This is a genomic window from Streptococcus mitis NCTC 12261 (genome assembly GCF_000148585.2).
GTDB lineage: Bacteria > Bacillota > Bacilli > Lactobacillales > Streptococcaceae > Streptococcus > Streptococcus mitis.
The window spans coordinates 695,046-752,716 of the sequence record NZ_CP028414.1 but is presented as its reverse complement, the minus strand read 5'-3'; the positions used below and the strand labels follow the sequence as shown (position 1 = coordinate 752,716).

Here is a 57,671-nt window from a genome sequence, read left to right as displayed (position 1 = left end):
TAGTCCCATGTTCAGTTACCTTAAGGAACCAAACAATCCTTTCTGTAGTTTAATCTTTTAAATTAGTCAGCAATTAAGAAGTCTCTCCTCAGCGTATTGAATCATCTCCTCAGCTACTTCTTTATCGTAGTCAAAACCCATCTTTTGAGCAAGGGACTGAGCCTCTTGGTGGAAAAGTTGCATCGTATCAAATAGAGACTGAGTGATTTTGTCTAAACTGGAAAAATCAAGAAGATTAGATAGCTCCTTCTCTTTTTCAACTGGCAAATGGTTAAAGAGATACTTGCAGTTCTTGCCGATTTCGACTCTTCCCCTAGCACTTGCTACCTGCCAAGCCAAGATTTTCAGGAGTTCTTGTTGACAAATGCCATAGAGATGATCGGTCGCGTAGATGAGCTGATTCCGACAAATCCCTTTGACAACGTAGGCCGACACCCACCAGAACTCATTGCAGGCTTTTTCAAAATCTGTCTGACTAGCTGGATTCGTCCAGTAACGCTCTATATTTGGTGAATAGGGTTCAAATAAATGCTCTGGATCTTCTAAAACAGTAAATCCGGCCTCACTATCCACCCACTCTTGAATTTGTTGTTTTGGACAGAGGGTTAGATCAATTCGATTTCCATCTTCAAAGAGCATGAGGTATAGACGACGTTGACCAAGACCAACTTCTTGCTCGATAATGCGTTTGCCAAACTGGTCCAACCAAGATAAATCTGTAATCAGCTCGTCCAGATTCTCTACAACATAGACTACGTCATAGTCTTGAAATTCATCTTTTGAGGCTTTTGTATCAGTCCGTGAACCAGACATGGCGACAGCCGTGACTTGTAAGGTTTCAGCAGTCTTTAAAACTACATCGAGCATTTCTGTTTCAGTTCTCATGTTTATACCCATTCATTAAAAACTAACTTAAAATACTGTCGCTTCTTCCAGCGTAAACTTGACATTATCTTCAATCCACTTACGTCGTGGTTCGACCTTGTCTCCCATAAGGACATTGACGCGACGTTCGGCGCGAGCCAGATCTTCAATGGTGACACGGATAAGGGTACGGGTTTCTGGATTCATGGTTGTTTCCCAGAGCTGGTCCGCATTCATCTCACCAAGCCCTTTATAGCGTTGGAGGGTAGCGCCTTTACCGAGCTGCTTGCGGAGTTCTTCAAGTTCTCCGTCTGTCCAAGCGTAGGCCACTTCTTCTTTCTTGCCTTTTCCTTTGGACATCTTGTAAAGAGGCGGAAGGGCAATATAGACATGTCCCGCCTCAACTAGCGGACGCATGTAGCGGTAGAAAAATGTCAAGAGTAAAGTCTGAATGTGGGCACCGTCTGTATCCGCATCGGTCATGATAATGATCTTGTCATAGTTGGCATCTTCAAGGGAGAAGTCTGCTCCGACACCCGCACCAATGGTATAAATCATGGTGTTGATTTCCTCATTTTTAAGGATATCCGCCATCTTGGCCTTGGCTGTGTTGATAACCTTACCACGAAGAGGCAAGATAGCTTGGAACTTGCGGTCACGACCTTGCTTGGCAGAACCACCGGCAGAATCCCCCTCGACTAGATAGAGTTCATTCTTAGCTGGATTCTTGGACTGGGCAGGTGTTAATTTCCCTGACAACAGGCCCTTGTCTTTTTTATTTTTCTTACCATTTCGGCTCTCATCACGCGCCTTACGTGCCGCTTCACGAGCGTCACGGGCCTTGATAGCCTTGCGAATGAGATTAGAAGCCAATTCCCCATTTTCCATAAGGAAGAAGGTCAACTTATCCGCCACAATGCCATCCACAACCGGACGAGCAAGTGGACTTCCTAGTTTGTCCTTGGTCTGGCCTTCAAACTGGAGGTGTTCTTCTGGAACCAAGATAGAAAGAACGGCCGCTAGTCCCTCACGATAGTCTGACCCTTCAAGGTTTTTATCTTTTTCCTTGAGAAGACCTGTCTTACGCGCATAGTCATTCATGACCTTAGTGATAGCAGACTTGAGTCCTGTCTCATGCGTTCCACCGTCTTTAGTACGAACGTTATTAACAAAGGATAGAATGTTATCTGAAAATCCATCATTGTACTGGAGAGCCACTTCCACTTGGAAACCATTATCTTCTCCTTCAAAGTAAAGAACTGGCGTTAAGGTCTCCTTGTCTTCGTTAAGATAAGAAACAAAGTCCTGCACCCCATTTTCATAGTGAAACTCGATCGCTTCATCTGTTCGCTCGTCCGTCAAGGACAAGGTCACATTTTTCAAGAGAAAGGCTGATTCATTAAGACGCTCTGAGATGGTATTGTACTTGAAATCTGTCGTAGAGAAGATCGTCGCATCAGGCATAAAAGTAACCTTGGTACCTGTTTTAGACTTGGGTGCTGTACCGATTTTCTTCAGAGTCGTGACAGGTTTTCCACCATTTTCAAAACGTTGCTTGTAGATTGCACCATCGCGAGTGATTTCAACTTCTAGCCAACTTGAAAGAGCGTTAACAACGGAAGAACCCACCCCGTGGAGACCACCAGATGTCTTGTAGCCACCCTGACCGAATTTCCCTCCGGCGTGAAGAATGGTAAAGATAACCTCAACTGTTGGGATTCCCATAGCGTGCATTCCAGTCGGCATCCCACGTCCGTGGTCTTGAACCGTTAAACTGCCGTCTTTATTAATGGTCACATCAATACGGTCACCAAATCCAGACAAGGCTTCATCGACAGCATTATCGACGATTTCCCAGACTAGGTGGTGGAGCCCAGCGCCATCGGTCGATCCGATATACATCCCTGGACGTTTTCGGACCGCATCCAACCCTTCTAGCACCTGAATGGCATCATCATTATAATTGTTAATATTGATTTCCTTTTTTGACACAAGGAACCTCCTATTCGTTCATCTTTACTATTCTACAGGTTTTCCAAGGATTTTGCAAAATTTTTCTTTCTCCGGTGTGACAATTTCAGAAGAGATTCTCTGCCTTTCTTCTCCATTTCATGATATAATAGGAGTATGATTACAATAGTTTTATTAATCCTAGCTTATCTGCTGGGTTCGATTCCGTCTGGTCTCTGGATTGGACAAGTATTCTTTCAAATCAATCTGCGCGAGCATGGTTCTGGTAACACTGGAACGACCAATACCTTCCGCATTTTAGGCAAGAAAGCTGGTATGGCAACCTTTGTGATTGACTTTTTCAAAGGAACCCTAGCAACACTGCTTCCGATTATGTTTCATCTTCAAGGAGTTTCGCCTCTCATCTTTGGACTTTTGGCTGTCATTGGACATACCTTCCCTATCTTTGCAGGATTTAAGGGAGGCAAGGCTGTCGCAACCAGTGCTGGAGTGGTTTTCGGATTTGCACCTGTCTTCTGTCTCTACCTTGCAGTTGTTTTCTTTGGAACCCTCTATCTTGGTAGTATGATTTCACTATCTAGTGTCACAGCATCTATCGCGGCTGTCATTGGAGTTTTACTCTTTCCACTTTTTGGTTTTATCTTGAGTCACTATGACCCTCTCTTCATTGCTATTATCCTAGCACTTGCTAGTTTGATTATCATTCGTCATAAGGATAATGTCGCTCGTATCAAAAACAAGACTGAAAATTTAGTCCCTTGGGGATTGAACCTAACCAATCAACATCCTAAAAAATAAAACGCCAGTTCATTCTGAACTGACGTTTTTTGTATGCTTATTTTGATTTGATATAGTTGATACCATCTGCTTTTGGTGCGACTGCTTTTCCAAAGAAGGCTGCCAAGACAAGAATTGTCAAAACATAAGGTGCGATTTGAAGATAAACCGCAGGCACTCCTTGTAGGAACGGCAATTGAGAACCGATAACAGCCAAACTTTGTGAAAGCCCAAAGAATAAACTAGAAAGCATGGCTCCGATTGGATTCCATTTTCCGAAAATCATCGCAGCAAGAGCGATAAATCCAGGTCCAACAATAGTTGTCACTGAGAAGTTAACTGAGATGGATTGAGCATAAATCGCTCCGCCAATTCCACCTAGGAAACCTGAAATAATAACCCCTAAATATCTCATTTTGTAGACATTGATTCCCAAAGTATCTGCTGCTTGAGGATGTTCACCGACAGAGCGGAGACGAAGACCAAATCGAGTCTTGAAGAGGATAAACCAAGCAAGGAAAGAGAAGGCAATGGCCAGATAACCAAGTAGACTAGTTGACTTGAAGAAGATATCACCAATCACTGGGATATTTGCCAAGAATGGGAAATCAAAGCGTCCAAAAGTCTGACTTAGGTTGTCGGTTTGTCCTTTGTTATAAAGTACTTTCACCAAGAAAACAGCCAAGGCTGGGGCCATCAAGTTCAATACCGTACCGCTGACAACATGGTCTGCACGGAAATGAACCGTCGCTGCTGCGTGTATGATAGAGAAGACACCACCAACCAATCCTGCAACTAGCAAGGATAACCAAGGAGTTGCTGCTCCAAATTGTTCTGCAAATTCAAGGTTAAAGACAACTCCAGAAAAGGCACCCATAACCATAATTCCTTCAAGACCGACGTTTACCACACCACCACGTTCAGAGAAAACACCACCTATACTTGTAAAGATGAGGGGTGCTGAGTAAATCAGCATAGAAGATACCAAGAGGGTGAGCAATGTTGTAATAGACATCTTTACTTACCTCCTTTAACTTGTTTTTTCGGTTTGACAAAGCGTTCGATAAGGTAATGAACACTGACAAAGAAGATAATAGACGCTGTTACAATGCTGACAAGCTCAGACGGTACCTGCGCCGCATTCATACCAGGGGCTCCAACTTGGAGAACACCAAATAAGAAGGCTGCAAATAGAATACCAATTGGTGAGTTGGCCGCAAGCAGACTAACCGCCATTCCGTTAAATCCGACAGCTAATGACGCCCCCTGAACATAAACGTTCTGGAAGGTTCCCAGACCTTCAACAGCTCCACCAAGACCTGCCAAGGCACCTGAGATAATCATTGAGAGGATAATCGTTCTTTTTGCAGAAATACCAGCATATTCTGAAGCATGTGGATTCAGACCAACCGCACGGATTTCAAAACCAAGAGTTGTTTTCTTGAGCATGAACCAAATAACTGCAACGGCAATGATGGCAAAGAAAATACCAATATTCATCCGCGAATTACCAGTCAACTCAGACAACCAAGGTGTCTGATAGGTTGCATTAGCCCCAACACGAATGGTCGAATCTGTACTTTGCATAAAGTCTTTAGGGAAGGCATGGATAAAGGCATTTCCTACATACAATACAATGTAGTTCATCATGATGGTCACAATGACCTCTGACGTCCCTAGATAGGCTCTCAGAATACCCGGAATCGCGCCGACAATTCCACCAGCAATCAAGGCAATCGCGATGGTTGCTAGAATCATCAAGGGACGCGGCATATCTGGATGCGACAGGGCAAACCAACCACTGAGAATCCAACCCGCCAAAGCCTGACCAGGAAGCCCGACGTTAAAGAAACCTGCTCGACTGGCAACGGCAAAACCAAGACCAATCAAGACCAATGGCCCCATAGCACGGAAGATTTCTCCAATTCCACGCAGGCTACCAAAGGCTGTATAGAACAATTCTTCATAGCCCCAAATAGCATCATAACCAAAGATCCACATGACAATGGCTCCGAGTAAAATTCCTAGGAATACAGAAATCAAGGGAACCGAAATTTGTTGTAATTTTTTAGACATCACTCTTCTCCTTTCCCAAGTTTCCACCAGCCATCAAGACACCAAGTTCTTGTTTATTGGTTGTTTCTGGTGATACAATACCTTGAATCTTACCATCGTGGATAACGGCAATACGGTCTGAAACGTTTAAAATCTCATCCAATTCAAAGCTGACAACAAGGACAGCCTTCCCGTTATCACGCTCTTCAATCAAGCGTTTGTGGATATATTCAATGGCACCGACATCCAAACCACGAGTTGGTTGGCTGACGATAAGGAGATCAGGATCTCGATCAATTTCACGAGCAATAATTGCTTTTTGTTGATTTCCTCCTGAGAGTGCAGCTGCAGGAACAAATTCACTGGCAGCGCGAACATCAAACTCTTCCATTAACTTTTTAGCATAAGAAGTAATATTTGAATAGTTCAAAATTCCATTTTTACTATGTGGTTCTTTGTAGTAGGTTTGAAGGGCAATATTTTCAGAAATCATCATTTCCAAAATCAAGCCATCACGGTGACGGTCTTCTGGAACGTGCCCAACACTCAACTCTGTAATTTGTCGTGGGTGCAAGCCTACAATTGAATCTCCTTTTAGCTCAATGCTACCAGATTCAACCTTGCGAAGACCTGTAATGGCTTGAATGAGTTCAGACTGACCATTTCCATCAATCCCCGCAATCCCAACAATCTCTCCAGCACGAACATCTAAGGACAGATTTTTAACAGCTGGAACACCGCGGTTTTCATTGACCACCAAATCTTTGATTGACAAGACCACTTCTTTTGGTTGAGAAGCTTGCTTCTCTGTTTTAAAGGAAACAGAACGACCTACCATCATTTCTGCCAAATCAGCATTGGTAGCTCCTGCAATTTCGACGGTTTCAATTGATTTCCCACGACGAATAACTGTAACGCGGTCAGAAACTGCACGAATCTCATCCAACTTGTGGGTAATCAAGATAATTGATTTCCCTTCTTTGACAAGATTTTTCATAATAGCCATTAACTCATCAATTTCTGATGGAGTCAAGACAGCCGTTGGTTCGTCAAAGATAAGGATATCAGCTCCCCGATAAAGGGTTTTTAAAATTTCTACACGTTGTTGGGCTCCAACTGAGATATCAGCCACCTTAGCAGAAGGATCAACAGCTAAGCCGTAACGTTCAGAAAGAGCCTTGATTTCTTTGCTAGCTCCAGTGATATCTAGCACACCATTTTTAGTCAATTCACTACCTAAAATGATGTTTTCAGCCACTGTGAAGGCTTCTACCAACATAAAGTGCTGGTGAACCATTCCGATTCCCAAGCTAGCTGCTTTAGATGGTGAGTCGAGGTTGACAACTTGACCGTTGACCACAATTTCACCACTGGTTGGTTCAAGAAGCCCTGCTAACATGTTCATTAGCGTGGACTTTCCAGCCCCATTTTCTCCTAAAAGTGCATGAATTTCACCTTTTCGTAGGTGCAGGTTGATTTTGTCGTTGGCAACAAATTCACCAAACACCTTGGTAATATCACGCATCTCAATGACATTTTCTTGTGCCATGTGCTCTTCCTTTCAGAGTCTTATTTTATTTCAATAAAACTTGCTAGTTTATCTAGTAGCAAGCTTTACTGAGACAAAATGACTTTGTCTCAACTCTTAAAAAAGCGGCCGAGGGCCGCTTCCTAAGAAATGACTTCCATCCATTATTTTTCAGGAACTTTTACGCTTCCATCAAGGATTTTAGCTTTAGCATCTTCGACAGCTTTTTTACCTTCTTCTGAAAGGTTTGTTACTGCCAAGTCAACCCCTTTATCTTTCAATGAGTAAACGATCACTTGACCGCCAGGGAATTCACCTTTTTCTGCTTTGTTAGCAATATCTTTTACAGTTGTACCAACTTGTTTCAAAGTAGATACAAGAACGAAGTTTGATTCTTTGCCATCTTTAGAAGTGTACTTACCTTCTGCTACTTGGTCACGATCAACACCGATAACCCAAACTTTTTCACTTTCAGAACGGCTTTCATTGAGTGATTTTGCTTCTGCAAAGACACCAGCACCTGTTCCACCTGCTGCTTGATAAACAACGTCTGCACCAGCTGCGTATTGTGCTGCTGCAATTGTTTTACCTTTAGCAGCATCACCAAATGAACCAGCATAGTCAACTTGTACTTTGATAGATGGATCTACTGACTCAACACCAGCTTTAAATCCAGCTGCAAAACGTGAGATAACTTCAGACTCAATACCACCTACAAAACCAACTTGTTTTGTTTTTGTTGTTTTGGCTGCTGCAACACCTGCAAGGTAAGCAGCTTCGTTATCAGCAAACGTTACGCTAGCAACATTCTTTTGATCTTTAATCACATCATCAATCAAGACATAGTTCAAATCAGAGTGGTCTTTTGCTGCTTCTTCAACCGCATTGTGAAGGGCAAAACCAACACCGAAGATTAGGTTGTAACTTCCAGCCGCTTGTTGCAAGTTGTTAGCATAGTCAGCTTCACTTGTTGATTGGAAGTAAGTGAAACCTTTATCTTTTGAAAGATTATGTTCTTTACCCCAGTCTTGCAAACCTTCCCAAGCTGATTGGTTGAATGATTTGTCATCAACACCACCAGTATCAGTGACGATTGCTGCTTTTGTCTTCACGTCAGAAGATGAAGCTGCGTTACGAGAAGAGCGGTTACCACATGCAGCAAGTCCAACTGCTGCCACTGCAACTAGACCAAGGCCTAGCCATTGTTTCTTGTTCATTACTGAACCTCCTAAATAAGATGTGCAACGATGTTGCAAGTATGGATTGGTTGGCCACAAGGACCGTGCCACTCAGAGAGCGACTCAGACTAGTTTAAGTCTGTAAAAGAGTATGGAAGTAACTCCCCGACCGTCATCTCGACCGTCGATTTATCTTTTGCGACTAAGGTCACTTTTAGATCTTGTTCAAAAAATTCAGCCATCACTTGGCGACAAGCACCACATGGCGAAATTGGTTTTTCAGTCTGACCATAGACAATCAATTCTGAAAATTCTCTTTGGCCTTCAGAAACTGCTTTAAAAATCGCTGTACGTTCTCCACAGTTAGTCAAAGAATAACTAGCATTCTCAATATTGACACCTGTATAAGAGCTACCATCTTTCGCCACTAAAACTGCTCCGATAGGAAAGTGAGAATAGGGCACATAGGCTTTCTTGCTGGTTTCAATTGCTAGTTCAATCAACTCAGTAGTCGCCATCAGCCAATTCTCCTTTTAAAATGGCTACCCCAGCTGACGTTCCGATACGGGTCGCCCCTGCTTCCACAAAGGCAAGAGCATCTGCATAAGAACGAGCTCCACCTGCAGCCTTGACTCCCATATCAGGTCCAACTGTTTCACGCATTAATCTAACATCTGCTACTGTCGCACCACCAGTTGAAAAGCCAGTAGATGTTTTAACAAAATCAGCTCCTGCTTTTTGGGCTAATTGGCAAGCCACAACTTTTTCTTGGTCTGTCAGAAGGCAAGCTTCAATAATGACTTTCACTAACTTGTCACCACTTGCTTCTACTACTGCGCGAATATCCGACTCAACCAAATCAAGATTACCTGTTTTGAGAGCTCCAACATTAATCACCATATCAATCTCATCTGCACCATTTTGGATAGCTTCCTTGGTTTCAAATGATTTCACGGCTGAAGTTGTTGCTCCCAAGGGGAAACCAACTACTGTGCAGACCTTGACATCTGTGCCTTCAAGCCCTTTTTTAGCATGTTCAACCCAGGTCGGATTAACGCAAACACTGGCAAAATCATACTCTCTAGCTTCAGACAACAAACAATCAATTTGATTTACTGTCGCATCTTGTTTCAAAAGTGTATGATCGATATATTTATTTAATTTCATATTCGGATTCTCCTGCAGTTTATGAGATGATTTCTATAATTTCTCGTAAACTTTGCACACTATCATTTATTTTAACATATTTTTGAAAATCTGTAACTAGCTGAGAAGAAATTTTTCCATTTGTATATACTTTTGCAACAATTTCTCCCTTTTGAACGGAATCTCCAACTTTCTTTTCAAAAACAATTCCTGTTTCATAGTCCAAGGCATCAGACTTAACTGCACGGCCTGCCCCCAGTCTCATAGCATAAAGCCCAAATTCCATAGCTGGAAGAGCTGAAATGACACCCGTTTCCTGAGCAGGGATTTCCACCACATGGGCAACATTTACAGGACGATAGAGGTCTTCCAAGTCTCCACCTTGGGCTTGGACCATCTCCTCAAACTTAGCCAGTGCCTTACCATTCTCAAGATGTTGGCGAACTTCTTCAACTGTCTTGTTAACATTTGCCAGGCCAAGCATAATTTGAGCCAATTCGCATATAAAATGGGTAATATCCTGACGGCCTTGACCTTGTAAAATCTCCAGTGCTTCAAGAATTTCGAGGCGATTTCCAATCGCTCGTCCCAAGGGCTGGCTCATATCCGTAATGACTGCTACCGTTTTTCTACCAACTGCCTTACCAAGTTCCACCATGGTTTGAGCCAATTCACGCGCCTCATCAACCGTCTTCATGAAGGCCCCCTCACCGACAGTCACGTCTAGCAAAATAGCATCCGCCCCTGCTGCAATTTTCTTGCTCATGACAGAACTGGCAATCAAAGGAATCGTGTCAACAGTTGCGGTCACATCACGAAGGGCATAGAGAAGCTTATCTGCTTTGACAAGCTGGTCTGATTGCCCAATGACAGATACACCAATATCCTGAACTTGATGAATGAAATCCTCTTGACTACGTTCTACTTGATAGCCCTTGATTGATTCTAATTTATCAATCGTTCCACCCGTATGGCCGAGACCACGACCACTCATTTTCGCGACTGGAACTCCAAAACTCGCTACTAAAGGAGCTAAAATCAAGGTCACCTTGTCACCAACACCACCCGTAGAATGCTTGTCAACCTTAACCCCATCAATAGCTGATAAATCAAACTCTTGCCCTGTCTGAACCATTTTCATGGTCAAATCAGATATTTCTCGAGTCGTCATTCCTTTGAAATAAACAGCCATAGCAAAGGCAGACATCTGATAATCAGGGACAGTTCCTGACACATAGCCTTCAACTAGCCATTCAATTTCACTCGAAGTCAGTTCTTGACCATCTCGTTTTTTTTGGATTAAATCAACTGCTCTCATTCTTTCACACTTCTAAGGATATAATATCCCTTATCTTTTTTGACGATTTCACAATTGCCAAACACTTCCTCCATCTTTGACTTGGCGCTTGGAGCCCCTTGTTTTTTCTGGATAACGATTGTTAAATCTCCACCAGTTTCCAAGAAATCTTTACTTTTCTCAATGATTTCATGAACCACTTGCTTGCCCGCACGGATAGGAGGATTTGAAATGACATGGTCAAATGTGCCTTCAACTTGTTCATAGATGTTGGACTGGAAAATCGTCGCTTCTACTTTATTTCGTTCAGCATTTTGTCGCGCCAAATCCAAGGCACGATTATTGATATCAACCATGGTCGCCTGAACCCCATAAGCCTTAGCCAAGGATAAGCCCAAAGGCCCATAACCACACCCTACATCAAGGACAGTCTCTCCTTGGTTGACCTCTAGACACTTGAGCAAGAGTTGACTGCCCAAAGTCAACCATTTTCTTGCTAAAAACACCCGCATCCGTCAAAAAGGTCATTTTTTCTCCCAATAAGTCCACTCTCAACTCATGAATGTCGTGAGCAGCGTCAGGATTTTCTGCATAATACATTTTACTCATGAAACTATTTTACCATAATTTGACTTAAATTGTAAATCGTTTACAAATTGATAATAAAACGAAAAAGACTGAAGAAAGCTAGTAAGTAAAACATTTTCTTCAATCTCTTTAAACACTTATAAATAATAAGCCATTTAGAACTAGAAATATCATAATTAGGATATAACAAAATGTTTATCATCTATAATTAGGCGCATTCTTATTACTATTGCTTAACCTTCAGATACTTAATTATCAACAAAATTCCCAACAGGATGTTTAGATAAAAGCCCAACTGATACGTTTTTGTCAGGATTTCCCAACTTGTCCAAAGTCGTACCAAATCTTCTAGCGACATGCGGAAGAAATAACCCTCTGTAGCAATCCATAGAACTAAAAAGAAATAACTACCAGCAGCAAGCCATTTCGTCCACCGTTTTTTTAGTAGGCAAGCAATCAAGAGCGAACAGATAAAGATAGCTGTTACAATAGCATGTTCCATCAAAAAAGTAAAACCGTAATAGATTTCCACAAAGCGTCTACCATTATCCGCATTCGCCCCTTTTATAAAAGGTAGTGCAAAACTTAAAATAAAACAGAGTTCCAGTATATAACTTTTTAAGATTTTCATAGTACACCTCCTATAAATTGTGAATCCCAAAGCCCCCTTTATTGGCTTATAAGTCAGGAGAAAGTAGCTCCTACCTCATCAATAAATTGGTCAACCCTATCTACTTCTATTATACGATATTGGTTTACTATCATCAAGAAACCGCTTTATTTTTTTAGCTTTTTATGGTATGATAAACAAAATATCTAGGGGAAAACAAATGACCAACGAATTTTTACATTTTGAAAAAATCAGCCGCCAGACTTGGCAATCGTTACATAGAAAAACCACACCTCCTTTGACAGAAGAGGAATTAGAATCCATCAAGAGTTTTAATGACCAGATTAGCTTGCAGGATGTTACCGATGTCTATCTCCCCCTAGCCCATCTCATCCAGATTTACAAGCGTACCAAGGATGATTTGGCCTTTTCAAAAGGGATTTTCCTTCAACGTGAAAGTAAATCCCAGCCTTTTATCATTGGGGTTTCTGGGAGTGTTGCCGTTGGAAAATCCACAACCAGTCGCCTACTTCAAATCCTACTGTCCCGTACCCTTACAGATGCTAGGGTTGAGTTGGTAACAACTGACGGCTTTCTCTATCCCAACCAGATCTTGATTGAACAAGGGATTTTAAATCGCAAGGGATTTCCTGAAAGCTATGATATGGAAGCTCTTCTCAACTTCCTGGATCACATCAAAAATGGACAAGATGTAGATATTCCTGTCTATTCTCATGAAGTCTACGACATCGTACCCGAGGAAAAGCAAAGCGTCAAAGCTGCTGATTTTGTCATTGTTGAAGGAATAAATGTCTTTCAAAATCCACAAAACGAGCGTCTCTACATTACTGACTTCTTTGACTTTTCCATCTATGTCGATGCTGCAGTCGATGACATCGAGAGTTGGTATCTGGACCGTTTCTTGAAAATGCTGAGCCTAGCCCAAAACGATCCTGATAGCTACTATTATCGTTTTACACAAATGCCGATTGGGGAAGTGGAATCCTTTGCCCATCAGGTCTGGACCAGTATCAATCTCACAAATCTACAAAATTATATTGAACCAACCAGAAACCGTGCGGAAGTGATTCTGCATAAAACAAAGAACCATGAAATCGATGAAATTTACTTAAAAAAGTAATTTTCCCTTGTCAAAACGTAAGTTTTCAGATATAATGGTATAGTTAGTAAATATGGAGGTAAGAACATTGGCAAACATTAAATCAGCTATCAAACGCGCTGAATTGAACGTTAAACAAAACGAAAAGAACTCAGCTCAAAAATCAGCTATGCGTACTGCTATCAAAGCTTTCGAAGCAAACCCATCTGAAGAACTTTTCCGTGCTGCTAGCTCAGCTATCGATAAAGCAGAAACTAAAGGTTTGATTCACAAAAACAAAGCAAGCCGCGACAAAGCTCGTCTTTCAGCTAAACTTGCTAAATAAGAAACAGTCCATAGAGGCTGTTTTTTTGTCCTCAAATAGGAAAAGGTAGAAAATGAAAATTGCAATTATCGGATATTCTGGTGCTGGTAAGTCAACTCTAGCAGAAAAGTTGTCTCACTACTACTCCATCCCAAAACTTCACATGGACACACTCCAATTTCAACCTGGTTGGCAAGACAGTGACCGCGGATGGATGTTGACCGAGATGAAAAACTTTCTCACAAAGAATGAATCTTGGGTTATCGATGGTAATTATTCTTGGTGCTATTACGAAGAAAGAATGCAGGAAGCTGACCAAATCATCTTTCTTAATTTTTCTCCATTGACCTGTCTCTTTCGAGCATTTAAGCGTTACATTACATATCGGGGCAAGGTCAGAGAAAGTATGGCAGAAGGTTGTCGAGAACAATTTAATTGGGAGTTTATTCGATGGATTCTCTGGGATGGACGAACTAAAGCTCAAAGAAAAAATTACCAAAAACTTTGCCAAGAATACTCACATAAAGTCACTATTCTTCGAAATCAAAGAGAGCTAGATCAATTTCTAGATAAGAAAAGGAAGTCCTCCAATTCATAAAGAAGGGCTTCCTTTTTTAGATATAATTACTCTGCAATCAAGGTTTCTAATCCAACCTTCATCATATCTGTGAAGGTATTTTGGCGTTCTTCTGCAGTCGTGTCTTCATCTGGATTGACCAAACTATCAGAGATAGTCATGATAGCAAGGGCATCAACGTGATGTTGGGCAGCCAAATAGTAGAGAGCTGCTGCTTCCATTTCCACAGCCTTGACTCCCCATTTACCAAGCTCGATATTCTTTTCAAAGTAGTTTGAGTAAAAGACATCAGAAGACAAAACGTTCCCAACGTGGGTGGTCATACCAAGTTCTTTGGCGATATGGTAGGCCTTGTCCAGCAAATCAAAGCTAGCGATTTGCGGGAAATCGTACTGTGGCCAGTCATTGCGGATGATGTTAGAGTTGGTTGCAGCTGCTTGCGCCAAAACCAATTCACGGACGTGAACATCTTCATTCAATGAACCTGCTGTTCCCACACGGATCAATTTTTTCACACCGTAGTCAACAATCAACTCACGCGCATAAATCGAAATCGATGGCATTCCCATCCCAGTTCCCATGACAGAGACACGGTGGCCCTTGTAAGTACCAGTATAACCAAACATGTTACGCACTTCGTTAAAACAAATAGCATCTTCAAGGAAATTCTCCGCAATAAACTTAGCACGAAGAGGATCCCCAGGAAGAAGAATTTTATCAGCAATTTCACCCTGCTGAGCAGCAATATGGATAGACATAATATAAGATACCAAACCCGTCAAAAAACAAAGGGAAAATAGGAGTTGGGTGCAGTGAGCGATGCTCGCTAGACCAACTATCTTTTTCCCACTGCTTTTAGGGTGGGTTCAATTCCTTTCTTTCTTAATTTTGATGATATTGAGAAGATTAGACCGGCTTCAATTCAAAGCAGAACTCCCCTTCTCTTCTGAATTTTTAGAAAAGTTTTCCGTTCGTGTTCAAATTAGAACACGCGCTCTACCTTTCTTTTTTTATTTTTATATTTCATAGCTAGGAAAAATCGGATTCAATCAAGATTCCAATAGGCCTACTACATTTTTATTTAAAACAGTTATAAATAAATTGAGAGTTTTTTTAATCTTTTAAATCAAATCATTGACTAGAAGAAATGGGCATTTCCTACCTAATTACTTTACTCTTTGACTTCTGACACAGTATGCTAGTCCAAGGAAAGCGGTCTAGCATTTTTGCAAGTTCATAGGCTAAAACAGCTGTTACTAAGAGATACGGAAGAGAATCTATACCTAGCCCAGTGAAACCTATAACTAATCCGGTTGCAGAAATGGGCGCCCTCAAGGTCACAGACAAAAAGCAAACCGATCCCAAAAGTAAAATGCTTGGCTGGCTATCTCCACCTAGAATCATTCCAAAGAGAGCAGCTCCAGCCATCCCCAAGGCAAAAGATGGCGTAAGTGTACCACCATAGGCCCCTGCCCACAGAGTAATAAGAACGACCAGTGCTTTTAGGATAAATAAGAGGAATACTGTTTTGCCATTGCTACAATTCAATACTTCCTGAGACATCATACGTCCATTTCCAAGTAGATGTGGAAAATAACTTGCTAATCCAATAAGAAAAAGAAAAGCTGAGGACAATGTTAGAAGTATTCGTTTATCTTTTATCCTTTTTGAAGACGCTGCCTTACTTAAGCGACCAAAAAGCCAAGCTAGTGGGGTTAAGAAAAGAAGTAATAAGGGAATAATCCATATTTGCTTTAATGACCATGTGATGGCTGGAATCTGGTAGAGAGCCTGATCTGAAATAACCCAGCCTGCTATATAGGTTGAGACATAGGTAGTCAAACCGACTAAGACAAATCGTTTAATAGATAGATCAATTCCTAAGGTTTCAAAAACAAAGAAGACACTTGTTAATGGAACCTGATAAACAGCCGCTAAACCAGCACCAGCACCACAAGCAAGGAGAAAGATGCGATCCTTCTTAGAGAGAGAACATATTTTTCCAATTGGTCCTGCAAATAGAGTTCCAATCTCTCGTGGCGCAGCTTCTTTGCCAATAGGCGCTCCCCCTCCAACTGCAATGATCTGCCAAATTGAATGAAATAGCTGTTTTAGAAAATGAAGCTTGTATTGTGAAGTCTCATCCTTCATCTGAGCTTTGATGGAATAAATCTTCGACCCTTTTTGCAAGAAATACCAGACCAAGGATGAGCCAAGACCCACCATCATTAAACTTAGTCCTATCCGTGAAGAGGAAACTCCATCTGTCAAAAATCCACTATGATGCTCTGACTGACCAAAAGCTAGCTCCTCCACCATCTCTAATAGATAATGGAGAAAAATACCAGATAAACCCGAAACTATTCCTTGCAGAATTACTGCTAGGAAAAATCTAAAATTATAAGGGATTTTTCGAAAAATACTCCTCAATTCTATTAACATGATTACAATTCTGCAAGAATCGCTTTAAGCAAACCTTTGAAGTCGCCTTTAACACGTTCAGTCACTTCTACAACTTCTTCGTGGTTGAGTTCTTCTTGGAATCCAGCTGCAAAGTTAGTAATACATGAAATTCCTAGAACTTTCAAGCCTGAGTGGGCTGCCACAATAACTTCAGGAACAGTAGACATACCAACCGCATCTGCTCCCAGTGTCTTATAAGCACGGATTTCTGCTGGTGTTTCATAAGTTGGACCAGTAACACCAATATAGACACCTTCGTCAAGCTTGATACCAAGTTTTTTAGCCACTTCATGGGCAGTAGCACGATATTCTGGTGTGTAGGCTTTAGACATATCTGGGAAACGAGGACCAAATTCATCCAAGTTTTCACCCATCAATGGGTTTTGACCTGTCATGTTGATATGGTCTGAGATAGCCATCAAAGTACCAGGCCCATATCCAATACCGCCAGCTGCATTGGTTACAATGACACCTTCACATCCGAGTACTTTCATCACACGAACTGGGAAAGTCACGACCTCAAGAGGATTGCCTTCGTAGAAATGGAAACGACCTTGAAGAGCCAAGACCTTACGACCTGCAAGTTCTCCATATACCAATTTCCCAGCGTGTCCGACTACTGTAGAACGGCCCCAGTTTGGGATATCTGCATAATCTACTACAACTGGATTTTCGATTTCTTCTGCCAATTCTCCAAGTCCTGATCCAAGGATTAGACCGAACTCAGGCGCTAGGATACCCTTTTCTTTCAGGAAGGCAGCAGTTTCATTGATTTTATCTAAAAATGTCATTGTATGTCTCCTTTATTATTTTTTAGCATTTGACCGATTTTGTCGAAAGTTTTAGCATTACGAATGGTGATGTTGCGATAAAAAGGCATCTTGAGTAAGTATTTGTGATAGGCAGTTGCATAGTAGGATTCCTCAGAGAATTTCCCCCAGAAAATCCCAAGTCTTCCAAAATGAACGATTTCATCTTTCAATTCCAAACTTTCAACTGTCTCAATGACTTGAACAACATCCAATCCCTCAGTGTAAAAGAGGAAATCCTTTCGTGCCAAATCTTTGATCCACCAATCTGGCAGATTATTCAGCTCTTCTTCATAATCTTCCTGACTCAGCAAAGAAAAGCTCTGAATAAATGGATAATGGATTTCAAAGAAAGACTCTAACTTTTCAACCAATTGGGCTTTGGGATCTGTCGAAGTAAAGAAAATATTGCCACTGTTGATGTAGGTTTCAACCTTTCCCAGTCCCAACTCTGTCAATTCTTGACGAAGTTGCGCCATGACAACCTTATTCTTCCCACCGACATTAATGCCCCGAACAAGTAAAGCATATCGCGTCATCTTATACCAATTTACCTAAGAAACTTTCCCCAATCATGGCAGTTTCAACACCAAAGTTATCCGCAACTGTCGCTGAGATATCTGCAAAATGTCCGACTGGTAGCAAACCGTTCCCTTTAAAGGCAGGGCTGTAGGCCAACAATGGAATATATTCACGAGTGTGGTCTGTTCCTGCATACGTTGGGTCATTTCCATGGTCCGCAGTAATCAAGAGAAGGTCGTTCTCTCTCATGGCTGCGATAATTTCAGGTAAGCGTTCATCAAACTCATGCAAGCAATCACGGTAGCCGTGAGCATTACGACGGTGGCCGTAAAGGGCATCAAAGTCCACCAAGTTTGTGAAGGAGAATCCTTTTTCAAACTCAGCAAGGCCCATGGTCTTCAAGAGTGTATCAATTCCGTGGCTATTTGACTTATTGTGTCCCATATCATGGTTGATACCCGCACCGTTAAAGATATCATTGATTTTACCAACAGCATAAGTATCGATACCAGCTTCATTGAGTTTATCCAAAACAGTTGGTGCAAATGGAGATACGGCCAAGTCACGACGATTTGCTGTACGAGTGAAGTTACCTGGTTCACCTACATAAGGACGGGCAATGATGCGACCTAGAAGGGCTGGGCGCTCAAGGGTAATCGAACGAGCGTATTCACAGATACGATACAATTCATCCAGAGGAATGATGTCTTCGTGGGCAGCAATTTGCAAAACAGGGTCAGCTGAAGTATAGATAATCAACTCCCCAGTTTCCATCTGGCGTGGTCCAAAGTCATCGATAACGGCTGTACCTGAGTAAGGTTTGTTAGCTTCACGAATGACCTTGCGTCCTGAGAATTCTTCAATTTTTGTCAAGATTTCTTCTGGGAATCCATTCCAGAAAGTATCGAAAGGTTCTGTAATGTTAAGGCCCATGATTTCCCAGTGTCCAGTCATGGTATCCTTACCAAGAGATACTTCTTCCAATTTTGTTGCATATCCTGTTGGATTGCTTTCAGCTGGAACAGTCTTAAGAGGAGTTTCTCGAGGAATATTTCCAAGACCAATTTTAGCCATGTTTGGGACATTCAAACCAACTGCTTTTGAAATGTGTCCTAATGTGTCAGAAGCTCCATCTGGAACCCCTGCATTGACAAAGTTATTGGCATCTGGTGCAGCACCGATTCCTACAGAATCTAGTACCACCAAGTGAATACGATTAAATTTTGACATAATGTGTCTCCTTATTATGTTGATTAGTTTGCTTTTGTTGAAGTTAAAATCTGAACCCCATCTCGTCCAGCAACGATGACCTTATCCACCATTTGGTTGAATAAGCCGTGCTCTACAACACCAACGATATGGTCCAATTCTTGCCCGAAGGCAATTGGATCTTCAATGACATCCAAGGCAAGGTCAATGATAAAGTTCTGCATATCGGTCACAAAACGTTGGCCATCTTTTTCACGGAAACTTGGTTTGTAGCCAGCTCGTTCAAAACGACGAAAGACCTGTTCTGCGCCATACTGAACCACTTCTACTGGCAATTTAAAAGCACCCAGTTTCTCGACTAGCTTGCTTTCATCCACTACCCAAATATATTCTTTTGAGGGCGTTGCTACAACCTTCTCCATCAGAAGGGCACCACCACCGCCTTTGATTCCGTTAAACCGGCTATCCACTTCATCCGCTCCATCAACCGTCACATCGACAACATCTACTTGGTCAATAGACTTGAGCGGGATATTAAGCCCTTCAGCCTGTTTACTAGTCACACTAGAAGTCGTTACAGCTGTAATCTGTAACCCTTCTTCCTTAATCCGACGACCAATTTCTTCTACAAAATAATAGGCAGTAGACCCCGTTCCTAGTCCGACTACCATTCCATCCTTGACAAACTCAGCAGCCTTGATACCTGCCATTTTTTTCAGATTTTCCACTCAAACACCTCCATTAAAGAGCTAACTTTATTATAACATGTATCACTTTTTATTTCATGGATACACTGAAAAAAACCGAACATTTTTATTTTTATGTCCACCTTGTTTTGGTAGTTAGAATATTAGCCAAAAGTAGCAACAGTTGATTTTTTATCATAAAGATGATTAAATAGTTAAGTAAAGAAAAGGAGAAATAAGATGAACCCATTAGATTTGTTTAACCAAGTAAAAGAATTAATCGAAACAAAAGATTTCGAAGCGGCAAAAACATTTGTTGCAGAAAATCAAGAACAGCTTGGAGAATACTTCTCCCAAGCTCAGCAGTTAATTTCTGGTTCTGAAGGTCTAGATGGCCTCGTTGGAAAGATTAAAGGATTTTTCTAAAAATATAAAGGCGCCTGAAACGATCAGGTGCCTTTTTGAGATATTTTTTTCATTATTTTGAGAAGATGACTACTGATTTCCGTCGGCAAGACCACATAATGTTCTTGAGATAGTTCTTGGGCTATGGCTGAATGAAGATGGGTTGCTACTGCCACACGTTCGTAGAGACTGGCCTGTCGAAATTGGCCTACAAATCCTGCAATCATCCCAGCCAGAGTATCTCCCATTCCCCCAGTCGCCTGATAGGGACCACCAACCTGTAACTGGTAATAATCAGATTGGCCAACTTGCCAAATACGAGTAGCTGAACTTTTTTCAACTAAAATCGTTCCTTGAGGGAAGGAAGTCAGGGCACTAGCCGTTGCAGCTTCGCTTTGATTTTCAATAGCAATACCAGACAGCTTTTCCCATTCTTTTTGGTGGGGAGTTAGGATAAGCTGGTTAGACGGAAATGACAAACTTGTCCTAGCAAGAATAGTCAAAGCACCTCCATCTACAATCAAAATCTGATTCTGTCTTAAGCTAGCAAAGACCTGTTTTACTAAATCTTCTCCAAAAACATCATCTCGTAAACCAGGCCCCAGCAAGACAACTTCTGCCTTCTCCAATTGCTCTTGTAACAATTGCTGGTCTTGCAGAGAAAAGGCCATAGCCTCAGGTAAATGGCTGTGCAGAGCAGGGATATTTTCCCTATCCGTTCCAACGGTCACCAATCCTGCACCGCTTTTTACAGCTGCCAAAGCAGCCATGATAATAGCACCACCATAAGGATAGGTCCCACCCAGCAACAGCAGACGACCGTAATTTCCTTTATGACTTGTACGAGAACGTTCAATAATGACTTTTTCTAATAATGCTTGCTCAATCACTCTCATCGTTTTTCCTCAACTATCCTTTATCTGATTGTTTTAAAACAACTTGATAGACTTTCTTAGTCCACTCTTCTAAGTCTTCTCCAGCATAGTCAAGATAATACACCCTATCTTGTATTTTGGTTGGAATAATATTTTCAAATTGGCTCTTATTATGAGTTGGAATAATGCAAATATACAACTCACTTAATAAATTAAGCATGTCCTTAATTTTTACAGCATGGTAACCATCAAAAATATAACCAGGAACTTTAATCAAATCTGTATAGATAAAATGAAAACTTACTCCAGGAATAAACTTGTCTTGTAATTCTTTCTCTGAAGGAGCTCGACCTAATAAACGCTCCATCGCCAATCGATAACCAGAACTTGTATTTGACCACCCTAACATGACATAGTCAAAATAATCTATCGGATCAGATGCAGCATTTCGACTATCCAAAACCAACTCCTCAGCATCTCGCCCAAAGGCTTTCACAGCAGATAAAAGACGACCAGTTTTAAAAATAGAAATCGCTGCATCTATAGTCGTAGTATGACTACAGTAGTCTGAAGTCACTAACCTCTTATGTAGGTCATAAGTCGAGGCTACTCTTTTATCTGTAGGAGTAAATGGTGGCAGAAAGGGATGCTGACAGATGTAATCTAAAATTTCTTTTTTTAAACAAGAATCAGCACACTCAATACTTGTTTGACGTTTATGAAGTTTTTCGTAAGCTATAAATTTAGCAATTTTTTCTAATTCCCACTCTTGAATATTTGGATAATCAATTAGTGCTAAGTAGTATATTCCATCCCATTGTAAACTATATTCCCCATTATAAATTTTTAAAATCATCTAATCACCTCACTCCATTATACAACAAAAAGGAGGCACATACCTCCTTTTATAAACTTATTTCTAAAATTTAATATTCATTTCTGCCATTTTAGATATAGCTATAGAAAATACACTTTTCTCAGAAAATTTTTCTCTTATTTTCTATCCAATGTCCGAATCGCTGCCTGATAAGTTTGCTCCATCAGCATGGTAATGGTCATAGGACCGACACCTCCAGGGACTGGCGTGATATGGCTAGCAAGTGGGGCAACCGCTTCATAATCCACATCTCCACAAAGCTTACCATTTTCATCGCGATTCATCCCAACGTCAATGACAACCGCACCTGGTTTGACAAAGTTAGCAGTTACAAACTTGGCACGACCGATTGCAACAACCAGAATATCTGCTTTAGCAGCCACCTTGGCAAGATTATGAGTCCGTGAGTGAGTCAAGGTCACTGTTGCATTCTTGGCCACAAGAAGCTGAGCCATGGGTTTTCCAACGATATTGGAACGACCGATAACAACCGCATTTTTACCTTCTAATTCAATCCCATATTCATGAAACATTTCTATAATTCCTGCAGGCGTAGAAGGAATCATGACTGGATGACCAGACCAGAGGCGTCCCATGTTTAAGGGATGGAAACCATCCACATCCTTTTCTGGGTCAATGGCCAACAAAACTGCTTCTTCATCAATATGTTTTGGTAATGGTAACTGGACCAATATCCCATGCCAAGCTGAATCTTGATTGTATTTGGCAATCAAGTCTAACAATTCCTCTTGAGTAATGGTATCTGGAACTCGCACAACTTCACTACGGAATCCAGCCGCAAGGGCTGACCTCTCCTTGTTACGAACGTAGACTTGGCTGGCAGGGTTGTCCCCAACCAAAATCACTACCAAACCAGGTACTAGCCCCGTTTCTTCCTTTAATCTTTTAGTCTTTTCAGCCAGCTGTCCTTGTAACTTAGCTGCTAGAGCCTTCCCATCAATAATCTGTGTCATATCACTTCTCTTTTCTTTCAAATATCTTCCATTATACCAAAAACTGCTAATCCCCTCTAACACTTCTTTCCTAGGCTATCCTATAGTTTCAAACTATAAGAAAAAGCTCTAGTCGAGCTTTTCATTAATCTATACTTTATATGTAAAGTTAGCTACAAATAGCTCCACAAAACTAACTTATAAAACCTTACTCAAGAAGTCTTTAGTCCGTTGTTCTTGGGTTTGTTCAAAAATCTGTTCAGGTGTTCCATCTTCAACAACCACACCATCTGCCATAAAGATGACACGGTCTGCCACCTCACGAGCAAATCCCATTTCATGTGTTACGATAACCATGGTCATTCCTGACTTGGCTAAGTCTTGCATAACAGCCAACACCTCACCTACCATTTCAGGGTCCAGGGCTGAAGTTGGCTCGTCAAAGAGCAAAACATCCGGTTCCATGGCCAACCCACGCGCAATAGCAATTCGTTGTTGCTGGCCACCTGACAAACTCTGTGGGTAAGCATCTGCCTTATCTGGTAAGCCAACTTTTTCCAACAACTCTTGGGCTCTCTTCTCAGCAACTGCCTTGCTTTCACCTTTAGTCTTGATAGGTGACAAGGTGATATTTTCCATCACAGTCATATTAGGAAAGAGGTTAAATTGTTGGAAAACCATGCCCATCTTCTCACGCATGGCAAAGAGGTCATTCTTCTTGTCCGTAATATCGACTCCCTCAAAGATAACCTTCCCTTTGGTCGCTTCTTCTAACAAATTCATAGAGCGAAGCAAGGTAGATTTCCCGCTCCCTGAAGGACCGATGATAACGACAACTTCTCCTCTTTTAATCTCGAGGTTGATGCCCTTCAATACTTCATTCTTTCCAAATGATTTATGTAAATTTTCAATTTTTATCAAGGTTTCTGTCATTATTTCTTATCTCCTTGTCCCATACGTTTTTCAAAAGCTTTCAAGGCTACTGTCAAAATAGAGGTCATAATCAAGTAGTAAAAGGCTGCAAATAAAAGTGGTGTTAAAGGTAGATAGGTTGTTGTAGAAACTGTTGTAGCCCCGTTCCACAACTCCATAACACCAATAGCTGATAAGAGGGAACTATCCTTGATAATAGTGATAAATTCGTTCCCCAATGCTGGTAAGATATTTTTGATTGCTTGTGGCAAAATCACATAGCGCATAGCGTTTTTAGGACGAATCCCTAAAGAATAGGCCGCCTCTAACTGACCTTTTGGAACCGCATTAATCCCAGCACGAACAGTCTCAGAAACATAGGCACCACTGTTCATAGAGATAATCAAAATCCCTGGAATCAGACGAGAAAGATCAACACCCAAAATTCCAACCTGAATAGTCGGAGCATTGATGTGCATAAGGGCAAAGGCAATCATAATCTGAACCATCATCGGTGTCCCGCGGAAAATCCAAACGTACAAGTTGGCGAGCCAAACAAGCGGTTTAAACTTTGAACGTTGCCCAAAAGCCAAGACAACACCCAAAATAGTCCCAAAAAAGACAACACAGATAGAAATGAGAACCGTCACGACAGCCCCATAGTTAAAATAAGGTAAATACTTAGGTAAAAAAGAAAAATTCATAGTCACACTGCTTTCTAAAATAGAATACTGTATGATTATAACATGTATTGAATTAAAATTCAAATCTTTTGTCTAATTTATTCAAAAAACCTTTAAGCTAGTAGAATTAGCGAGAAATCTTAGTTTTTTCTAGGCAAGTTGACCTCCTTTATGGTAAAATAGTAACGATAAGAAATGAAGGAGAATCAAAATGGAATCACATTTGGTTAGAATCATCAACCGCCTTGAAGCAATGACAAAAGACGGTGGAAATTTAAAACGTAATTTTGAACGCGAAGGAGTTGTTGTTGCAGAAGTTGCATACAGCCACGACGAAGAAAACGGCTCAATCTTTACCCTTCGTGATGTCGAAGCTCGCGAAACTTATACGTTTGACAGCATTGACTTGATTGCAATGGAGATTTACGAACTCCTTTACTAATACAAAACAAGCTGGGATTACACCCTGCATGTCTAACCAAAATCCTTTTTGTCTCACAAATAGGATTTTTTTATAGTCCAAATCCACAAAGTTCTTCATTGTAACAACTTCTCAAAGCTGCAATCTTTTTACTTGCTTTACACCCCAATCCTGTTATAATGAGAGTATAGAAATTTGACTATTTTTGACCATTAAACAGGTCAGGCTAAATAAAGAAATGAGGTAGATGTATGCTTTGTCAAAACTGTAAAATCAATGACTCAACGATTCATCTTTATACCAATCTCAATGGAAAGCAAAAACAAATTGACCTCTGTCAAAACTGCTATAAGATTATCAAGACAGATCCTAACAATAGCCTCTTTAAAGGTATTACGGATCTGAACAATCGTGACTTTGATCCCTTTGGTGATTTCTTCAATGACCTAAACAATTTCAGGCCTTCTAACAATACTCCTCCGACTCCCCCAACCCAATCAGGTGGAGGTTACGGTGGAAATGGCGGTTATGGTTCCCAAAATCGTGGACCTGCTCAAACTCCTCCACCAAGCCAAGAAAAAGGCCTACTGGAAGAATTTGGTATCAACGTAACTGAAATTGCCCGTCGTGGAGATATTGACCCCGTTATTGGGCGCGACGATGAGATTATCCGTGTCATAGAAATTCTCAATCGCAGAACCAAGAATAATCCTGTTCTTATCGGTGAACCAGGTGTCGGAAAAACTGCCGTTGTCGAAGGTCTAGCTCAGAAAATAGTTGATGGAGATGTTCCCCATAAACTACAAGGAAAACAAGTCATCCGTCTGGATGTGGTTAGCTTAGTTCAAGGAACGGGTATCCGTGGACAATTTGAAGAACGCATGCAAAAACTCATGGAAGAAATTCGCAAACGTGAGGACATCATCCTCTTTATCGATGAAATCCATGAAATTGTCGGTGCTGGTTCTGCGGGCGATGGCAATATGGATGCAGGAAATATCCTCAAGCCCGCCCTTGCTCGTGGAGAGCTGCAATTGGTCGGTGCTACTACCCTCAATGAATACCGTATCATTGAAAAAGATGCAGCCCTAGAGCGTCGTATGCAACCTGTTAAAGTGGATGAACCAACAGTGGAGGAAACAATTACTATCCTCAAAGGCATTCAAAAGAAATACGAAGACTACCACCACGTTCAGTATACCGATGCTGCAATTGAAGCAGCTGCAACTCTGTCCAATCGCTACATCCAAGATCGCTTCTTGCCTGACAAGGCCATTGACCTCCTAGATGAAGCTGGTTCTAAGATGAACTTGACCTTGAATTTTGTGGATCCTAAAGTAATCGATCAGCGCTTGATTGAGGCTGAAAATCTTAAATCTCAAGCTACACGAGAAGAAGATTTTGAGAAGGCCGCCTACTTCCGTGACCAGATTGCCAAGTATAAGGAAATGCAAAAGAAAAAGGTCACAGACCAAGATACTCCTATCATTAGTGAGAAAACCATTGAGCACATTATCGAGCAGAAAACCAATATTCCTGTTGGTGATTTAAAAGAGAAAGAACAATCTCAACTCATCCATCTAGCCGAAGACCTCAAGTCTCATGTTATTGGACAAGATGATGCTGTCGATAAGATTGCCAAGGCTATTCGCCGTAATCGTGTCGGTCTCGGTACCCCTAACCGCCCAATCGGAAGTTTCCTTTTCGTTGGGCCAACTGGAGTCGGTAAGACAGAACTTTCCAAACAATTAGCTATCGAACTCTTTGGTTCTGCTGACAGCATGATTCGCTTTGATATGAGTGAATATATGGAAAAACACAGTGTGGCGAAATTAGTCGGTGCCCCTCCAGGTTATGTCGGCTATGACGAGGCTGGGCAATTAACTGAAAAAGTCCGCCGCAATCCCTACTCTCTTATTCTCTTGGATGAAGTAGAGAAAGCCCATCCAGATGTCATGCATATGTTCCTCCAGGTCTTGGACGATGGTCGTTTAACAGATGGACAAGGACGTACCGTTAGCTTCAAGGACGCCATCATCATCATGACTTCAAATGCAGGTACAGGTAAGGCAGAAGCTAGCGTTGGATTTGGTGCTGCTAGAGAAGGACGTACCAACTCTGTTCTTGGTGAACTCGGTAACTTCTTTAGCCCAGAGTTTATGAACCGTTTTGATGGTATTATCGAATTTAAGGCTCTCAGCAAAGATAACCTCCTTCAGATTGTCGAGCTTATGCTTGCAGATGTTAACAAACGTCTTTCTAGCAACAACATTCATTTGGATGTAACCGACAAGGTCAAGGAAAAATTGGTTGACCTTGGTTATGATCCAAAAATGGGAGCACGCCCACTTCGTCGTACTATTCAAGACTATATTGAGGACGCAATCACTGACTACTACCTTGAAAATCCAAGCGAAAAAGACCTCAAGGCAGTGATGACCAGCAAGGGTAACATTCAAATCAAATCTGCCAAAAAAGCTGAAGTAAAGACTTCTGAAAAAGAAGTATAAATCCTATAGAAAAGGAGTAGAAAATGAAAATTTTCTGCTCCTTTTTACTAAAATAACTATAAATTCTTGACAGCTAGGCCTTTGTCCATTAAGATAATAATAAAGATAATAGATAATGAGGAAAATGCAATGGCAAACCCAACTTTCGGAGAAAAAAAAGCGAATACAGACTATGTTTCACGCTATGGCGTATATGCAGTTATACCTGATGCTGAACAAAAACAAATTGTTCTTGTTCAAGCACCCAATGGCGCTTGGTTCCTACCAGGTGGCGAAATTGAAGCTGGTGAGAACCATCAGGAAGCCCTAAAACGTGAATTGATTGAAGAGCTTGGCTTCACAGCTGAAATTGGTGCCTATTACGGACAAGCTGACGAATATTTCTACTCTCGTCATCGTGACACCTACTACTACAATCCTGCCTACCTCTATGAAGCAACTTCTTTCAAAGAAGTGCAAAAGCCACTAGAAGACTTTAATCATATTGCCTGGTTCCCTATTGACGAGGCTATTGAAAATCTCAAACGTGGTAGCCATAAATGGGCCATCCAATCTTGGAAAAAACATCATAAGATTGACTAATACTCTTCGAAAATCAAATTCAAACCACGTCAGCTTCGCCTTGCCGTACTCAAGTACAGCCTGCGGCTAGCTTCCTAGTTTGCTCTTTGATTTTCATTGAGTATAAAGCAAGCTACTTTATTTAAAAAGTGCTATAATAGAATTAGAAAATCGGAGGAAATGTTATGAAGCTAATCAATACGACAAACTCACACTCGCAACTTGTAAAAAGCCAGCTAGAAAGTACAGATGCAACCCTTGTTGAGGTCTATTCTGCAGGGAATACTGATGTTATTTTTACCCAAGCTCCGCTTCACTATGAAATCCTCATCTCAAACAAACACCGTGCTATTCGCGAACCTGAAATCGAAGCTATTCAAGAGTTTTTCTTGAAACGTAAAATTGATAAGGATTCTATTGATGAGGCCAATATCAAAACCCTCTATTCAGAAAAATTAATTGGAATTTCGATTCCAACCAAATAACATTTTGGAGAGATTAAAAAGTTTTTTGAACCTTACAGCACAAAACGAGGTTCTCACTTGCTTTTTAAATCATCTCCAATTTTTTATCTTACAATCCTATCAAACACGGTTTCATAGGTAACTAAGGAAACAAACATGGGAGACATAATATATAGAGAGGCAAGAATTGAGGAGTACGAAAAAATTGGAAAACTATTAGCCAAGTCCTTTCTTGACTATCCTTTTTTAACGATAATAATTGATGGTTTAAAGAAAGCTGATTCCTATCCTTCTTTCGTAGAAACATTGCAAATTCTGCTTACTAGAGTCTATATTAAAAAAGGAAACTGTTTAATTGCTGAACAAGATGGAGAATTACTAGCAGTTGCCCTTTTGCAACAAAAGGATTTCTGTATACTATCCTATCTACGAAATGGCGGAACAAAAATTTTTCGCTACATTCGACCACGTAATCTTTTTAAATACTTTGACTTTGTAAAACGTTCCAAAAAGCACTTAGAACAATCAGGTGAGTTTGATTGGTATTTGATGGCTTTAGCTGTCAATACAGTAAATAAAGGCCAGGGAATAGGCAGTACTTTTCTGACACAAGGAATTGAACCCTATGTCAAATCAAAAGGCTGTAAGTACTTGGGCCTCATTACAAGCACAGCAAACAATGCCTCTTTCTATGAAAAAAATGATTATGTATTACTGGACTATATGGACTTAGAATACGGATCAAAATCAATTGGTAACTGGGCATTTTTAAAAACAATTAAGCAATAAAAAAGATGGCTCTATAATATTTGTAGTGGGTAAATCCCCTATAAATATTATGGAGCCTATTTTTGTGTAGAAAAAAAGTCCCATAAGATCTATAATGAAAAGCGACGAAACAACTCATTAGAAAGAATCATATGGAACCATTACATTTTATCATAAAACTGCTCGATATCAAAGACCCTAATGTCCAAATTATGGATGTTGTTAATAGAGATACCCACAAGGAAATCATCGCTAAACTGGATTATGAGGCCCCATCTTGTCCTGAATGTGGAAGTCAAATGAAGAAATATGACTTCCAAAAACCATCGAAAATTCCTTACCTTGAAACAACTGGTATGCCTACCAAAATCCTCCTTAAAAAGCGTCGTTTCAAGTGCTATCATTGCTCTAAAATGATGGTCTCACAGACCTCTCTCGTCGAGAAAAATCACCAAATTCCTCGTATTATCAACCAAAAAATTGCGCAAAAATTGATTGAAAAAACTTCTATGACCGATATCGCTCATCAACTAGCTATTTCAACTTCAACTGTCATTCGCAAGCTTAATGACTTCCGTTTTAAGCATGATTTTTCTCGTCTTCCAGAGATTATGTCTTGGGACGAGTATGCCTTTACCAAGGGAAAGATGAGTTTCATTGCACAAGATTTTGATAATCTCAACATCATCACTGTTCTTGAAGGCAGAACACAGGCTATCATACGAAATCACTTTCTGCGCTACGAGCGAGCTGTTCGTTGTCAGGTGAAAATCATTACGATGGATATGTTTAGTCCTTATTATGCCTTGGCTAAACAGCTTTTTCCATGTGCTAAAATCGTTCTAGATCGATTTCACATTGTACAACACTTAAGCCGTGCTATGAGTCGTGTTCGTGTCCAAATCATGAATCAATTTGAGCGAAAATCCCATGAATACAAAGCCATCAAGCGCTACTGGAAGCTCATACAGCAGGATAGTCGTAAACTCAGTGATAAACGTTTTTATCGCCCTACTTTTCGCATGCACTTAACAAATAAAGAAATTCTAGACAAGCTTTTGAGCTATTCAGAAGACTTGAAACACCACTACAATCTCTATCAACTCTTGCTTTTTCACTTTCAGAACAAGGAACCTGACAAATTCTTCGGACTTATTGAGGACAATCTTAAGCAGGTTCATCCTCTTTTTCAGACTGTCTTTAAAACCTTTCTCAAGGATAAAGAGAAAATCGTCAATGCCCTTCAACTACCCTATTCCAACGCCAAATTGGAAGCGACCAATAATCTCATCAAACTTATCAAGCGAAATGCCTTTGGTTTTCGGAACTTTGAAAACTTCAAAAAACGAATTTTTATCGCTCTCAATATCAAAAAAGAAAGGACGAAATGTGTCCTTTCTCAATCTTAGCTTTTCTTCAACCCACTACAGTTGACAAAGAGCCGCTTTTCTTCAACCCACTACAGTTGACAAAGAGCCTTTTTTAGAAACGAATTGTCTCACGTGTTTTTTCATATGAAGTAACAAAACGGTTGGTTACACCAGGTTCTGCAACTTCTAAAGCTTGCGAAATCTTATCAAATGAAGCATGGTAATCAAATTCTTTTTCAAAAATTTCTAATGATTCATTAAAGGCTTCCTGAATTCGTTCATCAAATGAGCGGTAACGGTTCGAATACTGTAGCAATTGTTCTGTCAATGTTGCATATTGAACAATATTATACGTTTCTGCTTCAAGTGCTTCCATATCATTTGTTGTAATTTCAAGCATACGGTTTACAGCTTCGATATTGACCTGGGCTTCTTCTAGCTCAGCCATCAACTCTTCTGTATGGTTACTTGCTGTAAAGAACAACTGTAAGAAATTCTGAGGGATACCTGGAAGATTGCGTTTTTCCATATATCTCTTAATGGTATGAAGACGATTGACATAAACATTTGCCTTCTGGCGAGCATTGATATCATCTTTTTCAATCTGAGCAAGACGTTGACTAACCGCAACTTGTTCATCCTCAATTTCTTTCAAAGTTGCTTGTAAGTTTTCCAAACGTTCTTCAAGTAATGAATATGGCTCAGAATATTCCTCTTGTTCAGAAGTTAATTCCAATACAGATTCTTCCAGAGATTCTAACTCAGCTTGTAATCTGTGTACATGACTAACATCCGTGTCAGATAGTAGGTAATTGTTACTCAATCGTTGAATATCTTCCACTAAAACAGCATTACTATCTTTCATGTGTTTCAAATATGTAGGAAGGGTTGCAACAAAGCCTTCTACTACTTTTTGAGCAGCAATTTCTCGTGTAAAGATATCATAGAGTGCATTGATTTCTTCTTGAACTTGAGTATTTTCATACTCAGCATTATCCAACTCTAATTGTGCAATATTTTCGTGGTTTTTCTTCAAAGCTTCATAAAGCAATTGGAAGCGAGATTCAATATCCGTCTCAGAAAAATGATAATTAGCATCTAAAAGCTTACGGTAGCCATCTTCTAAATCTTCCAGCTGATCAGGTAGCTCTTTAGATAATGTTTTTACAATCGCTGGCAGGCGGTCAACAATGTGACTCAAAGCCAAGATATGATTCTCAGCATTATCCAAAATTACAGCAGCTTCTACTGGGTCACCTGAAGTATTCAAAGTAACAAACTGAGAAAACTCTGATTGGATATTTTCCAATTGTTTTTCGATTTCAGATAAACCTTGGCCATATTCTTCAGAATGATCAGCAACTCGGTGTTGCAACTCTTCAAACAAGTCCAAGGTATGAAGAACACGTCCACTATTTTTAGATTCTTGTTTCTCCAAATCTGCCAAGGCATTGCGAATTGCCGCAATATCTTCTTCAATCAAAGTAATTTGGCTCTCTATTTGGTCAATTTGATGACTGGCCTTGAAAAAACGGAATGAATTGTTATAACCTTCTGCCTCGAAAAGATTATTTTCGATATCGGCAAAAGAGTTAAGAGATAGGTCAACCCATTTTTGGTTCCATTCACGGAAAGTCACTTGACTTTGTCCAATCAAGTGCATATTTTTTACAGCTTCAACTTCATCATTAACTGGAAGATTGTACAGCTCTTCTTTTTTCTCTTCTAAAATTGCTAATTTACTTTCATTGCGTTTCCGTACATAAATTGCTATAGCATATGAAATCAGCAATATAATTGCAATTGCAATTATAAGATATACTACTAGACTACCAGACATATTAAACTCCTTTTTAACTTGAAACAATCGTAATGATTATATCATATTTTTTAGACCAAGGGAACTACTTCTCCCGATTTTTTAGACATCAAGTGTACTATAGACGGCATTTTCTTCGATAAATTCACGACGAGGCTCTACTCGATCCCCCATCAACATATCAAAGATTTTATCTGCTTCTGCAGCATCGTCCACAGAAACTCTTGCCATTAAGCGATGTTCGGGATCCATGGTTGTTTCCCACAACTGGTGATCATCCATTTCACCCAAACCTTTATAACGCTGAATGGTTGGTTTGGCACGTCCTTCACTGTGGCGGGCCAAGGCTTCTTGGAGTTTAATTTCTTGATCCGCTCCTGGCTGGATATATTCTTTAATCTCGCTTCCAACCTTGACACCATAGATTGGTGGTTGGGCAATATAGACATAACCAGCTTCTAGAATTGGTTTCATATAACGATAAATCAAGGTTAAAAGAAGAGTACGAATATGGGCTCCATCGACATCGGCATCGGTCATCAAAACGAGTTTTTGGTAACGGGCTTTTGAAACATCAAATTCTGCACCAAATCCTGTTCCCATCGCTGTGAAAAGACTACGAATTTCTTCGTTAGCTAGAATCTTATCCATACTTGCCTTTTCAACGTTCAAAATCTTACCGCGAATTGGAAGGATTGCTTGAAATTCACGGTTACGACCAGATTTTGCTGATCCACCAGCTGAATCTCCTTCGACGATGAAGAGTTCTGTTTCCGCAGGATTGTTAGAAGAACAGTCTGCTAGTTTTCCTGGAAGGTTGGAAATTTCCAAACCAGATTTTTTACGAGTGACTTCACGCGCACGCTTGGCAGCCACACGAGCCTTAGCAGCCAAAATTCCTTTTTCCACAATACGTTTAGCAATCTGTGGATTTTCCATGAGGAAATCAGAAAAGGCATCACTGAAGAGGCGATTGGTAATCTTAACCACTTCGCTATTTCCCAGTTTGGTCTTGGTTTGTCCTTCAAACTGTGGATTTGGGTGTTTAACTGAGATAACTGCAGTTAATCCTTCACGAACATCTTCCCCTGTTAGATTGTCTTCATTGTCTTTCAATAACTTATTTTTACGAGCATAATCGTTGATAACACGAGTCAAGGCTGTACGGAAACCTTGTTCATGCGTTCCACCTTCATGGGTATGAATATTATTGGCGAAACTCATGACATTTTCATGGTAACCCGTTGTGTACTGCATGGCTACTTCAACCGTGATATCATCCATTTCACCATCTGTGTAAATTGGTGTATCAAAGATAACATCCTTGTTCTCGTTGATATATTCAACGTAGCTAGCAATCCCACCTTCATAGTGGTAATGCTTAGTTTGTTCTAGCCCCTCACGCTTATCTGTGATGGAGATTTGAAGACCACGATTTAGAAAGGCCAACTCTTGAATCCGTTTATTTAATTTATCAAAATCAAAAGTTGTTGTTTCAGTGAAAATTTCTGGATCCGGTATAAAGTGAACTGTTGTTCCAGTTTTATCCGTATCTCCAACCACCTCAAGGTCTGCGACAACATGACCACGACGGTATTCTTGGTAATGAATCTTACCATTTTTGTGGACATGAACATCTAATTGAGTTGAAAGGGCGTTAACAACTGAGGACCCCACTCCGTGAAGACCACCTGAGACCTTATATCCGCCACCGCCAAACTTTCCTCCAGCGTGAAGAACAGTAAAGACAGTCTCAACGGCAGGTCGACCTGTTTTTTCCTGAATATCGACTGGGATACCACGTCCATCATCAACAACTGTAATCGAATTATCTGGCTCAATAAAGACTTGAATATGGCTAGCAAATCCTGCCAAGGCCTCGTCAATTGAGTTATCAACAATTTCCCAGACTAGATGGTGAAGACCTTCTTTTGAAGTTGACCCGATATACATCCCTGGACGCATACGAACAGCCTCTAAGCCCTCTAAAACTTGAATTTGACTGGCATCATAATCTTGTGCCTGCAGATTTTTGATTTCTTCTGTCATCTTATTCCTTTTTCTTACATGTCTAATACTTGTCTTAAATTCACGATACTGGTAAACAAGTGGGTAGCTAGTCCTGCAGCTTGCCCGGCTTCGATATCAATCGGTCGATCACCAATGACAAGGCCTGAACTAATTTGATATTTTTCTCTTAAATAAATCATGGATTCAGGATCTGGTTTTCTCTTAAAGCCTGAGTTAGAAGTCACCACTTCTGTAAAATAAGCTGCTATAGAGGTTTTTTCTAAAATTTCCAAGACCTGATCATTTCGATGAGAAACCAAAAAATGACGGCCACCTTGATTGGAGATATCTTTCAATAAATCAGAAACTCCATCAAACAAAATCGGATGTTCAAGCTCTCTGGCTTCATTTTCCTTATATTTTTCTAAAAAATTCTCTAAGTTGGGAGCGAATGTCTCAATCGCAAAATCAGTAGAAACCTTTAAAGCCTGATAGACACTGTCATGGTCTTGTGTGATGCCATACAATGCCAATGTTTCAACAAATGCAGCTGTTGAAGTTTCGTAATTATCCAGTAAAGTTCCACCTAAATCCCAGATATAATCGTGATATTTCATACCCTTCATTATAGCATTTTTTTATGAAAAAAGCGATGATTTCCCTGAGTTTTCCACATAAAAAACGAGAGTTTGACTCCCGTTTTACTGATTTTTACCAAAGACATCTAGATAGAGCATTCCTGTTCGTAAAGTCTCTGCGTCTCCTCCTAATTGCTCCACCAACTCGTAGGCAAAGGCAAGGGCTGTTGAGGGGCCTCGACTGGTTATCAAATGACCATCTACCACTACTGTTTCCTTTACATATTGACCATCAAAGATTTGCTCTTGAACGCCATCATAGCAAGTGTACTGCTTGTTTTTCAATAGCCCTGCTTGATTGAGGGCAATTGGCGCCGCACAAATGGCTGCCAGTTTCTTCCCTTCTCGTTCAAAGCTTTGCAACTCTTGAATCAAGGCCTGATTATCGCGCAAATGTGCAGAACCAGGCATACCTCCAGGAAGAACAATCATGTCATAGTCTGATAAATCACCATCAAAAACACGGTCTGCACTTACTTGGATTGCATGCGAACCCGTCACTTGCTCTTCAAAACCAACCATATCACAAGTAATATTTGCACGACGCAAAACATCCACAACTGTCAAAGCTTCAATTTCTTCAAAGCCCTGAGCCAACATAACTGCTACTTTTACCATGATTTTCTCCTTATTTGATTTGTTTTAATACAACCTTTTTCCGTTTGAATGGAACTTTTCCGCTCTTTTCTTCAGCTAGATTAGTCTGGTAACTCATCGATAAAAGCAAGCCAACACCGATTAAATTACTGATAATAGCCGATCCTCCTTGCGAAATAAAAGGCAAGGGAATCCCAGTCAAAGGAAGCAAACCTGTCACGGCACCGATATTCTCAAAGATATGGAAGAGTAACATCATAATCAAACCTGTGGAAATATAGGTGTAGAACTGATTATTTGATTTAAGAGTAATCTTCAACATACGATAAATCAGCATGAGATAAAGGGCAATAACAAGGACAGAGCCAATAAAGCCAAAATCTTCTGCGATAACCGTGAAAATCATATCCGACTCTCGAACTGGAATAAGCAGATTCGAAGCATTAAACCCTTGTCCAAATAAGCCACCGCTTCCAATGGCAATCTGTCCTTGAGCCTGTTGGTAAGTGGTTGTTTGGGCAAAGTCAAAAGGATTGAGCCAAGCCAAAATACGGTTGATTTGGTAGGTCGGCATTCCCAGTTGATGGAGAAAAGCCCGACCGTCCTTGCTGATAAAAATAGCTAAGAAACCAGCAATTCCTGTTACAGCAGTCACAAATACTGGGATAATAATTTTCCAAGAAACCCCCGATAATAAAACGATTCCTGAGAAAATGGCTACAAAAACCAAAGCCGTCCCCAAGTCACTTTGAAGTGCCAAAAGAACTAGGACTGGAATGGTAAAGAGAATCATCCAGAAAATCAACAAGAAGTCCAGCGGAACTGTGCGTCTCCATTCCTTATGTTTTTTGGTAAACTGGACAATCACACGAGCCAACATGAGGATATAGGATATCTTCATAAATTCTGACGGCTGGAACAAGGTAACACCATTTACCGATACCCAGTTTTTGGCACCTGTTGATGCAACTAAGCTTGGATTATAAAAGACGATAGGTAAAACCATAAGTCCCAAGCCTAAAATATATAGAAAGGGTGTAACCTTCCAAAGAAATTCAGTATTAAAGAGCATGACCACAAAACCAATCACAAGCCCCAAGGCGATCCAGGCGACCTGCTGCCCTAAAATGGGCAGAATATTGTTTGGATAATCATGACTAACAGCTATATAAATAGCCACCACGCCGATAACCAGTAGGAAAAATACTGGCAGGAGCAAACTATAATCGACTCTAGAGTCGAGAGAACGTTTCATATATACTAACCTTATACTTTCATACAATACTATTTATCAAAGTTCATTTAAAAATTTATCAATAGCCTCATCAACTTCGGATTGAGAGACGGTTTTAACAATCGCTTCTTTTGCTAGAGAAGTCACAATTTGTTTGCCATATCGCTTTCCGACAATTCTCCTATCCAAAATCAGAGTTAAGGAACGTTGGTGTTCACGTCTCATACTTCTTCCTAAAGCCTGTTTTAAACGAATAATGGCCATTGGCAATTGATAATCATAAAAGGCATTTTTCCCTTCTTGAATTAGTTCCTGATTGATCTTTTTCGTCAAGGGTTCTTGGGGGTTTTGGAAAGGAAGTCTTGGTACAATTTGAATCACAAAAGAATGACTTGAAAAATCAACTCCCTCCCAGAAACTTGCTGCACCTAGCAGGATTTGTTGTTCACCTTTTTCAAAGCGTTTCTTCAGTTGATGAACATCCCCATTTTTATACTGGGCCAAGTGGCTAACTGGAAGTAAATCCGACACTGCTAGAAGCATGTCTTTAGCAGTAAAGAGAACTAAAATAGGTTGCTGGAAATCTTGAACATCCATCAGCAAATCAGTTACCTCTTTGGCGTAGACTTCTAAGGAGGTTTCTGTTACCAGGGGAAAATCTTTGACCAAGACCACTTCTTGATCCTGTTTTTTACCAGCTTCAATCTTAACAAATTTAGCTTCGGGATAGCCTAACAGGTCTGCCAAAGAAACTCTCTGACTAATCTCAAGAGTAGCCGACACTCCCAAGACTTGACATGAATTAGGTACTAAAGAAGATAGGAGAATACGTCCTGATTTCGTAGAGGAAATTTGAATTTTCTTTTGACTCGTTTCAATTGCTTCAAGCCAGTAATCTCGGTCAGCTGTAAAATAGCGAACCAGCTCCTCAAAGTCTTCTACTTCTAATTCTGAAAAATACTGGTGGAGATTGGTCAGAGAATCCAAGATATTTTTCCTAGATTTTCCAGACTGAAATTGTTCTATCAAGTAGAGGCACTCAAAGCGAATACTTTCTAGTATTCGTTGTTGGACCTTATTTTGCTCCTCCAGTAAAGCCTTATCAAGCAAATCGATAATAGACTGGACATCGTAAGTCTCTTGAAGCAGATTTTCTAGAGCTAACAAAATCTTTTGAACTTCATCAATAATCAATAAACGGTCACTGACAAATTCAGGATTATCTTCCAGTCTAGTTACAAGATAGGCATGATTGGTCACTAAAAGCTTGCAGGTTTGTGCCTTTTCTTGACTACGTTTCCAAAAATCTTCCGTCACAAATAAGCTTTGAGATGATAAATTCCCGTCATGACGAAGGTCTGTTAGAAAATGTTGGTAACGGTAGAGTTGCCCAATTTCATCCAAATCTCCTGTCTCTGTCTCAGTCAGCCAGATCAAGAGTTGCATTTTAAAGCGTCTAAATAAGCGATTTTCATCATTTTCCTGCAAGGAACGATAAAAGGCATCCAACTTCAGATAATTGTGTGGTCCCTTTAAACTATGAATATCTATATGGAACACTTCCTTGAGACGTTTACCTTCTTCTTCCATGATTTGATTTTGAAGAATCTTTGTCGGAACGCTAAGGACAATCTGACGATTTTCCACTTGGGACAAAGCAGGTAAGAGATATCCATAAGTTTTACCAATCCCTGTCGGAGCTTGAATCAGAGAGACAGGCTCATCTTTCAATAGCAAGCCAACCTCTTTAGCAAAACTTTCTTGCTCCTCCCTCACTTCAAGATTTAACAGAGAAATATTTTTAGAAAAATCTTGGGATAGTTTTCGTGGCTCCAGGGGAGCTCCAGTTTTCTTGAAATACAGTCCTTGAACTTCGACCAAGTCTGGTGAACTCAGGATAGATTTGTTTCGATAAATTTCTTCAATAAGCAGGTAGGACTCGTATAGGAGGGCGTCAGCCATTTCCAGCAAGCGTTCCAAGAGACCTTTAGGAAGCTGGGCCATCTTTTCCTGTAGAAATAAGAGTAATTCCGCAGTAGCTTGGGCATCTGAAAGGGCTGTGTGAGCGTGTTTTAGAGGAATTCCTAATTCTCGACACAATATCGGCAAACTATATTTTTCCAGTTTAGGAAAAAAGACCTGAGCCAATTCGACCGTGTCAACACGAGGATTTCTTAGTTCATAGCCTTCAAAAAATAAATTTTCCGCCAAGAGATTGGCATCAAACTGAACATTATGGGCTACAAAAATCCCATCCTCCACCAAGTCAAAGATTTTTCTAGCAACTTGCGAAAAATCAGGTGCTTGCGCCAGACGTTGGTCTGTCAATCCTGTCAGTTCTTTTATATGAGCATCCAAGGGTTCATGTGGATTGACATCTGTCGTATAGTGATCGACGATTTTTCCATCCTCAATCACGACAATTCCCACTTGGATAATTTTAGCCTTACTACCTGTGCTAGTTGCCTCTAAATCAACCACAACATAGCGATTACCAATCGTTTTCATTATAAAAAATTATACCAAAAAAAGGGCCATTTGGCACCTGCAAACATGGGATAATTTTCAAACTCAAGAACACTACTTGTCTTAAAAATCCCATCAAATAGAGCATCCTATCCTACTGATTCTTTGAAAATGGTGAAGAAATAAGAAAAAATTGAGAGAAGAAATCTTTGCATCTTCCTTCTCTCAACTTGCAGTTTACTTTATTTAACCATGTCAGGATCGTAGTCATAAAATCCTGTATCAAGGAAACGGTTTTTAGGGTGTAACTTACGTACTTCCTCATCCAGCAAAAAGGCTTGGTCATGGCTAAAGTTGCCCTCTTGGATCAAGCTACGCGCTTGGATAAAGAGTTTTGCAATCTCAACAAAGTTTTGTCCCGGAGTGTAGAGTCCTTCTAGTTTCCAGTGAGTGAAACCATGCTCGACCAATTCTGTCAATTTGGTCATCAAATCAAGGTCATTGTTGGCAAAGATGTGGGTACCATGATTGTCTTCAAAGATAGAATAATGGCTCTCTGGGTCACTTGGCTCAGCCAAGAAGAGGTCACGCTTGCGGGTCTTTTCATCATCGATATGTGTAAAGTTATAATAGTTTTGCAAGAGTGGACGTTTAGAATGGTGAATAACACTAGCTCCGTAAACCAAAACTTCAGCAGGAATTTCCAAAATATCTGGCATTTTGAAGAGTTCAGCTGATGGAATTTCACGTGCCAAAACAGCCTCAGATGCGCCAGCCTTTTGTCCCCAGAAGTTAATCTGACGACTGCTAGTTACCATAGTTGAGGCATCGTAGATAGTCTTAAATGAATAACCATCGCGATTGACTACGTAAAAGACACCTGCATCCCCAATCGTAATGTAGTCTGTCTTGATTTCTTCCAAAAAGTCTAAGAAAGGCTTGATACGGTCCATCATATCTTGGTGCATGAGGGCATTAACCGCAACGATCAATTCTTTACCAGTATCATGAACCAGATTAGCGATTTCACGCAATTGGTCATGACTAAAGGTCGTTGGCAGACGAAGGCCAAAATCTTTCTCACCAACATAGATACGGTCCACGCCAGCTTCGAGCAGTTGTTCAACTTGTTCAATACTTTCAGCAGTTGCTGTAATGATAATCTTTTCCATAAGAAAAATTATACCACATTTCTGGAAAATCAGCCATTCTTTAAAAATGAAAAGGGACTTTATTCTTATTGTAACCTTTCTGTAATAATTCTCTGCTGAAAAAATGATAAAATAGGTATGTACTGTTAAGGAGAGAATAATGCCCGTAAGAAAATTACAATCCTATGAGGTAGACAATCAAGAAGAATTAAGCCAGCAGGTTCCTCGCTATCAAGATTATACACCTGAAGCACAATCTGATGCCAATCTCAAGGAAATCCTATTTTTTGTTAATATCGCTGTTTTTTGTATCTGTATTGCTATCTTTAGTTTTATCTTTTTAGCATTAAAATTATCACCTGCTCTTGCCTTTGCCGCAGCAATCGGATCCAGCTTACTTGTTTTAAAAGTTCAACGGTCTATTATCAAACGAAAACGTAGAAGATAAATCCAAAATATCGCCCCAACTGGAGCGATATTTTTATTTTTTCTTTTTAGATGGTGTGTGGATGGCTACCTTCACTTCAAAGATTGTTCCCTTTGGTTTATTATCTTTAACAGTAATGGTTCCTTTTAGGGCATCTACAATTTGCTTGGCTAGGGATAAACCTAAACCAAAACCACCTTTTTGGCGGGTTCTAGCCTTGTCCACTCGATAAAAGCGGTCAAATATTTTCTTCTTATCTTCTGCGGAAATACCGACTCCATTGTCAGAAACAAGTAAATACAGATTACGATCAGTCGCTGAAATCATAAAATCAATTTCACCATCCTCCTCAGTATATTTGATGGCATTATCAAATAAGATGGTCATCAGTTGTTTCAAAAGAAGTTGATCCGTGACAATCGTTCGATGGATCCGATTTTCAAAACGAAAGACACGGTCATTTTCAGAAGCAATCATCTCATAGTTTGTGAAAGTCGTATTGAAAAAACTGGTTGGAACTTCTGCAAGTTCCGGCTTAATCCCATCATCTCTACGAGCTAAGTTCAGCAAGTTTGTCGTCAAAAAACGCATATTTCGGACTTCTTCCAAACTAGACGCAATGCTTTCGCTCACATCCATAATGGTTGCTTCTGGCTTACGAAAAAGGGTCTCTAAACGATTTTGCAAAACTGCAAGTGGAGTTCGTAACTCATGACTGGCATTTTCCACAAAGGACTGTTGCTTCTGCATGCTCTCAAGCAGGGGCCGAACACTGACCCTAGCTAGATAGAGACTGGCAAGTAAAGACAAAATCCAGAAACTAGCCATCACAATCACAATCAATTGCTCATGCTTTTGACTAGCCTGCTCCAACTGACTGGTATTAATCAAGACAGCTGCATACTTGATATTGGTTGAAACCGAACTGATATTCGTTTCCATCAAGATCATGCGATAGATTTCTTCTTGTCCATAGCTATTAAAAACCTGAATCTGATAGATATGTCCTAGTTCTTTTTTCTCTAACTTAATCTTATCCAATCCCAAAAATCGATTTCCAGAAAGGAGCTGGGTAAAATTCTTATCAAAAAGAATGACTTCTGTGTTGGAACTGACATTGGGTTTTATCTCAGTCTTGCTAGTATCTGTAGCGGCATTCTCTAAATCTTTAATCTCTTCTGTTGCCCTATTTACAGCAAGCTGAATAACTGCTTGAGGATTTTCACTTAGTCCATGAAGCTTATCATCCACCGAAGTATAAAGACTCGAGTGCATGACCTGCAAAATAATCAGAGTCATGGTAGAGAAAATCAGAGTGAATACACCAAAGTTACGGATAAAATAACTAAAGTCATCCGCATACCATGTTTTTTTTAGTTTACTGAACATCTTTTAAAATATACCCAACACTGCGCAAGGTTTGCAAATTCTCTGCAAAAGTGGTTCCTTTTAATTTCTTACGGACTTTTGAAACATAGACTTCGACAACCGAAATCGTTGTGTCACTATCAAATCCCCATAGACGATCAAAAATCTGAGTCTTAGGCAAAATAACATTTTGATTTTGAAGGAAATAAACTAATAAATCAAACTCTTTACCTAGCAATTCGACAGGAGTATCTTCGACTTTAACAGTATTGGTTGACAAATTAACCACAATATTTCCATAAGTCAAGGTGTTTTCATTAAATTTACCTGAACGTTTGAGAAGCGCTTGAATCCGCATTTTGAGTTCTTCTAGGTAGAAAGGTTTGGTCAGATAATCATCTGCTCCCAATTCAAATCCATGTCCCTTGTCATCCAAACTTTCCTTGGCAGTCATGATCAGAACTGGTGTCGTAATTCCTTTTTCACGCAATTCTTTCAAGACTTGAAAGCCATTTTTTTCAGGTAACATTAAATCGAGCAAAATCAAGTCATAGACGCCACTTTCAGCTTCGTAGAGACCTTCTTCACCATCAAATACCTGCATGACATCCGCAAAATCGTCTAAAAAGTCAAATACTGAATTTGACAGGCCTAGGTCATCCTCAACTAATAAGATTTTTATCATGAGAAACTCCTCCTTATTAAAACCATTATACCAAATTTGCCTTAAAAAAAACTCAACTCTCTACATTTTACATGAGATAGCTGAGTTTTCTTTTTATTTTAGGCTTATTTATGCGTTTCCGTATTGAAGAACGACTGCTTCCACTGCAGTTTTTTCACGGTTAATCAAGTCAACACGCGCTGCAATTTCCTTGATTCCCATACCGATATTACGGCTAAGAGCAAGGTCAGAAAGTTGCGGTTCAAAGAATTCCTTGTACTCTGCCAAGCGTTGCTGAGTCTTAAATACGTGAGCAGGAAGGATAACAAAGCTATCAAAGCTCATATCTCCACCAAGAGCTGCCTTAATCCAAGCCCAATTTTCACGAGCCCAAGACCATGCTGTTTCCTGAGTTGCTTGATGGCTTAAGAACTGGAAGTACCAAGCAGACAAGTCTTGTGGTTTGACCACAAATTTGTCCTTCCAAGAAGTAATCAAGGTTTGGATATTGTCCGCATCTTTACTGTAGGCAAGAGCTGCTGCCAACTGACGTTTAAAGACAGCATCTGTTGCGTGCGTATAAGTATCAAGATAAAGTGCTAACAAGTCTTTAGTCTCATGATGTTTCATCTCATTGATGAGAACTTGTGAACGAATAGCTGCTGGGAGTCCTGCAAGATTCTCCTTGTGTGCTGCGAAGATTTGGCTAGCGGCTTGACTAGCTTCTGCATCATTTGAGCGAATCATCATAGAAATGGCCAACTGACGAACCAATTCATCCTCATCTGATTCGCCATCTTTAGCTTCAAAACCAAGACGGTCATAATTATGACGAGCCAATTTAGCAACCAAGGCTTTGAAGGCTCTTTCAGCTTCTGTTCCTTCATCGATAAAGCGCTCAAGGGCAGAAATTACTTGAGAAACAGCTGAAACGACAAGGTAAGATTCTTCTTTAGCGAGTTTATCAAGGACTGGAAGCAAGTCTGCATAAGAAATGTGCCCTGCTTCAGCAAGCAAGCGACGTTCTTGGACGATTTGCAGTTTACTTGTGTTATCAAGCTCAACTAGGTCAGCAAGAACTGCATCCAACAAATCTCCTTGATAGTCGGTAATGTAGTGGGCTGTATTTTCAGTGTTGAGACGAAGTGCTGTTTTGTTTTCAGCAAGAAGGGCTGCATAGCCAGGGATTTCGATGCTTTCAGTTTCGAGTGTATCAGGCAAGCCTTTCCAATTGCTGTTTAGTGGCACAACCCAGAGACGGTTCTTGTCTTCGTGCTCACCGATAAAGAATTGTTTTTGTGAGATCTTCAAGACATCATTTTCAACTTTGACAGTGAGAACTGGATAACCAGGTTGTTCCAACCAAGAATCCATGAAGGCTGCAACATCACGTCCAGACGCTTGACCAAGAGCATCCCAAAGGTCACGACCAATTGTATTGCTGTATTGATGTTTTTCAAAGTAGGCATGCAAACCTTTGGCAAAATCGGTATCACCTAGCCAACGACGAAGCATATGCATAAGGCGACTTCCTTTGGCATAGACGATAGCTCCGTCAAAGAGCGTATTGATTTCATCTGGATGTTTCACTTCGACGTGAACAGATTGAACACCATCAGTCGCATCACGTTTCAAGGCAGACGGAACACCACCTGTTTGGAAATCTTCAAAGATATTCCAGCTTGGTTCAATAGCATCCACACAGACGTACTCCATCATGTTGGCGAAGCTTTCATTGAGCCAAAGGTCATCCCACCATTTCATAGTTACCAGGTTACCAAACCATTGGTGAGCCAATTCATGTGCCACAACAAGGGCAACTTGTTGACGGCTAGCAAAAGTTGAGTTATCATCGACAACCAAGTAAACTTCACGGTAGGTCACGAGACCCCAGTTTTCCATAGCTCCAGCTGAGAAGTCAGGAAGGGCGATGTGGAGAGATTGAGGGATCGGGTACTTAACTCCATAGTAATCTTCGTAAAACTCGATAGAGCGAACAGCGATATCCAGTGAGAAATCAAGGTTTGATAGTGGATGAGCTCTGGTTGAATAAACACCTACGAGGGTACCGTTTTTAGTTTTAGCCGTTACACCTTGCAAATCACCTGCAACAAAGGCCAACAAGTAAGAAGACATGCGAGGTGTTGTCTCAAACTTCCAGATACCTGTTTCCTTACGGTTTTCAACATCGATTTCTGGCATGTTAGACAAGGCCAATTCACCTTCAGCTTGGTCAAAACGAAGAGCTAGATCAAAAGTTGCTTTGGCTTCTGGCTCATCCACACATGGGAAAGCTTCTCGCGCAAAATGGCTCTCGAACTGAGTTGACAAGACTTCCTTCTTGACTCCATCAACTGTGTAGTAAGATGGGTAAATCCCTGTCATGTTGTCTGTAATTTTTCCTGAGAAAGCGATAACCACTTCAACTTGACCAGCCTCAGCTAATTCAATATGAAGAGCTTCATTGTCATGATCAACTGTAAATGGGCGAGCTTCCCCTTCAACTTCTACAGAAGAGATTGCCAAGTCTTTTTGATGAAGGGAAATGCGGTCACTCTGTGCCTGACCACTAATAGTCACCTTTCCAGAAAAAGTCTTGGTCTCACGACTCAAGTCTAAAAATAAATCATAATGTTCAGGAACAAATTGCTTAATAAAATGTTCAACTGCTTGCATAGTTTTCTCCTATTCTAAGTTTAAGAGCTAGAGCTCTTCTTCAAACAAACTTATTATATCATGTTTTGCTTGAGAAAAAAGGATTGGACGGTGATTTCCAAAACTTTCTTCCTTCTAATAGCCTACAGTGGGTAGACCTTGCGAAATTCTTCTAAAACGACCTTGCTGTTAGGTGTAAAAGTCAGTCCTGCTTCTCTCAGCCACTCGGCGAAACAAGCCTCATGAACCTGACGCCAATAGGTCAAAGATTTGTCTCCCTCACCTTCCTTATAGGCATGTTGCGCAGAAACTTGATTAAAGGGCTGAACGGAAACCCTTGTAATTTCGACAATGCAGACAGCCTGATTTTGACTATCTAAAATAACATCGAAGGTCCCTTCTTGTGGAAGAGGTTCGTCTTCTAGTGCGTAGAGGTCGTAGGCTGAGGCGGTTGCTGTCTTTTCGCCTTTAAACACCAAATCTGCCAAGAGATCTGTTTCCACTCCAAAAGCCCAGGCATCTACCTCATCTCCGATAGAGGGATCAATTTTCTTGTATGCATTCCACATTTCTTGCGGTGTCATGGGTGCTCCTTTTTATTAACTTTATTCTCCCTACTTCAAAGACCAGCCACCATCTATTGTCAGAATTTGTCCCTGCATGGCAGAGGCCTTTCCACTGGCTAAGAAAAGGCTAATCTCTGCTATTTCCTCTGGCTCAATCCAGCGCTTGATTGGCGTTTCACTAGCCACCCAGTCTGCTAAGCCACCTGGTTCAAAGTCGTCAGCTGTCATAGCTGTCTTGACTGCTCCTGGAGCGATACCAAAGATCTGAATCCCAGCTCCCGCATAGTCTAGAGCCAACTGCTTGGTAAATCCTGCCAAGGCGTGCTTCGAAGAAGTATAGGCGTGTCCACCGCCACCTGCTAGGCTCGAAGCAATAGAACACATATTGATAATGATTCCTTTTTTATTTTCCAGCATTTGCGTCAAATAATAGCGAGTCAACTCAACAGGAGTCACATAGTTGATTTCAAAAATCTCTTGAATTTCCTGCGCTGATTGTTCCAAAAGTGGTTTGTAAGCATCCAAAACTCCAGCAGTATTGCACAAAACATCCACCCGAGGACACCAGTCAAAAATAGGCTCCAAGTCCAAGGTCAAATCTCTCTGAAAAAAGTGGAAATCACCCTCTAAGAGCGGATTTTCATCTTGGTCAACTCCATAAACTTGAAAGCCATTCTCTAAAAAGAGGCGAGCTTGAGCTAGGCCGATCCCTGAACTCACTCCTGTAATCAATACACGTCTAGTCATGCACTTCTACCCAATCCGTCGCCAAAACATCACAAGGTGTCGGACTCCACATGGAAAAACCTTCTCCTTCTCCAGACACGTTGATTAGGAAATAAGGTGTCACTTCAAGAGCAACCCCGTTTTGTTCAATGGTGTCAAAAAGCTGCACATAGTTTTCCGCACCTCCCCAACCAGTACGTACATATTTTTTCTTAGCCTTCAATCCAGGCAGAATCTCTTCAAATGTCATTTTTTTCTCCTTTAATATCAATAATTCTCCCTTTCATTATAACAAAAAACCGCTTTACAACAGCTTTTTGACTGTGATTTATTTACATCTGCTTCTACTTACGGCAAATTATTCCCTGCAGCAAGATAAATTTCATACCATTCTTTTCTTGTTAAGCTAAAGTTTCCCGCTTGGCTAACTTCTCTCAAGTGCTTAGGATTTGTGGTGCCTACGACTGCCTGCATTTTTGCTGGATAACGCAATATCCAAGAAATGGCAATAGTTGAAGAGGTTACTCCATATTTAGTAGCTAAACGATCAAGTACTTGATTTAAAGCTTGAAATTTCTCATTTCCAACAAAATTCCCTTTGAAATACCCGAATTGTAAGACAGACCATGCTTGAATGACCACATCGTGTAATTTGCAATATTCAAAAATGCTGCCATCTCGCATAGCTGCTTGACTATCTTCCATATTAACATGAAAACCTGATTCGAATCCTGGTGTAAAAGCCACACTCAATTGTAGCTGATTAACAGCTAACGGCTGCTTGACATCTTTTTTAAGCAACTCCATCATCATAGGATTTTGATTAGAAACTCCAAAATTTCGAACCTTACCTTGTTTATAAAGGATATCAAAGGCTTCTGCTACTTGGTCAGCTTCCATCAAAGCATCTGGTCGATGAAGAAGCAAGCTATCTAAATAATCAACCTGCAATCTTTCTAAAATCCCATCAACTGATTGTAATATATACTCTTTTGAAAAATCAAAATAGGTAAATTCTTCAATGCGAATGCCACATTTGGACTGAATCCACATCTTTTCTCTTAAATCTGGACGATTTTTTAGGACAAGACCTAACAGTTCTTCACAACGACCAAGACCATATATATCAGCTAAGTCAAAAGCATTGATTCCAACAGAAAGTGCTGTTTCTACAAGCTCTTCAACTTCTCTAACAGACTTATCTTTTATTCTCATCATTCCGAGAACAATTTCTGATAATTCTTTGTCATCTTGACCAAGAGTTATGTATCTCATCAAATTTTTCTCCTTTAATTTCTAACATTCTTCCCTTCATTATAACAAAAAACCGCTTTGCAACGGCTTTTTGACTATATTTCACTCCATTTTATCTTCTTAAACCCACGGAACAAGACAAAGATTCCAATAAAGAGGACAGCTAAAGGTATGACTTTTGTAAGGAAAACATTTGAAATGCCCATCCACTCATAGTAACGGAGCAGAGAACCTACAATAAGGTGGGCAACAATCATACTGACAAAGGGACGAAAAATCGGTTCTTTCCAATTCCAAATACTGATGACCAGCGAAATCGTAAATACAGATAAACTATCCCAGGGAGCAGGAAGATAAAAGGCTCCTTCTTGTATGAAGCTTGCCATTCCTACATATCCCAGAACAACTAGCAGAACAAGAATCCCAACGACAATATAGGTACCAATTTTCATTTTAGGAGAATCTTGGACTAAACTTCTTCGTAAAATTGTAGCCACAAGCCCAAATCCGACCAGAAAAAGAAGAAGTTGGCCTAAAAACGTAAGCAAATTGACTGTTAAGAGAGGACCTTTAGAAAATCACCTAATAGTTGATAGTAGCGTAATACCGCTAGGACAAGAATTGGCGTCAAAAGGGACTCTTTGATAGAACTGCGAGGTGCTTCCTTGAGCATCTCTTTCATTATTGTTTTAGGATTCTTACCTAGATAATCCTCTGCACTCATCCCGTCTCGTTCTGCTTCTGAGAAATCTAGCATCATCAAATAGATCTGCTCTCTGAGATAGTCCTCATCATAGAGAAATCCAGCAAGATTAAAACTATCCCACAGTTCCTCAAAATACTTTTGATTCTCCTCAGAAAACTCATGTAGCAAAGCGCTTGTTTCTTCATAATACTTCATTTTCTTTATGGTTTACCCTCCATTCTTAATTCCTTCTACTTTTTGACTCAAATCGTCCCATTGTTGCCAAAAGACTGAGACACGTTCTTCTCCTTCTTTAGTTAACGAAAAATACTTCCGATCTGGACCATCTGACGACGGGCGCACGTCGCCTCTTATCCATTGATTTTTTTCTAACTTTTGCAACAAAGGATAAATAGTTCCTGGAACGATAGTGTCAAATCCAGCCTCTCGCAAAGTCTGAACCAACTCATAACCATACCGCTCTTTTTGACCAATCATATCCAAGACACAACCTTCAAGAACACCTTTTAATAGCTGAGTTTCTTTCATCACTTCTCCCTTCTAATCTATTTTGTAATACCTACTAGTAACTTCATTTATAATATACCACTTTCACACTAGTTTGTAAAGCATAATAGTTAAATAAAAAACAGAACTAGCATGAACTAGTCCTGTCTATTTTTACCCAATCACACTTCCGTTTGGTACAGCTGGATCAACTGTGAGAAGGGTTAATTTTCCATCATGTTCAGCTGAGAGAATCATCCCTTGGCTGACATATTTTTTCATCATCTTACGTGGTTTGAGGTTAGCAACAATTTGGACTTTCTTGCCGACCAATTCTTGTTCATTTGGATAGTATTTGGCAATTCCTGAGAGGATTTGACGATCTTCACCATCACCAGCATCCAAGCGGAATTGAAGCAACTTATCTGAACCTTCTACTTTAGACACTTCTTTGACTTCTGCGACACGGATTTCAACCTTGTCAAAGTCTTCAAACTTGATTTCTTCCTTGTTTAGTTTGAGCTCAACTTCGTCTGGGTTCCACTCTTTTTCGACTGCTGGTTTGTTGCCTTCCATTTGTTCCTTGATATAGGCGATTTCTTCTTCCATATCGAGACGTGGGAAAATTGGTGTTCCTTTGGCAACTACAGTCACATCTGCTGGGAAGTCAGCCAAGTTCAAGTTCTCAAGGCTAGCAACTTCTGCTAAACCAAGTTGAGTCAAAACTGCACGACTAGTTTCCATCATAAACGGCTCAATCAAGTGAGCAACGACACGAAGGCTAGCTGCCAAGTGACTCATGACACTTGCTAATTGGTCACGGAGAGCTTCATCCTTGGCCAAGACCCATGGGGCGGTCTCATCGATGTATTTATTGGTACGAGAGATCAGAGTCCAGACTGCTTCAAGAGCACGTGGGTAGTCAACTGCTTCCATGTGTGTATGATAGTCTGCGATTGATTGTTCTGCTACTTGAGCAAGAGCATGGTCAAACTCTGTCACACCCTCTACATAGGCAGGGATCTGACCATCAAAGTACTTGTTAATCATAGAAACCGTACGGTTGAGGAGGTTTCCAAGGTCATTGGCCAATTCGTAGTTGATACGGCCTACATAGTCTTCAGGAGTAAAGGTTCCGTCTGAACCAACTGGAAGGCTGCGCATGAGGTAGTAACGAAGTGGATCTAGTCCAAAACGCTCTATCAACATTTCAGGATAGACAACATTCCCTTTAGACTTAGACATCTTACCGTCTTTCATGACAAACCAACCATGACCAATCAAACGTTCTGGCAATTTGATATCCAACATCATAAGAAGGATTGGCCAGTAGATTGAGTGAAAACGAAGGATGTCTTTTCCAACCATGTGGAAGACTGTTCCGTTCCAGAACTTGTCAAAGTTAGCGTGTTCGTCTTGATCGTAGCCAAGAGCTGTCACATAGTTGAGCAGAGCATCAAACCAAACATAGACAACGTGTTTTGGATTTGATGGTACTGGAACACCCCATGTAAAGGTTGTACGAGAAACTGCCAAATCTTCCAAACCTGGCTCGATGAAGTTGCGAAGCATTTCATTCAGACGACCATCTGGAGTGATGAATTCAGGATGGGACTTGAAAAATTCTACTAGACGGTCTTGGTATTTGCTGAGGCGAAGGAAGTAAGATTCTTCTGAAACCCATTCAACCTCATGACCTGATGGAGCGATACCACCCGTCACATTTCCAGCTTCATCACGGAAAACTTCTGCAAGCTGGCTTTCTGTAAAGAATTCCTCATCTGATACTGAATACCAACCAGAGTATTCACCCAAGTAAATATCATCTTGAGCCAGCAAGCGTTCAAAGACTTGTGCGACAACTTTTTCATGGTAATCATCCGTTGTACGGATGAATTTATCGTATGAGATATCCAGTAATTGCCAGAGTTCTTTGACTCCAACTGCCATCCCATCAACATAAGCTTGAGGTGTGATGCCAGCTTCTTCAGCTTTCTGCTGGATTTTCTGACCATGCTCATCAAGACCTGTCAGATAAAAGACATCGTAGCCCATCAGGCGTTTGTAACGTGCTAGGACATCACAAGCGATGGTTGTGTAGGCAGAACCGATATGAAGTTTACCAGATGGATAGTAAATCGGTGTTGTAATATAAAAATTCTTTTCAGACATAATTTTTCCTTTCCAGGCAAATGAAACCTGTTTTTCTAACACTTCATTATATCACATTTTTACTGATTTTCGATAGGGAAATCCATACAAAAACAAGATAGACGAGTGTCCATCTTGTTTAACTTATTCATAACGAAGGGCTTCAATTGGATCAAGTTTCGAAGCCTTGTTGGCTGGCAAAACTCCAAAAATCATACCCACGCTAGCCGAAACTGCAAGACTAAATAGGGCAACTGGGATTGATACTCCTACTTCTATACCCGCTATCAATCCTTGCAAGAGTAGACCAGCTATAGCTGTTAAGCCTGTCGCAATGGTTAGACCAATAACTCCGCCTAGCAAGGTCAAAATCATGGATTCAATCAAAAACTGAATTAAAATATTGGCACGTGTTGCACCCAAAGCCTTACGGAGACCAATCTCACGCGTACGCTCCGTCACCGAAACCAGCATGATGTTCATAACACCAGTTCCTCCAACAAAAAGGGAAATTCCTGCAATGGCACTAATAATCGTAGTTATAAATCCAAAAAGTTGTTGTACTTCTTGGAAGGCTGCAGTCGCATCTGCCACCTGATACTCTCCTTGTTGAAGACTAGCAATTTCGGTCATTTTTCTAGCTAATTCTGGTCCTACAGTTGGTGTCAAACTGGTATCATTAACTCGGAAAACAATATCAGAAATTTCATCCATATTGAAGTTATTGGCAAGAGAAATATTAGTCGTAATCGGAAGTCCACCAATACCAAAAGTCTTGGCAGTCTTGGCCTCATCGCTGGTATAGACACCAATGACACGATAGCTAAAGCCACCAACATCTATAACCTGGTTAACAGCTTCTTGAGCAGATCCAAACAGACTATTAGCAAGTTCTTGGTCTAGTAAAATGACACTGGCCACATCTTTATAATCCTGAGCTATGAAACTGCGGCCTGCAACAATTTCATTTTCAACCGCCTTCATGTAAGTAATATTTCCACCTGTCAAGCTAGCTCGCTCCACTTTTTTGTCTTTATAAGACAGGGTGGTATTGGTCGAGTTGGTTACATAGTAACTGTCCACCCCTTTAACTTTAGCAGCCTCCTTGACCCAAGCTTCTTGTGGTTTTGGTGGCTCCACAGGAACATCCTCTTCTTTCCCAGAAACCGTCAAAGCTGATTGCTTTTGGGTAAAAGAACCATCTTTGCTTTTGATAGGCGAGAAAAAGACATGGATATTCTTCTGTGACTTGGTCATATTTTTATTAACCTGACGAGACATGGAATCTCCCAGAGCCATAATCACAACAACAGATGAAACACCAATGATAATCCCAATCATAGTGAGAAAAGAGCGCATCTTGTGGGCCATTATAGATGAAAAGGCAAATTTCAGATTCTGCATCTTAGTTTTCCTCCTTTTCTAACTGAGCACTGTCAGACGAAATAACTCCATCCCGAATGACAATCTGGCGTTTAGCATAAGCAGCGATTTCAGGCTCATGCGTTACCATAATAATTGTTTTTCCTTCATTATTCAGTTCAACTAATAATTGCATGATTTGGTTACCTGTTTTGGTATCCAAGGCTCCTGTCGGTTCGTCCGCTAGGATAATAGAAGGATTGTTTACCAAGGCACGCGCGATAGCTACACGTTGCTTTTGACCACCAGATAATTCCGAAGGCAAATGATGACTACGTTCTGTCAATTCAACCTTGTCTAAATACTCCTCAGCTAACTTGCGACGTTTTGAAGCCGAAACTCCCGCGTAAATCAAGGGCAATTCTACGTTTTGCAGAGCGTTAAGTTTAGATAGAAGAAAAAACTGCTGAAAGACAAAACCGATTTGTTGATTGCGGACCTTGGCTAGTTGTTTTTCACCAAGTCCAGCTACTTCTTGGCCTTCAAGATAATATTCTCCACTGGTTGGTGTATCCAACATACCAATCGTATTCATGAGAGTAGACTTACCCGAACCAGATGGTCCCATGATGGCAACAAATTCACCCTCATTCACTTCTAGGTTGATATTTTTGAGAACCTGCAGTTCTTGGTCACCGTTACGGTAGCTTCTGCAGATATTTTTTAGACTAATTAGTTGCTTCATCAGCCTTCACCTCTTTTCCTTCCTCTAGAGAAGACGTTGGGTTACTGATGACCTTGACTCCATTTGTCAGACCTGAAGTGATTTCTTGGTTGTCTGCATCAGCATTGCCCAAACCAACTTCCACTTTCTTGGCCTTTTTCTGCTCGTCAAGCACCCAGACATAGTTCTTATCATTTTCAGTCACAACACTTGTTAGAGGAACCAAAATGGCTTTACTCTTATTCTTAACCTCAACACTTACTGAGAATCCTTGTTTCAAATCACCGATTTCACTTGTAACATCGATGGTATATGGATATTTAGAACCAGAATTACCACCTGTTGCGGCAGTAGCTGCACTTGCTGCTTCACCACTAGTTTTAGGATAGTCAGAGATATAGCTAATCTTACCTGTCCAGCTCTTATCTTGGTAAACTTTAGAAGTAAAGGTTACTTCTTGTCCTACAGAGAGGTTGGCAAGGTTATATTCAGATAGTTCACCCTTAACTTGCAAGTTTTCATTACTTACGACATGAACGACTACTTGACTAGCTCCTGTTGGAGATTTAGAAACATTGTGGTTGACTTCAACCACAGTTCCCTCCAGGGTACTGAGAACCGTCATGGCATCCAACTGACTTTGAGCCTTACTTAATTGCGCTTCTGCATCTGCACGAGCATCACGGGCATCACCTAGTTGTGCATCAATAGATGAAACTGCATTTCCTGAGACTGGAGCTGGAGTTTGCCCTGCAGCTCCTTCGCCTCCTGCTGGTGCTGGTAACTGTGGAGCCGGAGCTGAAGCGGCTTCATTTCGTGCTTGATTGAGTTCATTGATATGACGATCTGCCTTAGCTACTGCTCGGCTAGCTGAATCATAGGCCGCCTGGGCTTCTGAACTACTGTACTTGACTAAAGCCTGCCCTTCACTAACCTTATCCCCCACAGAAACAAGGATTTCATCTAAATCTCCCTTACTAGCATCAAAATAAACATATTGTTCATTTTTTGCCGTTACTGTCCCTGATAATAAAACAGAGGATGCCACGGTTCCTTCTTTAGCAACAACAAGATGAGTTGGCTCATCTTTTACAGCAGTTTTGAGAAGGTTGTCTAAAGAGCAAAATGCCCCCAGCCCCCAATACAACAACACTTGCAGCACCAATTGCTGCATACAATTGCCACTTTTTAGCTTTACGATTCTTTTTCATAATGAAACTCCTTTTTGATTTAAAGTACTTAACAATATTATACAAAAATTACAAAATATAAACAATAACAGTTCAGAACGAAATAATGACATTTCAGGATTCACTTATTGTTCGGAATTTATTTTTATTATCATTGTACTAGTTATATAATACACTTTATTTTTCTTTTTTGCAAGCCTTTTCTTTAATTTTTTTTAACGTAGCAGATTTTTGCAATCACATCAAAAAAAAGATAGAATATGACTATCAAAAAATGACACTCTACTATTTAAAAGAGTACAAAGGAGTTTTTAATGAGAGAATATGATATCATTGCTATCGGTGGAGGTAGCGGAGGAATTGCTACTATGAACCGTGCTGGTGAACATGGAGCCAAAGCAGCCGTTATTGAGGAAAAGAAATTAGGTGGAACCTGTGTCAACGTCGGTTGTGTTCCTAAAAAAATCATGTGGTACGGAGCACAAATCGCTGAGACTTTCCATCAATTTGGAGAAGACTACGGCTTTAAGACTACTGATCTTAACTTTGACTTCGCTACCCTACGTCGCAATCGTGAAGCCTACATTGATCGCGCTCGTTCTTCTTATGATGGCAGTTTTAAACGCAACGGTGTAGATTTGATTGAAGGTCATGCTGAATTTGTAGATTCTCATACTGTCAGCGTAAATGGTGAACTGATTCGTGCTAACATATCGTGATTGCTACTGGTGCCCATCCCAGTATTCCAAACGTTCCTGGTGCTGAACTAGGTGGCTCTTCTGATGATGTATTTGCTTGGGAAGAATTGCCAGAGTCAGTTGCTATTCTAGGCGCTGGTTATATTGCCGTTGAATTGGCTGGCGTACTCCACACTTTTGGTGTCAAGACAGACCTCTTTGTTCGCCGTGATCGTCCTTTACGTGGTTTTGATTCTTACATCGTTGAAGGTCTGGTCAAGGAAATGGAAAGAACAAACTTACCACTTCACACTCACAAAGTCCCTGTTAAGTTAGAAAAAACTGCTGAAGGCATTACCATTCATTTCGAAGATGGTACTAGTCACACAGCTAGTCAAGTTATCTGGGCTACTGGTCGCCGTCCAAACGTTAAGGGCTTGCAACTTGAAAAAGCTGGAGTAACTCTGAACGAACGTGGCTTTATCCAAGTAGATGAATACCAAAATACTGTTATTGAAGGAATCTACGCTCTAGGTGATGTAACAGGTGAAAAAGAACTAACTCCAGTTGCTATCAAAGCTGGACGTACCCTATCTGAACGTCTCTTTAACGGAAAAACTACTGCAAAAATGGATTACTCAACTATTCCAACTGTCGTCTTTTCACACCCTGCTATCGGAACTGTTGGTTTGACAGAAGAGCAAGCTATTAAAGAATACGGTCAAGACCAAATCAAGGTTTACAAATCAAGCTTTACGTCTATGTACTCTGCTTGCACTGACAACCGTCAAGAAACTCGTTTCAAATTGATTACAGCTGGTTCAGAAGAAAAAGTTGTCGGACTTCATGGAATTGGCTATGGTGTTGATGAAATGATTCAAGGATTTGCTGTTGCTATCAAAATGGGAGCAACCAAGGCCGACTTTGACGCAACTGTGGCGATTCACCCAACTGCATCTGAAGAATTTGTAACTATGCGTTAATCGAAAAAAAAGAAGCCGATACAAATGTGTCTGCTTCTTTTTTGATGTTTTACGAAATGATGAAAACAACTTACCCAGTCAGCAAATCGGCCGTTACAGTTTTTGTTACCTTATTTTAAAAAATTGGTTGACAATAATTGCTCCACGAGTATAATAGTTACTATACATCAGAAAAGAGGTTAACTATTTTGAAAAAAGCTCACGTTTATGCTATCCCTGCTATTGGGGCTGCTCTCATTGCTGTTTTGGCACAAATCAGTCTTCCAATTGGACCTGTTCCCTTCACTCTGCAAAACTTTGCAATCGGCTTGATTGCTACTGTCCTTAGACCTAGAGAGGCTGTACTTTCTGTTGGACTCTATCTTCTTCTAGGTGCAATCGGTCTTCCTGTCTTTGCAGGAGGTGGAGCCGGATTTCAGGCTTTAGTTGGCCCTACTGCGGGCTATCTTTGGTTTTATCTTGTTTATTCTGGACTTACCTCTTCTCTAACTAACAGTGATAGTGGTTTTGTCAGAATTTTTCTAGCAAACCTCTTGGGTGATGCCCTTGTCTTTGTCGGCGGGATTCTCAGCTTGCATTTCCTGGCTGGAATGGCATTTGAAAAAGCTCTTGTTGTGGGGGTCATTCCCTTTATCATTCCAGACCTTGGTAAACTTCTGGCTATTAGTTTTATTAGTCGTCCCCTACTTCAACGCCTTAAAAATCAGGCTTACTTTACTAACTAAAAAAGGATATCGAGTTGTCATGACTCAATATCCTTTTCTTTTATTTTGACAACTTAGTTACCTTTAAAGGCATCCACCATTGTTTGAAATTCTTCATTTGAGAGAGTAATTCCTTTGCCCATTTTAGTATGATCTGGGCTCCAAGCACGAATATCAAACTTTGCAGGAGCACCATTAAAGCTCACACGGTTGATTTCCTTAGTCCAACCTTTTTCGTTTTCAGAAAGAGTCAACAAGTGCTCTTCGATTTTAAATGTAAATTCTGCCATTTTCTTCTCCTTTTTTAGCTTTCATTAGTTTATTCGTAAAATCTTGTAGATTTTAGGAAAATTTTATATAATATTGATATAAAAGAAGGGAGGCCACTATGAGACATAAATTCCAGCAAGTTCTAGATAAAATACATGACTTTTTAAATGGACATGAAGAACCAGACCAGACTGAAAGCAACTCCCTTACAGCTACTATTGAAGAGGCTATCCAGAAACAAACCGCTGTTCACCTTATCTTGTCTGAGACAAGTTTTACAGGTGATATCATCAAATACGATCAACAACGCCAGCAAATTATTGTGAAAAATTTTGCCAAA

At 40.5% G+C, this 57,671-nt stretch carries 54 protein-coding genes and 4 pseudogenes (1 of these 58 only partly in view); 15 read left to right on the top strand and 43 right to left on the bottom strand.

Going from position 1 to position 57,671, the window contains the following annotated elements; translation table 11 throughout:
* Positions 1-66: 66 nt before the first annotated feature.
* Positions 67-885: an aminoglycoside 6-adenylyltransferase gene (locus SM12261_RS04070; RefSeq protein WP_004239340.1), complete on the bottom strand. Its 819-nt coding sequence runs from the start codon at positions 883-885 to the stop codon at positions 67-69.
* 27 nt (positions 886-912) lie between these two features.
* The gene (parE, locus tag SM12261_RS04065) at positions 913-2,856 is read right to left on the bottom strand and encodes a DNA topoisomerase IV subunit B (RefSeq protein ID WP_000037260.1); all 1,944 of its coding nucleotides are present in this window, start codon (positions 2,854-2,856) and stop codon (positions 913-915) included.
* A 135-nt stretch (positions 2,857-2,991) separates the two neighbouring features.
* Between parE and plsY the strand changes: the two genes are divergently transcribed.
* Positions 2,992-3,633, top strand: a complete 642-nt coding sequence (gene plsY / locus SM12261_RS04060; protein ID WP_000628803.1) for a glycerol-3-phosphate 1-O-acyltransferase PlsY — start codon at positions 2,992-2,994, stop codon at positions 3,631-3,633.
* A gap of 37 nt (positions 3,634-3,670) precedes the next feature.
* Here the strand turns inward: plsY and SM12261_RS04055 are convergent, their stop codons facing one another.
* From SM12261_RS04055 to SM12261_RS04015, 9 genes and pseudogenes are all read right to left on the bottom strand, one after another.
* Entirely contained in the window at positions 3,671-4,627 is a 957-nt protein-coding gene (locus tag SM12261_RS04055; protein ID WP_000029126.1) for an ABC transporter permease, read from the bottom strand.
* A 2-nt stretch (positions 4,628-4,629) separates the two neighbouring features.
* Positions 4,630-5,688, bottom strand: a complete 1,059-nt coding sequence (locus SM12261_RS04050; protein WP_000038651.1) for an ABC transporter permease — start codon at positions 5,686-5,688, stop codon at positions 4,630-4,632.
* A complete protein-coding gene (locus SM12261_RS04045; protein ID WP_000046506.1) occupies positions 5,681-7,216 on the bottom strand; it encodes an ABC transporter ATP-binding protein in 1,536 nt (511 codons plus the stop codon). Before SM12261_RS04045 ends, SM12261_RS04050 begins: the two co-directional genes overlap by 8 nt.
* 143 nt (positions 7,217-7,359) lie before the next feature.
* The gene (locus SM12261_RS04040; RefSeq protein ID WP_001036137.1) at positions 7,360-8,412 is read right to left on the bottom strand and encodes a BMP family lipoprotein; all 1,053 of its coding nucleotides are present in this window, start codon (positions 8,410-8,412) and stop codon (positions 7,360-7,362) included.
* 89 nt (positions 8,413-8,501) lie between these two features.
* The gene (locus SM12261_RS04035) at positions 8,502-8,891 is read right to left on the bottom strand and encodes a cytidine deaminase (RefSeq protein WP_000246097.1); all 390 of its coding nucleotides are present in this window, start codon (positions 8,889-8,891) and stop codon (positions 8,502-8,504) included.
* Positions 8,878-9,540: a deoxyribose-phosphate aldolase gene (deoC, locus tag SM12261_RS04030; RefSeq protein ID WP_000773723.1), complete on the bottom strand. Its 663-nt coding sequence runs from the start codon at positions 9,538-9,540 to the stop codon at positions 8,878-8,880. The genes SM12261_RS04035 and deoC overlap by 14 nt, the downstream gene beginning before the upstream one ends.
* Before the next feature lie 19 nt (positions 9,541-9,559).
* Positions 9,560-10,837 (bottom strand): pyrimidine-nucleoside phosphorylase, encoded by a 1,278-nt coding sequence (locus SM12261_RS04025; RefSeq protein ID WP_001202960.1) that lies wholly within the window; start codon positions 10,835-10,837, stop codon positions 9,560-9,562.
* A pseudogene (locus SM12261_RS04020) lies at positions 10,834-11,425 on the bottom strand (class I SAM-dependent methyltransferase). The gene SM12261_RS04025 and the pseudogene SM12261_RS04020 overlap by 4 nt, the downstream one beginning before the upstream one ends.
* A 205-nt stretch (positions 11,426-11,630) precedes the next feature.
* Complete coding sequence (locus SM12261_RS04015; RefSeq protein ID WP_000698112.1) at positions 11,631-12,035, bottom strand: hypothetical protein; 405 nt, start codon at positions 12,033-12,035, stop codon at positions 11,631-11,633.
* Between the two features lie 199 nt (positions 12,036-12,234).
* Here SM12261_RS04015 and coaA point away from each other — a divergent pair, with 199 nt between their 5' ends.
* From coaA to SM12261_RS04000, 3 genes are all read left to right on the top strand, one after another.
* Positions 12,235-13,155 carry a type I pantothenate kinase gene (coaA, locus tag SM12261_RS04010; protein ID WP_000180508.1) on the top strand — a complete coding sequence of 307 codons (921 nt, stop codon included), beginning with the start codon at positions 12,235-12,237 and terminating at the stop codon, positions 13,153-13,155.
* A 67-nt stretch (positions 13,156-13,222) separates the two neighbouring features.
* Positions 13,223-13,459 (top strand): 30S ribosomal protein S20, encoded by a 237-nt coding sequence (gene rpsT, locus SM12261_RS04005; protein ID WP_001274000.1) that lies wholly within the window; start codon positions 13,223-13,225, stop codon positions 13,457-13,459.
* A 52-nt stretch (positions 13,460-13,511) separates the two neighbouring features.
* Positions 13,512-14,036 (top strand): DNA topology modulation protein, encoded by a 525-nt coding sequence (locus tag SM12261_RS04000; RefSeq protein WP_000684196.1) that lies wholly within the window; start codon positions 13,512-13,514, stop codon positions 14,034-14,036.
* A gap of 26 nt (positions 14,037-14,062) precedes the next feature.
* Here the strand turns inward: SM12261_RS04000 and deoD are convergent, their stop codons facing one another.
* From deoD to rpiA, 6 genes are all read right to left on the bottom strand, one after another.
* Complete coding sequence (deoD, locus tag SM12261_RS03995; RefSeq protein WP_000022088.1) at positions 14,063-14,773, bottom strand: purine-nucleoside phosphorylase; 711 nt, start codon at positions 14,771-14,773, stop codon at positions 14,063-14,065.
* Between the two features lie 400 nt (positions 14,774-15,173).
* Positions 15,174-16,457, bottom strand: a complete 1,284-nt coding sequence (locus SM12261_RS03990; RefSeq protein ID WP_000904384.1) for a chloride channel protein — start codon at positions 16,455-16,457, stop codon at positions 15,174-15,176.
* A gap of 2 nt (positions 16,458-16,459) precedes the next feature.
* On the bottom strand, positions 16,460-17,269 hold the full coding sequence (locus SM12261_RS03985; RefSeq protein WP_000143375.1) for a purine-nucleoside phosphorylase: 810 nt from the start codon (positions 17,267-17,269) through the stop codon (positions 16,460-16,462).
* Positions 17,266-17,826, bottom strand: coding sequence for a DUF1697 domain-containing protein (locus SM12261_RS03980; RefSeq protein WP_000199125.1), 561 nt, complete (start codon positions 17,824-17,826; stop codon positions 17,266-17,268). The genes SM12261_RS03985 and SM12261_RS03980 overlap by 4 nt, the downstream gene beginning before the upstream one ends.
* 1 nt (position 17,827) lies before the next feature.
* Positions 17,828-19,039 carry a phosphopentomutase gene (locus tag SM12261_RS03975; RefSeq protein WP_000033090.1) on the bottom strand — a complete coding sequence of 404 codons (1,212 nt, stop codon included), beginning with the start codon at positions 19,037-19,039 and terminating at the stop codon, positions 17,828-17,830.
* 23 nt (positions 19,040-19,062) lie between these two features.
* The gene (rpiA, locus tag SM12261_RS03970; RefSeq protein ID WP_000429276.1) at positions 19,063-19,746 is read right to left on the bottom strand and encodes a ribose-5-phosphate isomerase RpiA; all 684 of its coding nucleotides are present in this window, start codon (positions 19,744-19,746) and stop codon (positions 19,063-19,065) included.
* A gap of 198 nt (positions 19,747-19,944) precedes the next feature.
* On the opposite strand from rpiA, the gene SM12261_RS03965 reads away from it, so the two are divergent.
* The gene (locus tag SM12261_RS03965; RefSeq protein WP_001068558.1) at positions 19,945-20,130 is read left to right on the top strand and encodes a hypothetical protein; all 186 of its coding nucleotides are present in this window, start codon (positions 19,945-19,947) and stop codon (positions 20,128-20,130) included.
* Between the two features lie 23 nt (positions 20,131-20,153).
* Here SM12261_RS03965 and SM12261_RS03960 read toward each other — a convergent pair whose 3' ends face one another.
* The 5 genes from SM12261_RS03960 to SM12261_RS03940 all read right to left on the bottom strand — a co-directional run bounded on the left by SM12261_RS03960 (position 20,154) and on the right by SM12261_RS03940 (position 24,430).
* Positions 20,154-21,005 carry an NAD(P)H-hydrate dehydratase gene (locus SM12261_RS03960; RefSeq protein WP_001263817.1) on the bottom strand — a complete coding sequence of 284 codons (852 nt, stop codon included), beginning with the start codon at positions 21,003-21,005 and terminating at the stop codon, positions 20,154-20,156.
* A 13-nt stretch (positions 21,006-21,018) separates the two neighbouring features.
* Positions 21,019-21,840: a hypothetical protein gene (locus SM12261_RS03955; RefSeq protein WP_000601058.1), complete on the bottom strand. Its 822-nt coding sequence runs from the start codon at positions 21,838-21,840 to the stop codon at positions 21,019-21,021.
* Between the two features lie 137 nt (positions 21,841-21,977).
* Entirely contained in the window at positions 21,978-22,835 is an 858-nt protein-coding gene (locus tag SM12261_RS03950; protein WP_000192104.1) for a bifunctional methylenetetrahydrofolate dehydrogenase/methenyltetrahydrofolate cyclohydrolase, read from the bottom strand.
* A 177-nt stretch (positions 22,836-23,012) separates the two neighbouring features.
* A complete protein-coding gene (locus tag SM12261_RS03945; protein ID WP_000140954.1) occupies positions 23,013-23,747 on the bottom strand; it encodes an amino acid ABC transporter ATP-binding protein in 735 nt (244 codons plus the stop codon).
* Entirely contained in the window at positions 23,747-24,430 is a 684-nt protein-coding gene (locus tag SM12261_RS03940) for an amino acid ABC transporter permease (protein ID WP_001011639.1), read from the bottom strand. Before SM12261_RS03940 ends, SM12261_RS03945 begins: the two co-directional genes overlap by 1 nt.
* Before the next feature lie 190 nt (positions 24,431-24,620).
* Between SM12261_RS03940 and SM12261_RS03935 the strand changes: the two genes are divergently transcribed.
* The 6 genes from SM12261_RS03935 to SM12261_RS03900 all read left to right on the top strand — a co-directional run bounded on the left by SM12261_RS03935 (position 24,621) and on the right by SM12261_RS03900 (position 30,542).
* Entirely contained in the window at positions 24,621-24,851 is a 231-nt protein-coding gene (locus tag SM12261_RS03935) for a DUF1797 family protein (protein ID WP_049515694.1), read from the top strand.
* Between the two features lie 230 nt (positions 24,852-25,081).
* Positions 25,082-27,340, top strand: coding sequence for an ATP-dependent Clp protease ATP-binding subunit (locus tag SM12261_RS03925; protein ID WP_000882498.1), 2,259 nt, complete (start codon positions 25,082-25,084; stop codon positions 27,338-27,340).
* A 129-nt stretch (positions 27,341-27,469) separates the two neighbouring features.
* A complete protein-coding gene (locus tag SM12261_RS03920) occupies positions 27,470-27,922 on the top strand; it encodes an NUDIX hydrolase (protein WP_000013083.1) in 453 nt (150 codons plus the stop codon).
* A 164-nt stretch (positions 27,923-28,086) separates the two neighbouring features.
* On the top strand, positions 28,087-28,386 hold the full coding sequence (locus tag SM12261_RS03910; protein WP_000767189.1) for a DUF1827 family protein: 300 nt from the start codon (positions 28,087-28,089) through the stop codon (positions 28,384-28,386).
* A gap of 135 nt (positions 28,387-28,521) precedes the next feature.
* Positions 28,522-29,154 carry a GNAT family N-acetyltransferase gene (locus SM12261_RS03905; protein WP_000502303.1) on the top strand — a complete coding sequence of 211 codons (633 nt, stop codon included), beginning with the start codon at positions 28,522-28,524 and terminating at the stop codon, positions 29,152-29,154.
* 131 nt (positions 29,155-29,285) lie between these two features.
* Positions 29,286-30,542 (top strand): ISL3 family transposase, encoded by a 1,257-nt coding sequence (locus tag SM12261_RS03900; protein WP_000433508.1) that lies wholly within the window; start codon positions 29,286-29,288, stop codon positions 30,540-30,542.
* A gap of 73 nt (positions 30,543-30,615) precedes the next feature.
* Here the strand turns inward: SM12261_RS03900 and ezrA are convergent, their stop codons facing one another.
* The 7 genes from ezrA to SM12261_RS03865 form a co-directional block, all read right to left on the bottom strand.
* Positions 30,616-32,343, bottom strand: coding sequence for a septation ring formation regulator EzrA (gene ezrA / locus SM12261_RS03895; protein ID WP_000016890.1), 1,728 nt, complete (start codon positions 32,341-32,343; stop codon positions 30,616-30,618).
* Between the two features lie 81 nt (positions 32,344-32,424).
* Complete coding sequence (gene gyrB, locus SM12261_RS03890) at positions 32,425-34,371, bottom strand: DNA topoisomerase (ATP-hydrolyzing) subunit B (protein ID WP_000134056.1); 1,947 nt, start codon at positions 34,369-34,371, stop codon at positions 32,425-32,427.
* A 14-nt stretch (positions 34,372-34,385) separates the two neighbouring features.
* A complete protein-coding gene (locus SM12261_RS03885; RefSeq protein WP_004239328.1) occupies positions 34,386-34,949 on the bottom strand; it encodes an HAD family hydrolase in 564 nt (187 codons plus the stop codon).
* 84 nt (positions 34,950-35,033) lie between these two features.
* Positions 35,034-35,588 (bottom strand): DJ-1 family glyoxalase III, encoded by a 555-nt coding sequence (locus tag SM12261_RS03880; RefSeq protein WP_000241408.1) that lies wholly within the window; start codon positions 35,586-35,588, stop codon positions 35,034-35,036.
* A 10-nt stretch (positions 35,589-35,598) separates the two neighbouring features.
* Positions 35,599-36,822, bottom strand: a complete 1,224-nt coding sequence (locus SM12261_RS03875) for an FtsW/RodA/SpoVE family cell cycle protein (RefSeq protein WP_000830666.1) — start codon at positions 36,820-36,822, stop codon at positions 35,599-35,601.
* A gap of 36 nt (positions 36,823-36,858) precedes the next feature.
* The gene (locus tag SM12261_RS03870; RefSeq protein WP_000848734.1) at positions 36,859-39,309 is read right to left on the bottom strand and encodes a bifunctional DnaQ family exonuclease/ATP-dependent helicase; all 2,451 of its coding nucleotides are present in this window, start codon (positions 39,307-39,309) and stop codon (positions 36,859-36,861) included.
* Positions 39,310-39,509: 200 nt separating this feature from the next.
* A complete protein-coding gene (locus tag SM12261_RS03865; protein WP_000411171.1) occupies positions 39,510-40,439 on the bottom strand; it encodes a peptidase U32 family protein in 930 nt (309 codons plus the stop codon).
* 139 nt (positions 40,440-40,578) lie between these two features.
* On the opposite strand from SM12261_RS03865, the gene SM12261_RS03860 reads away from it, so the two are divergent.
* Positions 40,579-40,866, top strand: a complete 288-nt coding sequence (locus tag SM12261_RS03860; RefSeq protein WP_001145221.1) for a DUF3270 domain-containing protein — start codon at positions 40,579-40,581, stop codon at positions 40,864-40,866.
* Positions 40,867-40,899: 33 nt separating this feature from the next.
* Here the strand turns inward: SM12261_RS03860 and ciaH are convergent, their stop codons facing one another.
* The 13 genes and pseudogenes from ciaH to SM12261_RS03795 form a co-directional block, all read right to left on the bottom strand.
* On the bottom strand, positions 40,900-42,234 hold the full coding sequence (ciaH, locus tag SM12261_RS03855) for a two-component system sensor histidine kinase CiaH (protein ID WP_000491799.1): 1,335 nt from the start codon (positions 42,232-42,234) through the stop codon (positions 40,900-40,902).
* Positions 42,224-42,898, bottom strand: a complete 675-nt coding sequence (ciaR, locus tag SM12261_RS03850; protein ID WP_000590639.1) for a two-component system response regulator CiaR — start codon at positions 42,896-42,898, stop codon at positions 42,224-42,226. Before ciaR ends, ciaH begins: the two co-directional genes overlap by 11 nt.
* A 108-nt stretch (positions 42,899-43,006) precedes the next feature.
* Complete coding sequence (locus SM12261_RS03845) at positions 43,007-45,553, bottom strand: M1 family metallopeptidase (RefSeq protein WP_001149091.1); 2,547 nt, start codon at positions 45,551-45,553, stop codon at positions 43,007-43,009.
* A gap of 122 nt (positions 45,554-45,675) precedes the next feature.
* Positions 45,676-46,116, bottom strand: a complete 441-nt coding sequence (locus tag SM12261_RS03840; RefSeq protein WP_000188805.1) for an ASCH domain-containing protein — start codon at positions 46,114-46,116, stop codon at positions 45,676-45,678.
* 30 nt (positions 46,117-46,146) lie between these two features.
* A complete protein-coding gene (locus SM12261_RS03835; RefSeq protein ID WP_000198458.1) occupies positions 46,147-46,845 on the bottom strand; it encodes a 3-oxoacyl-ACP reductase in 699 nt (232 codons plus the stop codon).
* On the bottom strand, positions 46,838-47,074 hold the full coding sequence (locus SM12261_RS03830; protein ID WP_000141913.1) for a DUF2829 domain-containing protein: 237 nt from the start codon (positions 47,072-47,074) through the stop codon (positions 46,838-46,840). The genes SM12261_RS03835 and SM12261_RS03830 overlap by 8 nt, the downstream gene beginning before the upstream one ends.
* 98 nt (positions 47,075-47,172) lie before the next feature.
* Positions 47,173-48,099: an aldo/keto reductase gene (locus tag SM12261_RS03825; RefSeq protein ID WP_001269472.1), complete on the bottom strand. Its 927-nt coding sequence runs from the start codon at positions 48,097-48,099 to the stop codon at positions 47,173-47,175.
* Between the two features lie 74 nt (positions 48,100-48,173).
* Positions 48,174-48,988: pseudogene (locus SM12261_RS03820) on the bottom strand (hypothetical protein).
* Between the two features lie 3 nt (positions 48,989-48,991).
* A complete protein-coding gene (locus SM12261_RS03815) occupies positions 48,992-49,312 on the bottom strand; it encodes a PadR family transcriptional regulator (RefSeq protein WP_000665425.1) in 321 nt (106 codons plus the stop codon).
* A 132-nt stretch (positions 49,313-49,444) separates the two neighbouring features.
* On the bottom strand, positions 49,445-51,442 hold the full coding sequence (metG, locus tag SM12261_RS03810) for a methionine--tRNA ligase (protein WP_001291392.1): 1,998 nt from the start codon (positions 51,440-51,442) through the stop codon (positions 49,445-49,447).
* A 123-nt stretch (positions 51,443-51,565) separates the two neighbouring features.
* On the bottom strand, positions 51,566-52,825 hold the full coding sequence (locus tag SM12261_RS03805; protein ID WP_001180405.1) for an ABC transporter permease: 1,260 nt from the start codon (positions 52,823-52,825) through the stop codon (positions 51,566-51,568).
* A gap of 1 nt (position 52,826) precedes the next feature.
* Positions 52,827-53,528, bottom strand: coding sequence for an ABC transporter ATP-binding protein (locus tag SM12261_RS03800; protein WP_000811472.1), 702 nt, complete (start codon positions 53,526-53,528; stop codon positions 52,827-52,829).
* A pseudogene (locus SM12261_RS03795) lies at positions 53,512-54,718 on the bottom strand (efflux RND transporter periplasmic adaptor subunit). Before SM12261_RS03795 ends, SM12261_RS03800 begins: the two are co-directional and overlap by 17 nt.
* A 293-nt stretch (positions 54,719-55,011) precedes the next feature.
* On the opposite strand from SM12261_RS03795, the pseudogene gor reads away from it, so the two are divergent.
* Together gor and SM12261_RS03785 are read left to right on the top strand one after the other, a co-directional pair.
* Positions 55,012-56,357: pseudogene (gene gor, locus SM12261_RS03790) on the top strand (glutathione-disulfide reductase).
* 188 nt (positions 56,358-56,545) lie between these two features.
* Positions 56,546-57,082 carry a biotin transporter BioY gene (locus SM12261_RS03785; RefSeq protein WP_000709046.1) on the top strand — a complete coding sequence of 179 codons (537 nt, stop codon included), beginning with the start codon at positions 56,546-56,548 and terminating at the stop codon, positions 57,080-57,082.
* Between the two features lie 53 nt (positions 57,083-57,135).
* On the opposite strand, the gene SM12261_RS03780 is transcribed toward SM12261_RS03785, so the two are convergent.
* On the bottom strand, positions 57,136-57,351 hold the full coding sequence (locus SM12261_RS03780) for a YdbC family protein (protein WP_000807437.1): 216 nt from the start codon (positions 57,349-57,351) through the stop codon (positions 57,136-57,138).
* A gap of 98 nt (positions 57,352-57,449) precedes the next feature.
* Here SM12261_RS03780 and SM12261_RS03775 point away from each other — a divergent pair, with 98 nt between their 5' ends.
* Positions 57,450-57,671, top strand: the 5' portion of a protein-coding gene (locus SM12261_RS03775; RefSeq protein WP_001216102.1) for a hypothetical protein. The gene runs 99 nt beyond the window's last position; only the first 222 of its 321 coding nucleotides appear in the window; its start codon is at positions 57,450-57,452; the stop codon falls past the right edge of the window.

Coding starts and splice junctions, on each gene's coding strand:
- SM12261_RS03800 (WP_000811472.1), bottom strand. CDS start 53,528: ATGAAGCAACTAATTAGTCTAAAAAATATCTGCAGAAGCTACCGTAAC.
- SM12261_RS03840 (WP_000188805.1), bottom strand. CDS start 46,116: ATGACACCGCAAGAAATGTGGAATGCATACAAGAAAATTGATCCCTCT.
- SM12261_RS03805 (WP_001180405.1), bottom strand. CDS start 52,825: ATGCAGAATCTGAAATTTGCCTTTTCATCTATAATGGCCCACAAGATG.
- SM12261_RS03990 (WP_000904384.1), bottom strand. CDS start 16,457: ATGTTAATAGAATTGAGGAGTATTTTTCGAAAAATCCCTTATAATTTT.
- SM12261_RS04025 (WP_001202960.1), bottom strand. CDS start 10,837: ATGAGAGCAGTTGATTTAATCCAAAAAAAACGAGATGGTCAAGAACTG.
- SM12261_RS03880 (WP_000241408.1), bottom strand. CDS start 35,588: ATGGTAAAAGTAGCAGTTATGTTGGCTCAGGGCTTTGAAGAAATTGAA.
- SM12261_RS03980 (WP_000199125.1), bottom strand. CDS start 17,826: ATGACGCGATATGCTTTACTTGTTCGGGGCATTAATGTCGGTGGGAAG.
- SM12261_RS03870 (WP_000848734.1), bottom strand. CDS start 39,309: ATGAAAACGATTGGTAATCGCTATGTTGTGGTTGATTTAGAGGCAACT.
- SM12261_RS03965 (WP_001068558.1), top strand. CDS start 19,945: ATGAACCCATTAGATTTGTTTAACCAAGTAAAAGAATTAATCGAAACA.
- SM12261_RS03875 (WP_000830666.1), bottom strand. CDS start 36,822: ATGAAACGTTCTCTCGACTCTAGAGTCGATTATAGTTTGCTCCTGCCA.
- SM12261_RS03940 (WP_001011639.1), bottom strand. CDS start 24,430: ATGAATTTTTCTTTTTTACCTAAGTATTTACCTTATTTTAACTATGGG.
- SM12261_RS03955 (WP_000601058.1), bottom strand. CDS start 21,840: ATGATTTTAAAAATTTATAATGGGGAATATAGTTTACAATGGGATGGA.
- coaA (WP_000180508.1), top strand. CDS start 12,235: ATGACCAACGAATTTTTACATTTTGAAAAAATCAGCCGCCAGACTTGG.
- SM12261_RS03865 (WP_000411171.1), bottom strand. CDS start 40,439: ATGGAAAAGATTATCATTACAGCAACTGCTGAAAGTATTGAACAAGTT.
- SM12261_RS03835 (WP_000198458.1), bottom strand. CDS start 46,845: ATGACTAGACGTGTATTGATTACAGGAGTGAGTTCAGGGATCGGCCTA.
- SM12261_RS03945 (WP_000140954.1), bottom strand. CDS start 23,747: ATGACAGAAACCTTGATAAAAATTGAAAATTTACATAAATCATTTGGA.
- SM12261_RS03830 (WP_000141913.1), bottom strand. CDS start 47,074: ATGACATTTGAAGAGATTCTGCCTGGATTGAAGGCTAAGAAAAAATAT.
- SM12261_RS03960 (WP_001263817.1), bottom strand. CDS start 21,005: ATGAGAGTGATTGAGCAAGCATTATTAGAAAAAGTCATTATTGAACGT.
- SM12261_RS03975 (WP_000033090.1), bottom strand. CDS start 19,039: ATGTCAAAATTTAATCGTATTCACTTGGTGGTACTAGATTCTGTAGGA.
- SM12261_RS04015 (WP_000698112.1), bottom strand. CDS start 12,035: ATGAAAATCTTAAAAAGTTATATACTGGAACTCTGTTTTATTTTAAGT.
- deoD (WP_000022088.1), bottom strand. CDS start 14,773: ATGTCTATCCATATTGCTGCTCAGCAGGGTGAAATTGCTGATAAAATT.
- ciaH (WP_000491799.1), bottom strand. CDS start 42,234: ATGTTCAGTAAACTAAAAAAAACATGGTATGCGGATGACTTTAGTTAT.
- metG (WP_001291392.1), bottom strand. CDS start 51,442: ATGTCTGAAAAGAATTTTTATATTACAACACCGATTTACTATCCATCT.
- SM12261_RS04000 (WP_000684196.1), top strand. CDS start 13,512: ATGAAAATTGCAATTATCGGATATTCTGGTGCTGGTAAGTCAACTCTA.
- SM12261_RS04045 (WP_000046506.1), bottom strand. CDS start 7,216: ATGGCACAAGAAAATGTCATTGAGATGCGTGATATTACCAAGGTGTTT.
- SM12261_RS03815 (WP_000665425.1), bottom strand. CDS start 49,312: ATGAAAGAAACTCAGCTATTAAAAGGTGTTCTTGAAGGTTGTGTCTTG.
- SM12261_RS03935 (WP_049515694.1), top strand. CDS start 24,621: ATGGAATCACATTTGGTTAGAATCATCAACCGCCTTGAAGCAATGACA.
- SM12261_RS04035 (WP_000246097.1), bottom strand. CDS start 8,891: ATGGCGACTACTGAGTTGATTGAACTAGCAATTGAAACCAGCAAGAAA.
- plsY (WP_000628803.1), top strand. CDS start 2,992: ATGATTACAATAGTTTTATTAATCCTAGCTTATCTGCTGGGTTCGATT.
- ezrA (WP_000016890.1), bottom strand. CDS start 32,343: ATGTCTGGTAGTCTAGTAGTATATCTTATAATTGCAATTGCAATTATA.
- SM12261_RS03905 (WP_000502303.1), top strand. CDS start 28,522: ATGGGAGACATAATATATAGAGAGGCAAGAATTGAGGAGTACGAAAAA.
- SM12261_RS04055 (WP_000029126.1), bottom strand. CDS start 4,627: ATGTCTATTACAACATTGCTCACCCTCTTGGTATCTTCTATGCTGATT.
- gyrB (WP_000134056.1), bottom strand. CDS start 34,371: ATGACAGAAGAAATCAAAAATCTGCAGGCACAAGATTATGATGCCAGT.
- SM12261_RS03920 (WP_000013083.1), top strand. CDS start 27,470: ATGGCAAACCCAACTTTCGGAGAAAAAAAAGCGAATACAGACTATGTT.
- SM12261_RS04050 (WP_000038651.1), bottom strand. CDS start 5,688: ATGTCTAAAAAATTACAACAAATTTCGGTTCCCTTGATTTCTGTATTC.
- SM12261_RS03825 (WP_001269472.1), bottom strand. CDS start 48,099: ATGAGATACATAACTCTTGGTCAAGATGACAAAGAATTATCAGAAATT.
- SM12261_RS03860 (WP_001145221.1), top strand. CDS start 40,579: ATGCCCGTAAGAAAATTACAATCCTATGAGGTAGACAATCAAGAAGAA.
- SM12261_RS04070 (WP_004239340.1), bottom strand. CDS start 885: ATGAGAACTGAAACAGAAATGCTCGATGTAGTTTTAAAGACTGCTGAA.
- SM12261_RS03885 (WP_004239328.1), bottom strand. CDS start 34,949: ATGAAATATCACGATTATATCTGGGATTTAGGTGGAACTTTACTGGAT.
- SM12261_RS03950 (WP_000192104.1), bottom strand. CDS start 22,835: ATGACACAGATTATTGATGGGAAGGCTCTAGCAGCTAAGTTACAAGGA.
- SM12261_RS03985 (WP_000143375.1), bottom strand. CDS start 17,269: ATGACATTTTTAGATAAAATCAATGAAACTGCTGCCTTCCTGAAAGAA.
- SM12261_RS03900 (WP_000433508.1), top strand. CDS start 29,286: ATGGAACCATTACATTTTATCATAAAACTGCTCGATATCAAAGACCCT.
- SM12261_RS04040 (WP_001036137.1), bottom strand. CDS start 8,412: ATGAACAAGAAACAATGGCTAGGCCTTGGTCTAGTTGCAGTGGCAGCA.
- SM12261_RS03910 (WP_000767189.1), top strand. CDS start 28,087: ATGAAGCTAATCAATACGACAAACTCACACTCGCAACTTGTAAAAAGC.
- ciaR (WP_000590639.1), bottom strand. CDS start 42,898: ATGATAAAAATCTTATTAGTTGAGGATGACCTAGGCCTGTCAAATTCA.
- SM12261_RS03845 (WP_001149091.1), bottom strand. CDS start 45,553: ATGCAAGCAGTTGAACATTTTATTAAGCAATTTGTTCCTGAACATTAT.
- SM12261_RS03925 (WP_000882498.1), top strand. CDS start 25,082: ATGCTTTGTCAAAACTGTAAAATCAATGACTCAACGATTCATCTTTAT.
- deoC (WP_000773723.1), bottom strand. CDS start 9,540: ATGAAATTAAATAAATATATCGATCATACACTTTTGAAACAAGATGCG.
- SM12261_RS03780 (WP_000807437.1), bottom strand. CDS start 57,351: ATGGCAGAATTTACATTTAAAATCGAAGAGCACTTGTTGACTCTTTCT.